Annotated in this window: 58 protein-coding genes, 1 tRNA gene and 2 pseudogenes (1 of these 61 only partly in view); 34 read left to right on the forward strand and 27 right to left on the reverse strand. The window is 58.0% G+C overall.

The window, feature by feature from the left end; translation table 11 throughout:
* A pseudogene (locus HBA26_RS12410) lies at positions 1-1656 on the reverse strand (autotransporter domain-containing protein); the annotation flags it as partial.
* A gap of 114 nt (positions 1657-1770) precedes the next feature.
* The gene (locus HBA26_RS12415) at positions 1771-2085 is read right to left on the reverse strand and encodes a lipoprotein (RefSeq protein ID WP_028014394.1); all 315 of its coding nucleotides are present in this window, start codon (positions 2083-2085) and stop codon (positions 1771-1773) included.
* 175 nt (positions 2086-2260) lie between these two features.
* Between HBA26_RS12415 and HBA26_RS12420 the strand changes: the two genes are divergently transcribed.
* The 3 genes from HBA26_RS12420 (at position 2261) to HBA26_RS12430 (ending at position 5330) form a co-directional block, all read left to right on the forward strand.
* Positions 2261-2893, forward strand: a complete 633-nt coding sequence (locus HBA26_RS12420) for a response regulator transcription factor (protein WP_028014393.1) — start codon at positions 2261-2263, stop codon at positions 2891-2893.
* Positions 2890-4677 (forward strand): hybrid sensor histidine kinase/response regulator, encoded by a 1788-nt coding sequence (locus HBA26_RS12425; RefSeq protein ID WP_126344910.1) that lies wholly within the window; start codon positions 2890-2892, stop codon positions 4675-4677. Before HBA26_RS12420 ends, HBA26_RS12425 begins: the two co-directional genes overlap by 4 nt.
* A gap of 326 nt (positions 4678-5003) precedes the next feature.
* Positions 5004-5330, forward strand: a complete 327-nt coding sequence (locus HBA26_RS12430; RefSeq protein ID WP_045630641.1) for a hypothetical protein — start codon at positions 5004-5006, stop codon at positions 5328-5330.
* Here HBA26_RS12430 and HBA26_RS12435 read toward each other — a convergent pair.
* The 3 genes from HBA26_RS12435 to HBA26_RS12445 form a co-directional block, all read right to left on the reverse strand.
* Positions 5308-6126: a DUF4225 domain-containing protein gene (locus HBA26_RS12435; protein WP_126344911.1), complete on the reverse strand. Its 819-nt coding sequence runs from the start codon at positions 6124-6126 to the stop codon at positions 5308-5310. The genes HBA26_RS12430 and HBA26_RS12435 overlap by 23 nt on opposite strands.
* A 519-nt stretch (positions 6127-6645) precedes the next feature.
* A tRNA-Phe gene (locus HBA26_RS12440) sits at positions 6646-6721 on the reverse strand.
* A 95-nt stretch (positions 6722-6816) separates the two neighbouring features.
* A complete protein-coding gene (locus HBA26_RS12445; RefSeq protein WP_028014391.1) occupies positions 6817-7530 on the reverse strand; it encodes a DUF554 domain-containing protein in 714 nt (237 codons plus the stop codon).
* Positions 7531-7711: 181 nt separating this feature from the next.
* On the opposite strand from HBA26_RS12445, the gene HBA26_RS12450 reads away from it, so the two are divergent.
* On the forward strand, positions 7712-9850 hold the full coding sequence (locus HBA26_RS12450) for an ornithine decarboxylase (protein ID WP_166720912.1): 2139 nt from the start codon (positions 7712-7714) through the stop codon (positions 9848-9850).
* A gap of 44 nt (positions 9851-9894) precedes the next feature.
* On the opposite strand, the gene HBA26_RS12455 is transcribed toward HBA26_RS12450, so the two are convergent.
* Both HBA26_RS12455 and HBA26_RS12460 read right to left on the reverse strand, forming a co-directional pair.
* The gene (locus tag HBA26_RS12455) at positions 9895-10587 is read right to left on the reverse strand and encodes a response regulator (RefSeq protein ID WP_126344912.1); all 693 of its coding nucleotides are present in this window, start codon (positions 10585-10587) and stop codon (positions 9895-9897) included.
* Positions 10577-12202 carry a sensor histidine kinase gene (locus HBA26_RS12460; RefSeq protein WP_049138306.1) on the reverse strand — a complete coding sequence of 542 codons (1626 nt, stop codon included), beginning with the start codon at positions 12200-12202 and terminating at the stop codon, positions 10577-10579. The genes HBA26_RS12455 and HBA26_RS12460 overlap by 11 nt, the downstream gene beginning before the upstream one ends.
* A gap of 345 nt (positions 12203-12547) precedes the next feature.
* Here HBA26_RS12460 and HBA26_RS12465 point away from each other — a divergent pair, with 345 nt between their 5' ends.
* Genes HBA26_RS12465 through citG form a run of 8 tightly spaced genes read left to right on the forward strand, consistent with a single transcriptional unit; the run spans position 12548 to position 19856 of the window.
* On the forward strand, positions 12548-13909 hold the full coding sequence (locus HBA26_RS12465) for a 2-hydroxycarboxylate transporter family protein (protein ID WP_045630637.1): 1362 nt from the start codon (positions 12548-12550) through the stop codon (positions 13907-13909).
* 17 nt (positions 13910-13926) lie between these two features.
* Positions 13927-14790, forward strand: coding sequence for a fumarylacetoacetate hydrolase family protein (locus tag HBA26_RS12470; protein WP_126344913.1), 864 nt, complete (start codon positions 13927-13929; stop codon positions 14788-14790).
* A 10-nt stretch (positions 14791-14800) separates the two neighbouring features.
* Positions 14801-15823 (forward strand): [citrate (pro-3S)-lyase] ligase, encoded by a 1023-nt coding sequence (gene citC / locus HBA26_RS12475; protein WP_028014385.1) that lies wholly within the window; start codon positions 14801-14803, stop codon positions 15821-15823.
* Between the two features lie 16 nt (positions 15824-15839).
* On the forward strand, positions 15840-16133 hold the full coding sequence (citD, locus tag HBA26_RS12480; RefSeq protein ID WP_063155149.1) for a citrate lyase acyl carrier protein: 294 nt from the start codon (positions 15840-15842) through the stop codon (positions 16131-16133).
* Positions 16130-17005: a citrate (pro-3S)-lyase subunit beta gene (gene citE / locus HBA26_RS12485; protein ID WP_028014383.1), complete on the forward strand. Its 876-nt coding sequence runs from the start codon at positions 16130-16132 to the stop codon at positions 17003-17005. The genes citD and citE overlap by 4 nt, the downstream gene beginning before the upstream one ends.
* Before the next feature lie 10 nt (positions 17006-17015).
* A complete protein-coding gene (gene citF / locus HBA26_RS12490; RefSeq protein WP_126344914.1) occupies positions 17016-18539 on the forward strand; it encodes a citrate lyase subunit alpha in 1524 nt (507 codons plus the stop codon).
* Positions 18536-19075 carry a citrate lyase holo-[acyl-carrier protein] synthase gene (gene citX, locus HBA26_RS12495; RefSeq protein ID WP_126344915.1) on the forward strand — a complete coding sequence of 180 codons (540 nt, stop codon included), beginning with the start codon at positions 18536-18538 and terminating at the stop codon, positions 19073-19075. The genes citF and citX overlap by 4 nt, the downstream gene beginning before the upstream one ends.
* Entirely contained in the window at positions 19053-19856 is an 804-nt protein-coding gene (citG, locus tag HBA26_RS12500; RefSeq protein WP_126344916.1) for a triphosphoribosyl-dephospho-CoA synthase CitG, read from the forward strand. The genes citX and citG overlap by 23 nt, the downstream gene beginning before the upstream one ends.
* Positions 19857-19935: 79 nt before the next feature.
* On the opposite strand, the gene HBA26_RS12505 is transcribed toward citG, so the two are convergent.
* From HBA26_RS12505 to mutY, 4 genes are all read right to left on the reverse strand, one after another.
* Positions 19936-21192, reverse strand: coding sequence for a nucleoside permease (locus HBA26_RS12505; RefSeq protein ID WP_041908317.1), 1257 nt, complete (start codon positions 21190-21192; stop codon positions 19936-19938).
* A 268-nt stretch (positions 21193-21460) separates the two neighbouring features.
* On the reverse strand, positions 21461-22537 hold the full coding sequence (gene mltC, locus HBA26_RS12510) for a membrane-bound lytic murein transglycosylase MltC (RefSeq protein WP_045260773.1): 1077 nt from the start codon (positions 22535-22537) through the stop codon (positions 21461-21463).
* Between the two features lie 56 nt (positions 22538-22593).
* Positions 22594-22866 (reverse strand): oxidative damage protection protein, encoded by a 273-nt coding sequence (locus HBA26_RS12515; protein ID WP_023309138.1) that lies wholly within the window; start codon positions 22864-22866, stop codon positions 22594-22596.
* A gap of 26 nt (positions 22867-22892) precedes the next feature.
* The gene (gene mutY, locus HBA26_RS12520; protein WP_169804859.1) at positions 22893-23945 is read right to left on the reverse strand and encodes an A/G-specific adenine glycosylase; all 1053 of its coding nucleotides are present in this window, start codon (positions 23943-23945) and stop codon (positions 22893-22895) included.
* A 144-nt stretch (positions 23946-24089) separates the two neighbouring features.
* Here mutY and trmB point away from each other — a divergent pair, with 144 nt between their 5' ends.
* Genes trmB through HBA26_RS12535 form a run of 3 tightly spaced genes read left to right on the forward strand, consistent with a single transcriptional unit; the run spans position 24090 to position 25909 of the window.
* Positions 24090-24809: a tRNA (guanosine(46)-N7)-methyltransferase TrmB gene (gene trmB / locus HBA26_RS12525; RefSeq protein WP_028014376.1), complete on the forward strand. Its 720-nt coding sequence runs from the start codon at positions 24090-24092 to the stop codon at positions 24807-24809.
* Positions 24809-25135: a YggL family protein gene (locus HBA26_RS12530; protein WP_028014375.1), complete on the forward strand. Its 327-nt coding sequence runs from the start codon at positions 24809-24811 to the stop codon at positions 25133-25135. Before trmB ends, HBA26_RS12530 begins: the two co-directional genes overlap by 1 nt.
* A 57-nt stretch (positions 25136-25192) precedes the next feature.
* The gene (locus HBA26_RS12535; RefSeq protein ID WP_041908321.1) at positions 25193-25909 is read left to right on the forward strand and encodes a DUF2884 domain-containing protein; all 717 of its coding nucleotides are present in this window, start codon (positions 25193-25195) and stop codon (positions 25907-25909) included.
* 204 nt (positions 25910-26113) lie between these two features.
* Here HBA26_RS12535 and hemW read toward each other — a convergent pair whose 3' ends face one another.
* Genes hemW through HBA26_RS12560 form a run of 5 tightly spaced genes read right to left on the reverse strand, consistent with a single transcriptional unit; the run spans position 26114 to position 29428 of the window.
* Positions 26114-27256 carry a radical SAM family heme chaperone HemW gene (hemW, locus tag HBA26_RS12540; RefSeq protein ID WP_126344917.1) on the reverse strand — a complete coding sequence of 381 codons (1143 nt, stop codon included), beginning with the start codon at positions 27254-27256 and terminating at the stop codon, positions 26114-26116.
* Positions 27249-27842 (reverse strand): XTP/dITP diphosphatase, encoded by a 594-nt coding sequence (locus tag HBA26_RS12545; protein ID WP_010435473.1) that lies wholly within the window; start codon positions 27840-27842, stop codon positions 27249-27251. The genes hemW and HBA26_RS12545 overlap by 8 nt, the downstream gene beginning before the upstream one ends.
* 3 nt (positions 27843-27845) lie before the next feature.
* Positions 27846-28142: a DUF167 family protein YggU gene (gene yggU / locus HBA26_RS12550; RefSeq protein WP_047364545.1), complete on the reverse strand. Its 297-nt coding sequence runs from the start codon at positions 28140-28142 to the stop codon at positions 27846-27848.
* Positions 28139-28705, reverse strand: coding sequence for a YggT family protein (locus HBA26_RS12555; protein ID WP_045260768.1), 567 nt, complete (start codon positions 28703-28705; stop codon positions 28139-28141). The genes yggU and HBA26_RS12555 overlap by 4 nt, the downstream gene beginning before the upstream one ends.
* A gap of 21 nt (positions 28706-28726) precedes the next feature.
* Positions 28727-29428 (reverse strand): YggS family pyridoxal phosphate-dependent enzyme, encoded by a 702-nt coding sequence (locus HBA26_RS12560; protein ID WP_166720913.1) that lies wholly within the window; start codon positions 29426-29428, stop codon positions 28727-28729.
* Between the two features lie 17 nt (positions 29429-29445).
* On the opposite strand from HBA26_RS12560, the gene HBA26_RS12565 reads away from it, so the two are divergent.
* Positions 29446-30426, forward strand: coding sequence for a type IV pilus twitching motility protein PilT (locus HBA26_RS12565; protein ID WP_166720914.1), 981 nt, complete (start codon positions 29446-29448; stop codon positions 30424-30426).
* Positions 30427-30435: 9 nt separating this feature from the next.
* On the opposite strand, the gene ruvX is transcribed toward HBA26_RS12565, so the two are convergent.
* From ruvX to HBA26_RS22925, 9 genes are all read right to left on the reverse strand, one after another.
* Entirely contained in the window at positions 30436-30852 is a 417-nt protein-coding gene (gene ruvX / locus HBA26_RS12570) for a Holliday junction resolvase RuvX (RefSeq protein WP_021242076.1), read from the reverse strand.
* Positions 30852-31412 carry a YqgE/AlgH family protein gene (locus tag HBA26_RS12575; protein WP_028014368.1) on the reverse strand — a complete coding sequence of 187 codons (561 nt, stop codon included), beginning with the start codon at positions 31410-31412 and terminating at the stop codon, positions 30852-30854. Before HBA26_RS12575 ends, ruvX begins: the two co-directional genes overlap by 1 nt.
* Before the next feature lie 74 nt (positions 31413-31486).
* Positions 31487-32434 (reverse strand): glutathione synthase, encoded by a 948-nt coding sequence (gene gshB, locus HBA26_RS12580; RefSeq protein ID WP_041908326.1) that lies wholly within the window; start codon positions 32432-32434, stop codon positions 31487-31489.
* Positions 32435-32453: 19 nt separating this feature from the next.
* Complete coding sequence (gene rsmE / locus HBA26_RS12585; protein WP_126344920.1) at positions 32454-33185, reverse strand: 16S rRNA (uracil(1498)-N(3))-methyltransferase; 732 nt, start codon at positions 33183-33185, stop codon at positions 32454-32456.
* Positions 33186-33236: 51 nt separating this feature from the next.
* Positions 33237-33944, reverse strand: a complete 708-nt coding sequence (gene endA / locus HBA26_RS12590) for a deoxyribonuclease I (RefSeq protein WP_126344921.1) — start codon at positions 33942-33944, stop codon at positions 33237-33239.
* Between the two features lie 94 nt (positions 33945-34038).
* Entirely contained in the window at positions 34039-34536 is a 498-nt protein-coding gene (locus HBA26_RS12595) for a SprT family zinc-dependent metalloprotease (protein WP_028014364.1), read from the reverse strand.
* 58 nt (positions 34537-34594) lie between these two features.
* Positions 34595-35992 carry a galactose/proton symporter gene (gene galP / locus HBA26_RS12600; RefSeq protein ID WP_041908328.1) on the reverse strand — a complete coding sequence of 466 codons (1398 nt, stop codon included), beginning with the start codon at positions 35990-35992 and terminating at the stop codon, positions 34595-34597.
* Positions 35993-36351: 359 nt separating this feature from the next.
* A complete protein-coding gene (gene metK, locus HBA26_RS12605; protein ID WP_041908329.1) occupies positions 36352-37506 on the reverse strand; it encodes a methionine adenosyltransferase in 1155 nt (384 codons plus the stop codon).
* A 186-nt stretch (positions 37507-37692) separates the two neighbouring features.
* A complete protein-coding gene (locus HBA26_RS22925; protein WP_041908330.1) occupies positions 37693-37980 on the reverse strand; it encodes a hypothetical protein in 288 nt (95 codons plus the stop codon).
* A gap of 5 nt (positions 37981-37985) precedes the next feature.
* On the opposite strand from HBA26_RS22925, the pseudogene HBA26_RS23060 reads away from it, so the two are divergent.
* The 4 genes and pseudogenes from HBA26_RS23060 to speB form a co-directional block, all read left to right on the forward strand.
* Positions 37986-38075: pseudogene (locus tag HBA26_RS23060) on the forward strand (hypothetical protein); the annotation flags it as partial.
* Between the two features lie 94 nt (positions 38076-38169).
* On the forward strand, positions 38170-38301 hold the full coding sequence (gene yqgB, locus HBA26_RS12620; RefSeq protein ID WP_127312443.1) for an acid stress response protein YqgB: 132 nt from the start codon (positions 38170-38172) through the stop codon (positions 38299-38301).
* Between the two features lie 8 nt (positions 38302-38309).
* Complete coding sequence (speA, locus tag HBA26_RS12625; protein WP_045629995.1) at positions 38310-40286, forward strand: biosynthetic arginine decarboxylase; 1977 nt, start codon at positions 38310-38312, stop codon at positions 40284-40286.
* Positions 40287-40496: 210 nt separating this feature from the next.
* The gene (gene speB, locus HBA26_RS12630) at positions 40497-41417 is read left to right on the forward strand and encodes an agmatinase (RefSeq protein WP_017382921.1); all 921 of its coding nucleotides are present in this window, start codon (positions 40497-40499) and stop codon (positions 41415-41417) included.
* A gap of 3 nt (positions 41418-41420) precedes the next feature.
* Here speB and HBA26_RS12635 read toward each other — a convergent pair whose 3' ends face one another.
* Complete coding sequence (locus HBA26_RS12635) at positions 41421-42632, reverse strand: MFS transporter (RefSeq protein WP_126344922.1); 1212 nt, start codon at positions 42630-42632, stop codon at positions 41421-41423.
* Between the two features lie 414 nt (positions 42633-43046).
* Here HBA26_RS12635 and HBA26_RS12640 point away from each other — a divergent pair, with 414 nt between their 5' ends.
* The 14 genes from HBA26_RS12640 to HBA26_RS12705 all read left to right on the forward strand — a co-directional run bounded on the left by HBA26_RS12640 (position 43047) and on the right by HBA26_RS12705 (position 55741).
* Complete coding sequence (locus tag HBA26_RS12640) at positions 43047-43370, forward strand: non-heme iron oxygenase ferredoxin subunit (RefSeq protein ID WP_003860044.1); 324 nt, start codon at positions 43047-43049, stop codon at positions 43368-43370.
* Positions 43367-43675 carry a recombinase-like helix-turn-helix domain-containing protein gene (locus HBA26_RS12645; RefSeq protein WP_166720915.1) on the forward strand — a complete coding sequence of 103 codons (309 nt, stop codon included), beginning with the start codon at positions 43367-43369 and terminating at the stop codon, positions 43673-43675. The genes HBA26_RS12640 and HBA26_RS12645 overlap by 4 nt, the downstream gene beginning before the upstream one ends.
* 10 nt (positions 43676-43685) lie before the next feature.
* Positions 43686-44708, forward strand: coding sequence for an aromatic ring-hydroxylating dioxygenase subunit alpha (locus HBA26_RS12650; protein ID WP_028014352.1), 1023 nt, complete (start codon positions 43686-43688; stop codon positions 44706-44708).
* Complete coding sequence (locus tag HBA26_RS12655) at positions 44708-45457, forward strand: SDR family oxidoreductase (protein ID WP_126344923.1); 750 nt, start codon at positions 44708-44710, stop codon at positions 45455-45457. Before HBA26_RS12650 ends, HBA26_RS12655 begins: the two co-directional genes overlap by 1 nt.
* Before the next feature lie 12 nt (positions 45458-45469).
* Complete coding sequence (locus HBA26_RS12660; protein WP_048959379.1) at positions 45470-46258, forward strand: IclR family transcriptional regulator; 789 nt, start codon at positions 45470-45472, stop codon at positions 46256-46258.
* A 78-nt stretch (positions 46259-46336) separates the two neighbouring features.
* A complete protein-coding gene (locus HBA26_RS12665; protein WP_126344924.1) occupies positions 46337-47263 on the forward strand; it encodes a VOC family protein in 927 nt (308 codons plus the stop codon).
* Positions 47260-48447 (forward strand): FAD-dependent oxidoreductase, encoded by a 1188-nt coding sequence (locus tag HBA26_RS12670; RefSeq protein WP_126344925.1) that lies wholly within the window; start codon positions 47260-47262, stop codon positions 48445-48447. The genes HBA26_RS12665 and HBA26_RS12670 overlap by 4 nt, the downstream gene beginning before the upstream one ends.
* A 25-nt stretch (positions 48448-48472) precedes the next feature.
* Positions 48473-49729, forward strand: a complete 1257-nt coding sequence (locus HBA26_RS12675; RefSeq protein WP_126344926.1) for an MFS transporter — start codon at positions 48473-48475, stop codon at positions 49727-49729.
* A 10-nt stretch (positions 49730-49739) separates the two neighbouring features.
* Positions 49740-50270 carry a cupin domain-containing protein gene (locus HBA26_RS12680; RefSeq protein WP_017382915.1) on the forward strand — a complete coding sequence of 177 codons (531 nt, stop codon included), beginning with the start codon at positions 49740-49742 and terminating at the stop codon, positions 50268-50270.
* A gap of 9 nt (positions 50271-50279) precedes the next feature.
* Positions 50280-51050: an alpha/beta hydrolase gene (locus tag HBA26_RS12685; RefSeq protein ID WP_126344927.1), complete on the forward strand. Its 771-nt coding sequence runs from the start codon at positions 50280-50282 to the stop codon at positions 51048-51050.
* Positions 51034-51828, forward strand: a complete 795-nt coding sequence (locus HBA26_RS12690) for an SDR family oxidoreductase (protein WP_048957296.1) — start codon at positions 51034-51036, stop codon at positions 51826-51828. Before HBA26_RS12685 ends, HBA26_RS12690 begins: the two co-directional genes overlap by 17 nt.
* Positions 51829-51837: 9 nt before the next feature.
* Positions 51838-52608 (forward strand): aspartate dehydrogenase, encoded by a 771-nt coding sequence (locus HBA26_RS12695; protein ID WP_041908340.1) that lies wholly within the window; start codon positions 51838-51840, stop codon positions 52606-52608.
* Positions 52609-52617: 9 nt separating this feature from the next.
* Positions 52618-54087 carry an aldehyde dehydrogenase gene (locus tag HBA26_RS12700; protein ID WP_063155136.1) on the forward strand — a complete coding sequence of 490 codons (1470 nt, stop codon included), beginning with the start codon at positions 52618-52620 and terminating at the stop codon, positions 54085-54087.
* A 13-nt stretch (positions 54088-54100) separates the two neighbouring features.
* A complete protein-coding gene (locus HBA26_RS12705) occupies positions 54101-55741 on the forward strand; it encodes a thiamine pyrophosphate-binding protein (RefSeq protein WP_063155135.1) in 1641 nt (546 codons plus the stop codon).
* 78 nt (positions 55742-55819) lie between these two features.
* Here the strand turns inward: HBA26_RS12705 and HBA26_RS12710 are convergent, their stop codons facing one another.
* A protein-coding gene (locus HBA26_RS12710; RefSeq protein ID WP_126344928.1) for an OprD family outer membrane porin crosses the window boundary here: on the reverse strand, positions 55820-55911 show its 3' end. The gene runs 1177 nt beyond the window's last position; the window shows 92 of its 1269 coding nt (coding positions 1178-1269); its start codon lies beyond the right edge, outside the window; its stop codon occupies positions 55820-55822.

The raw sequence follows: 55911 nt of genomic DNA on the forward strand, positions 1-55911 counted from the left end.
TCCGTCGTCGGCAGCGTCAGATGTGTATAAGAGACAGGTTTTGTAGCTGGTTTGCGGGTCCAGCGCGGTGACCTGTACCTTAGCCTGATCGCTGATGGTCGTTTTGCCTGCGACCAGCAGCTGGTCGCTGCGGCCATCACCGGCGATATCGACGTCATAGAAAGAGTCACCTACAAAATTCAGATAACGTTTCAGCGTCAGCGTGCCGATATCACCATCCCCTGGCGAGATATGCCCGCCGGAAAGGATCTCGGTCTGACCCAGCGTGCCGTTCCCTCCCAGCGTTCCGCCGGCCTTGATTGAGGCGGCGCTGCTGTAGCCCAGCCCGTTGCTAACGTCGGATCCCGCCGTCGCGTTGAGGATCAGCGTCCCGCCGTTCTCGGCGCTAAGGGTCTGAATATCAAAAATATCGTCTTCTGGCTGGGTGTTGATGTTGCTGGCGATAATGACTTTGCCACCGCGCGCGGTCACGTTCGCCTGAAGGGCTGAAAGATCGCCATTCAGCGTTGTCTGCCCGGAAGTATTGATCACTTCACCTTCGCCACTCATCTTGTTGCTGAAGACGTAATTTTCATCGGTATGGTTGAAGTAGACATAGCTGCCGAACAGCCCGCCGCGCAGGCTGATTGCCGTATTCGCATCGAGAGTACCCGCGCCGCCCGCTGTGCCAAGCGTTGGCTCAGTTAAACCCGTGCCGGTGTCCATATTGCCGCGGCTGCCGATAATGAGCGCACCCCGGTTCGAGCCGGAACCCGAGGTCCCCACGATCAGCGTATTGCTGCCAGCGGAAAATGAACCGCCGTCAATCACCGACAGCACGCCATTGCCATAATCGCCCACGCTCACGCTGCTGCCGCTGGTAAAGCGCGAGTCTTTGCCCGCAATAACCAGCTCGGCGGTTTTACCTGCCCCGGAGACGCCCGCCACCTGCACGCCGCCAACGTTAACCGCACCGCCGTTCAGCACGTCCAGGTCGCCATAAAGCGTCAACGTACGGCCAACGTTCCACTGTGAGCCGCTCCCCGTGACGGTGGCTTTCGGGCTTAGCGTGTCGGTTTCACCCGGCCCGGTACCGTTGCCGATGCGCGCATCGTAGGCGGTGCTGAGCGCCGCGCCGTCTTCAATCGCCAGCGTGGAGCGTGCCCCCAGATCGGTACCTACGCTGAGAAAATTACTGGTCACGCGAGAGCCGGCGCCAGTGGCGATAAGGTGGCTGTCGTAACCGCGGGTGGTGCCGACAACGATTTCTTTTGCGCTGGCCAGCGCGCCTTCTTCGACTCGCAGGGTGCCGAGGCCAAGATTGAGGTCGCCGCGCAGGACGTACTGATCGTTCACTGCGTTAAGCTCAGCGTTTGGCCCACGGACCGTGACCACGCTTTCATAAATTTGGCCGTCGAACAGCCGACCGATGTTGATGTTATAGGCGGTGATTTTGCCATTATCGATCAGCAGGTTTCCGGGTTGATTACGTCCAACGTAAACATCTCCGGTGTAACCCAGCGTTTCGGTTATACGCGCCTCGCCATCAAAAATGGCATCGGCTGCACGCGCGAAATCGGCAGGTGAAAGCAGTAACAGCGGCGCGGAAAATAGAGCGAGGTAAAGTCTGGAAAGCGGCGTCTTAACCGCTAAAGCATGCGATGTAGAGTTATTCACGGGCTATCTCCGTACTCATTAGCGTGATGTCTGGAAAATCGTTTTTATGAAAACTCAGATACGTCAGAAAATATAAAAGGCGTTATTTATGTACGCCTTTTCATTTGCCGTTAATTATTTATGCGTGACAACAGGGGTACAAGTTGGTGCGCTGAGCGTCGGGGCGGATCCTAAAATCCCCGGCATCATCATTGATGAACAATCGAAAATACGCCCTTTTTCCGTCGTAGCGCGATAAGACAGTTTTTGCCCTCCCAGTGCGTCCGGCTGGGCGCCATTAACATTGGTCACGGTTATTTCATCCGATGAGCCCAGCCCCAGCATTTTCGCGGTCTCCGCCTGCAGGAGTGGAATAGCCTGATCGGTTTTTAGCGTGGAACAACCGGCGAGCATCAACGTAACGCTTAAAAAGATGAGTGGTTTTTTCATAAATTATCCTTGATATCCAATCAGTTAATTTCACTGATTGTATTTATGTTTTCAATTACCCAAATCAGCGAATAATATATTTCCCTTTCCTAATCGAAAAAACCCTCCTAAAGTAGGGTGGGTAGATAATAATTCATCTGTACACTCAGATATGCGAAGGTAAAAGGAGGATCCTTTGGGGCAGAATTATGCGTTGGTCGTTGATGACCATCCATTGGTAGCAAGCGGCATCGCTAATTTTCTGATTTCACATTGCCAGTTTAAGCAGGCGAGCGTGGTGACGAATGAGGAAGATTGCTACCGTCAAATTAGGGATAATGGCCCGCCGCGTTTGCTGGTCATCGATTTTTGGCTTTCGTCCGGAACGGCACTGAAATTACTCAAAGAAGTAAAACAACATTACCCACAGGTACGGTTCCTGGTGGTCAGCGGGGACGACAATAATGACATCTGGCAGAAAGTTCACGCCGCCGGGGGACACGGATTTGTATTGAAAAGCGAACCGCCTGAAATGTTCTCACGGGCCGTTTGTGCACTCCTTGATAATCTGACCTGGTTTCCTGAGAGAAACGATTTTCCCGTTGAATCGAATAATGAGAAGTTAAGTAAATTTAACTTAACGCCGCGACAAATAGACGTTTTAAATATGATTATGCGCGGCCTACCAAATAAACGAATCGCCGCGCAGCTTTCAATTTCTGAGCCCACGGTCAAAGAACACATCAGCAATATATTGAAAAAGATAGGCGTTAACAGCCGGGTCGAAGCCATCACGCTTCTGCATGGCAAGCGGGAATCATCAGAATGAGGTTTTTCCAGAGCTTACAGAAGGATGGTATCTCATCTCCCGCGCAGATCCGTTTGCTAAACAACACTTTTTTGCGGCTGGTGTTCAGCTTTAGCGCGGTGCCATTTGTCGGTATTCCTTTTGCCATCTGGATCTATTTGCTGGGCGATGAACTTGGCCCAACCATTATCTGGATAATTATTTACCTGCTATGTGCCGTGGCAATCCGAATATTGCACCGACGCTACCAGCGCGAAGTGAAAGAGCATGATGAAGAGGACGTCCTGCGCCGCTGGCTTCCGCGCATAAATAAGATCGCTTTTATTCACGGGCTGGGGATTTCATCTCTCTATTTAATTACTCCGCAGACGCAGAACTTTGACTTTTTCCTGCTCCTGAATATCAGTATTGCCGCCATCGTCGCCGCCAATGCGACACATCTGACGCCAGTCATCAGCACTTTTACGTGCTTTTTCTTCGCCTCCTGGGGAGTATTGAATATCGGTATCATCTGGCGGCTGGACGAGCTGATATTCATTGTGCTGATGCTGAACCTGCTGTACGGCTTCGCCATTTACCGCCATGCGTTAACGTCGCACGCGTACTTTATTCAGCAAGCGCTGCTTGAGGAAAAAAGCTCACGCCTGGCAGAACAGTTTCGCCAGGCCAAAGAGGAAGCGGAGCAGGCGCTGCTGGATAAAAATCAGTTCCTGACGACAGCCAGCCACGACCTGCGTCAGCCGGTACACGCCATGGGCTTTCTGATTGAAGCGATTATCCACCGAAACCGGGACGACAGCCTGACGCCCCAGCTGCTTGACCTGCAGCAGAGCGTTCGCTCGGTGCATTTGATGTTCAATTCTCTGCTCGACCTCAGCAAGATTGAATCCGGGAAAGTGCTCACTGCCTCTACCAAGGTGGACATCGGCGCTCTGCTCGACTCTGTGATCACGCTGTTTCGCGAAGAGGCCAACAGCCGTGCACTTAGGCTGTCCACCCGTCGACCCAAACGCCGCATCCACGTGATGGGCGACCCGCTGCTGGTGCGACAATCGCTGATTAACCTGATTCAAAACGCCCTTCGCTACACGCAGCAGGGCGGCGTGCTGGTTGCCATCCGACCGCGCGGTGACGAGTGCCTGGTGGAAGTGTGGGACACGGGTGTCGGTATCGCTGATGACGAGAAAGGTAAAATCTTCTCCCCTTATTACCGCCCCGAACTGGCCTGGAAGATCGACAGCGCCGGACACGGGCTGGGCCTCGCCGTGGTTGCCCGCTGTGCCAGGCTGATGAAGGTGAAGTACGGGATGCAATCCATAGAAGGTAAAGGCTCACGCTTCTGGATGCGCTTCACTCAATATGCTGGCGAAGAGATCGCGACGGACACCCCGCCCGCCGATAACAACGTCTCTGCGCCGGTACGCTATGCGCCGCTGCGCGGTTCTTGCCTGGTCGTCGATGACGACCCGCTGGTGACGTCAGCCTGGGAGAGCCTGATGAGCGTTTGGGGAATCAAGGTGCGCTGCGCGGCCTCCGCTGAAGAAGCGTTCGCCATCATCGACGACGGCTTCACCCCGTTCGCCGTGCTGTGCGACCAGCGCCTGCGATCCGGCGAAAGCGGCTTCGACATCCTGAAAGCGCTTTTTGAACGTCTGCCGGACATGAGCGGCGCGATGGTCAGCGGCGAATTTAATTCGCCGGTTCTGCTGGAGGCGGAGCAGGAAGGGTATCTGGTGCTGCGCAAACCTCTGGAGCCGGCTAAACTGCATGCGCTGCTGACGCAGTGGTCAGGATGTCGTGGATAGGGGAATAGATAATAGCAGCATTGCGCTTCACTGTAGGGCCTAATTAATGATTTCATCGTGCATGATTCAGCCTCCTGTGGTGATCTGCATGTTGCTTCTACCGGGCAGGGCGGGAGATGTTGGAAACGGCCCCGAAGGAGTCATTAGAGTTGCTACCAGCGAAGTTCCGCAGTGGGCAATAATGTCAGTTTTCGAGCGTATACTCTAAGATACCTTCAACTCGTTGATATATATTAATTTGATGAATATCGCCAGGTAGCGATTTATCCGCCAAATTAAGTTAAACTTCGTCACAGGTTTCAGTGAGTTATGGGACGGATAACAGAATGACCAGCGAAGAGGCACTTTTAAAATCAGGTTTTAGCAAACGAGATATTCAAAAGCTAAAAAACAACATTGAAAATTACGGTGGTTCGTTTGATAGCGTAACTCATGATCTGGCCAATCGTTTTAAGGCTATGAAGTGGATAACTATTATTGCCTTCATCATACTGGCTTTAACTCTTTTACTTGCATCCAAGGATACAAGCCTGACACTAGCACTCACGTTATTGATTGTACTACCTTTCATCTGGTATATAACGCCAGCAAAACTTGGCTACAAATCCTGGCGTTATCGTAAAATGCTGACTAATTCTGGGACGGGTCGCTGACGGACAACAGATCAAAAATAATCTTAGCTTTCACGCCATAACCCGCTATTTTCATTGTAAGCTGCGGGCGGCTCAGTGTGCTCACCTTTCGGTAATAGTCAGCAGGGAGATAACGAAACAGTCGCCAGGTACCAGGTCGCCGTAACAAGCCAAAAATGGTGTACGCATTAGCGGCCAGTGAAATTGATTTGTAGACACCTAACCCATTCTCACGACTAAAGCCCATAAACTCAGCTGTAGACATCGCGGCATTCGCGACCAGCCCTTCACTGGTAGTGTTGTTAGTTGCGTAGCGAGCCACTTCTTTACTGATGCTGTTTGCCCCGTCAGTAACCAGAATCGCACCAGCAAGAACCCCGAGAGGGGTCATAGTGCCTATGAGGGTAAATCCTGCGGCTATTTCAGCACCGGCCAGGACAACACTAACAGCCGAGATCACATACCCAACAATTTTGTTATTCTCTCGGATAAACTCGACTTTAGCGTAAAGCTTCGCTGCCTTCGTTCTTAATAAACGCGCTTGTTCCAGCAGGTTACTGTTTTCTTCTCTGAGAGTTTTAACGCATTCCATGCATTCTTCATCTGATTTAGCCCGACGAGCTAACGTAAACTGATGTTCTATGAGGTCCCGAATTTCCTGAACAAACTTCATTCGAGTCAAACTATCGCTGAGATGAAAAGCCGACAGAGTGTTGGCTGTATTTACCAGTTTCCTGGCTTCCATATTCACCATCGTTTCCGCCCAGGCTTTATTTCTTCCACCTGAGCGCATCATGTTAAGTAATGCTGCATCCATTGTAGTTCCTCTCAATTGCTTTACCGGCCTCTGCTTAGACTGATAAACGCCCCCCTGACAGCCATGCGTGCCAACGCACACACAATATAGTAGCAATGTGGTTACGGTGTCTGAAGTAGAAGTCGCTTTTTACAGCTTCGTTCCTCGGCCTACTTTACTGCGGTTAGCCTGGGACTGTTCCAGCAGTGTACGAAACGCCAACAGGTCACTTTTCAGGATGTCCCGGATGGATTTACCACCAATCAATCTAATAAAACAGTTAGCCGATGGGGTGTAATCTCGGATATGTGATGCCGCTCTGTCGGGCTCTGTCCAATTGAAATATGCATTTGTAATGCTCAAATAGATCGGTGAAGGTCAGGTTTTTCTGCTTCTGTGTGGCGGTAAAGGCGGTAAACACGCCAGTTGTACCACCGGGAAGCGGGGCCGGAGGAGAGATAAGGGTGTAACTACTGTTCAAACAACGAGTTGCTGACTCAAAAAGCAAAAACCCCCGCCGAAGCGAGGGTTATAAATAAGTGGTGCCCGGACTCGGAATCGAACCAAGGACACGGGGATTTTCAATCCCCTGCTCTACCGACTGAGCTATCCGGGCAACGGGGCGCATTAAACCCGATCTGCCCGTTGCCGTCAACGAAAAATGTTGTTTTCGTTACAGACTGCGCAATCTCTCGCCATTTCGCCGCAATCTTAAGCGAAAAAGTGAGTCCAGAGCGCAGAGAGCGGCATGGCGAGCAGTAATGCGGGCAGCATATTCACCACGGCAAACATTTTGATCCCGCAAATACGTAGGCCCGTCGCCAGCAGCAGCAGGCCGCCGACGGCGGTGAAGTCCGCCATCATCGCTGGCGTGGTCAGCGGGAGAATCAAGGTGGCGCAGGTGGCAAGCGCGAGTTGAATCAGCAGCATCGGCACGCAAATCGCCGCAACGGCAACGCCGAGTGTGGTGGCGAAAATGGTGGCGGTGAAGAAATCGAGAAACGCTTTTGCAATCAATATGCTTGGGTCGCCCGTCATCCCTTCCTGCATCGAGCCGAAAATCCCGGTGCCGCTTGCGCAAAACAGAATAATAATGGCGACGTAGTTCTGAATAAACGACTCGTGCGTGCCGTGTTTCGCCTTGCCCGGTCGGGCAATCAGGTTTTTGGCTTTGCCCACCGCGCTATTGATGCCTTTTTCCAGATAGCAAAATTCGCCAATCAGTGCGCCGAGCAGTGTAGCCAGCACCATGACGGGCAGGTTGGCGCATTTGATCACTAGAAGGATGCCGATGCCTAAGGATGCCAGGCCAAATATAGAGGGCATGGATGAACGGATACGCTCCGGCAGCCGCTGACTCAACACTGCGCCCAGTACGCCGCCCAGCAATACGGCTCCGGCGTTAATAAATGGCCCGATAACCACAGTTAACTCCTGTTATTTACTCATTGATATTGCATTATTATGGCACGTCAGGGCTGCGTGAGCCTTAGCTTTGGGTGGTTTCGTGCATACTGATTCCTTCTTGCGCGTGAAAATAAAAAGTGACATGATTGCGCGAATTTTCTCCTCCCTGTCTCACCGCTCGGTGAGGGTATTTGCGCTTATGAAAACCATGAAAATTGCCGTCAGCCATGAGCTGGTATCCAAAGTTTCTACGCACCGTGAAAAGGTGACGCTGGATAACACCGATTTCACCGATGTGGCGGCAGTCGTCATTAGCGTTGTTGAAAGCTACAGCGGCATTCTCGCGTTGCTGAAGCGTACGTGCTTTCAGCTACCGGTGTTTATGTTCTCGCAAGAGCCTGGAGAGGTGCCTGATGGCGTCACGGCGATTATCTCGGGTAAAGCTCAGGAGTTTCTGGAACTGGAGAGCGCCGCCTGCCGTTACGAAGAGGAATTGCTGCCGCCTTTTTTCGATACCCTGAGCCAGTATGTAGAGATGGGCAACAGTACCTTCGCCTGTCCGGGCCACCAGCACGGAGCTTTTTTCAAAAAACACCCGGCAGGGCGACAGTTCTATGATTTCTTCGGTGAGAACGTGTTTCGCGCCGACATGTGCAACGCCGACATTAAGCTGGGCGATCTGCTGATCCATGAAGGCTCCGCCAAGCACGCGCAAAAGTTCGCGGCGAAAGTATTCAACGCGGACAAAACCTACTTTGTGCTGAACGGCACGTCGGCGGCCAACAAGGTGGTGACCAACGCGCTGCTGACCCGCGGCGACCTGGTGCTGTTCGACCGCAACAACCATAAATCTAACCACCACGGCGCACTGATCCAGGCGGGCGCTACGCCGGTGTATCTTGAGGCGGCGCGCAATCCGTTTGGCTTTATCGGCGGGATCGACGAGCACTGCTTTGATGACGCGTATCTGCGGGATCTGATCCGCGAGGCGGCGCCGGAAAAGGCCGACGAGGCCCGCCCGTTCCGCCTGGCGATCATTCAGCTTGGCACCTATGACGGGACGATCTACAACGCCCGCCAGGTGATCGACAAGATCGGCCATCTGTGTGACTACATCCTTTTTGACTCCGCGTGGGTGGGCTACGAGCAGTTTATTCCGATGATGGCGGAAACGTCTCCGCTCTTGCTGGAGCTTAACGAGAACGATCCGGGTATTTTCGTGACCCAGTCGGTGCACAAGCAGCAGGCCGGGTTCTCGCAAACGTCGCAGATCCATAAAAAGGATAACCACATCCGCGGTCAGGCGCGCTTCTGTCCGCACAAGCGGCTGAACAACGCGTTTATGCTGCACGCCTCCACCAGCCCGTTTTATCCGCTGTTTGCGGCGCTGGACGTGAACGCCAAAATTCACGAGGGCGAGAGCGGGCGCAGGCTGTGGGCGGAGTGCGTTGAGCTGGGCATTGAGGCGCGCAAGGCCATCATCGCCAACTGCCATATGATTAAACCGTTTATCCCGCCGGTGGTGGCCGGGCGGCCATGGCAGGATCACCCCACTCAGGTCATTGCGAGCGAGCGTCGCTTCTTCAGCTTCGAGCCGGGGGCCAAATGGCACGGGTTTGAGGGTTATGCGAGCGAGCAGTATTTCGTCGACCCGTGCAAGCTGCTGCTGACCACGCCGGGCATTGATGCAGAAACAGGTCACTATACCGATTTCGGAATTCCGGCGACCATTCTCGCCCACTACCTGCGCGAAAACGGCATCGTGCCGGAGAAGTGCGACCTCAACTCGATCCTGTTCCTGCTGACGCCTGCCGAAAGCAGCGAGAAGCTGGCGCAGCTGGTGGCGATGCTGGGGCAGTTTGAGCAGCATATTGAAGACGACACGCCGCTCGCCGACGTGCTGCCGACCATCTACCAAAAATACCCGGTGCGTTACCGCGACTACACGATCCGTCAACTGTGCCAGGAGATGCACGATCTCTACGTCAGCTTTAACGTGAAGGATCTACAGAAGGCGATGTTCCGCCAGGAGAGCCTGCCCGCCGTAGTGATGAACCCGCAGGATGCAAACCAGGAGTACATTCGCGGGAACGTGGAGCTGGTGCGTATTCGTGACGCTGAAGGGCGCATTGCCGCCGAAGGCGCGCTGCCGTACCCGCCAGGCGTGCTGTGCGTGGTGCCGGGAGAAGTCTGGGGCGGGGCGGTACAGCGTTACTTCCTGGCGCTGGAAGAGGGCATTAATATGCTGCCGGGCTTCTCGCCGGAGTTGCAGGGCGTTTACAGCGAGAAGGATGCGGACGGGATTAAGCGGCTGTATGGGTACGTATTGAATGTCTGAACGTAGGCCCGGTGGCGCAAGCTTACCGGGCCTGGAATACTTCGTCAGGCTTCTGCGCGGCGGTACATCCTTCTCGGATGCCCAATCTTCCCGTACAGCATCTCCGTCGTCAGAAAACCCACCTCCACGCAATGTTCCAGATAGCGTCGGGTGGTGGTTTTACTCAGTCCCGTCTCGCTCACCACCTCATCCACCGTAAAGCAGTGCGCCGCCTTGCTGTTAAACAGCGTTTGCACCCGCGCCAGCGTGTTCTCCTCTATTCCCTTGCTGCCGTTGTCCAGACGATAGTTTTTCGCCTGTAACTGATAGAGTGAATCCACGTTCTGCTGGTCGACAATCTTCCAGACCCGCTGCTGTTCGGTAAACTGCACAAAACGCTCCAGCGACTGGCTGAGCCGCTTCCAGGAGACCGGCTTAAGAATATAGTCAAACGCGCCGTTTCGAATGGCCTGGCTACAGGTGTCCATATCGCTGGCGGCGGTGATGAAAATCACCGAGCAGTTGGCGCGGGCCAGCATCGGGTTGCTGATAAGGGTGATGCCTTTGCCGTCCGGCAGGTAGTTATCCAGCAGCATCAGCTTCGGCTGTTTGCTCTCCAGCTGTCGCTGCGCGTCGGCCAACGACGCGGCAATCCCCACCAGCCTCAGGCGCGGATGTTTACCGATAAGCTCCGCGTGCAGCTGTGCCAGTTCGTTCTCGTCTTCAACAATCAGTACGTCGATAAGTTCATGTTGCATAGTCGGTATCTTCCAGTTGCCGGACGGTTCCCGAGGCCGGGATAAACAGTGAGAAAATGGTCCCGTGCGGCATGTTATCGGCAACTTCTATTGTGCCGCCAGCCTGCGTGACGTAGCTTTCGATCAGATACAGGCCAATCCCGTGATCGCCCCGCGTTTTGGTGGTGATGCCGCGTTCAAATATCCGGTCACGGATCGCCGGGGTAATGCCAACGCCCTGGTCGGCCACTTCAATAATCAGCTCCTGCTCGCTGAGTTTTATCAGCACTTCCACCGGCGCATGCGGGAGCGGCGATCGCTGCGTCGCTTCGATGGCGTTATCCAGCAGGTTGCCAATAATCGAAATCAGCTCTTGCTCTCCCAGCGGCAGGAACGGTTTGTCCAGCCGACAGGCCGGGTCGAAACTCAGCTCGACGCCTTTCTCACGCGCGCGGGCGGCTTTTCCCAGCAGCAGCCCGCAAAGTGTCGGGGAACTAAAGCGGGAGGAGATAAAGTCCAGCAGCTCCTGAGCATGCTCCGACTGCGCCTGAATGTAGCGAATGGCCTCTTCATAGCGGCCCATATGCAGCAGGCCGGAGAGGGTGGTCATCCGGTTCAGCTGCTCATGACGCATAATGCGCAGGTTATCGACGTAGCGTTTTACCTGGCTGAGCTGGGCGCTCAGCGAGTCGATCTCGTTGCGATCGCGGAAGGTGATCACCCAGCCCTGCAGCGACCCCTCAAGCATGATGTGTACCCGGCTGGCAATCACCGTGAGATCGTTAAAGCGGCAAATCTCGTCATGGGTATCTTTCGCCAGCATCGTCTGCGTGTCGAAGAACGGGACCGGATCGATCACCTGGCTTATCAGTTGCCCGCGCAGTTCCCGGGCCGGCTGGCTCAGACCCAGCAGCTTGCGCGCCGCCTGGTTGATCACCTCTATGCGCCGTTCGTTATCAATGGCGATCACGCCTTCGTAGATGGACTCCATCATCGCCTTTTGCTGGCGCACCAGCAGGCCGATCTCTCGTGGCTCCAGGGAGAAGATCTGCTTCTTAATACTACGGGTAAAGAACCAGGAGAAGACAAAGAGGGCGATCAGCAGCAGCACGGCGGCAATCAGGATATTGACCACTTTACTGACGGTAATGGTGTCCAGGTAGCTGGTGAGATAGCCAACTGAAACAATGCCGACCACCTGCCCGGCGTCGTTGAAAATGGGCGCTTTACTGCGCAGTGAAATGCCCAACCCGCCTTTACGTATGGTTGTCGTGCTTTTCCCCTGCAATACGGCTTCATTGTCGCCGCCGACCAGCGTCGTGCCCACCCTGTCGGCAAAGACGGAGTGAAAAAGATGCCGTCCCGTATTATCGCCAATGACAATAAAGCTGGCGTCGCTGTGCGCGGCCATTTTCTGCATGAAATCATGAATGGCGTTGATATCTTTTTGTTCAACTTCAGTACGCAATGACGGAATAAGCGCAATCTCTTCCGCCTGTATTTTAGCGCGCGCACTCATTTCCTGATAAAGCTGTTTTCCGACATCGGCATAATAATATCCGCCCAGCAGCACAAAAAGCACTGAGAAAAAGGCAACGAGCGAAATAAACAGCTTAATCTGGAAAGACACTTTCATAACTATCACGCAAAGTAGCGGCAAAGATCGTCAATATATCATCTTTTTTCATGCGGATGTCCGCTTTGCGGGAAACTTGTGATCCCTTGCACAGCAAGGGCTGTAAATGATTTATCCAGAAGGCTTAAGATCTTCATGCTGCTAAGTTAAATGTTATTTGGTGGTTCAATTCAGAAAAGAAACCATAAAAACCACGATAATAAATAAGGCATAAATCACATTAAATAAAAGAAACCATAAAAACCATAGCTGCCATTAAAACTTCGCTTTTAATATGCCATTCCTCACATAAAGTAGGCCTTTGTGACTCTAAGCTGAACGCACAAAATAACTAAGGGGCTTATTATGAGCACAACTGACGATTCTTTCTCTGTTACCCACGACCCGATTGAAATTCAGCGGCCATCCCTCAAGGAGCGGTGGTGGCATATTATGGATACCTGGAAAATCGGGATTATTCCTCTGCCGCTGTTCGTTCTGGCGGGCGCGCTGATCGCGATTGATTGCCTGGGCGGAAAACTGCCGAGCGATATCGTGGTGATGGTGGCGACGCTGGCCTTCTTCGGCTTTGCCTGCGGTGAGTTCGGCAAACGCCTGCCGATTGTCGGCAAGCTTGGTGCGGCGGCGATTTGCGCCACCTTTATCCCTTCCGCGCTGGTCTACTACGGTTTGCTGCCGGACGTGGTGGTGGAATCCACGACCAAATTCTACAAATCCACCAACATTCTCTACCTCTATATCTGCTGCATTATCGTCGGCAGCATCATGAGCATGAACCGCACGGTGCTGATTCAGGGCTTCCTGCGCATCTTCTTCCCGATGCTGTGCGGTGAAATCGTCGGCATGATTGTTGGCATGGGCGTGGGGCTGGCGCTGGGCCTGGAGCCGTTCCAGATCTTCTTCTTTATCATTCTGCCGATCATGGCGGGCGGCGTCGGGGAAGGGGCGATTCCGCTTTCCATAGGCTATGCCACCCTGCTGCATATGGACCAGGGCGTAGCGCTCGGCCGCGTGCTGCCGATGGTCATGCTCGGCGGGCTGACGGCAATCATCATCTCCGGCTGCCTGAACCAGCTCGGTAAACGATACCCGCACCTGACCGGTGAAGGCCAGCTGATGCCTAACCGCGCGAATGCCGATGCCACCGTCTCTCAGCCTGCGTTTTCCGGTAAAGCGGACGTGACGACTATCGCCTCCGGCGCGCTGCTGGCGGTGCTGCTGTACATGCTGGGCATGCTCGGCCACAAGCTGATTGGCCTGCCTGCGCCCGTTGGCATGCTGTTTATGGCGGTGCTGGTGAAGCTCTGCAACGGCGCCTCTCCGCGTCTGCTGGAGGGCTCTCAGGTGGTGTACAAATTCTTCCAGACCTCCGTAACCTACCCGATCCTCTTCGCCGTTGGCGTGGCCATTACCCCGTGGCATGAACTGGTGGCCGCCTTCACGCTGACCAACCTGCTGGTGATTATCAGCACCGTCTCCGCGCTGGTGGCGACCGGGTTCTTCGTCGGCAAAAAGATCGGTATGCACCCGATTGATGTCGCCATCGTCTCCTGCTGTCAGAGCGGACAGGGCGGTACCGGCGACGTGGCGATACTGACCGCAGGCAACCGCATGAGCCTGATGCCGTTCGCCCAGATTGCTACCCGTATCGGCGGCGCGATTAACGTCTCTGTCTCACTGCTGATTCTGGGCAACTTCCTCGTCTAAGTATTCAGGAAAAAACAATGAAACTCGCAAGCTTTTTATACCAGGGAAAACGCAGCTACGGCATCGTTCAGGCCGAGGGCGTGATTGATTTAGGCCGCCGTCTCGGTGACAGCTATGGCGACCTTAAAGCGCTGCTGCAGGGCAACGGGCTGGCATTGGCCACCCGTTACCTGAACGACGCGGTGGATGTACCGCTGAGCGCCATCACCTTCTTACCGGTGATCGTGCAGCCGGAAAAAATCCTCTGCGTGGGCATGAACTACGCCGACAAGCGCAAAGAGTTTGACCAGCACAACCCGGCCCCAACGCTGTTTGTTCGCTTCCCGGACTCACAGACCGGCCACAACGAGCCGGTGCTGAAGCCGCGCCACTCCAGCGAATTCGACTACGAAGGCGAGCTGGCGGTGATCATCGGTAAGGGCGGGGAGAACATCAGCCGCGATGACGCCCTGCGCCACGTGGCGGGCTACAGCTGCTACATGGACGGCTCCGCCCGCGACTGGCAGCACACCTGGTTCACCGCCGGTAAAAACTGGCGTCAGACCGGCGCGTTTGGCCCGTGGATGGCGACGGCGGACGAGATCCCGGACCCGCACAGGCTTGCAATCCGCACCTGGCTGAACGGCCGCATGGTGCAGGAAGACAACACCAGCAGCATGATCCACAAGGTTGCGGAGCTGATCGAGTACATCAGCACCTTTACCCGCTTAAGCCCGGGCGATGTGATCATCACAGGATCCCCTGGCGGGGTGGGTAAAAAGCGTAACCCGCCGCTGTTTATGAAAGAGGGCGATCGCATTGAGGTGGAGATCGAGCATATCGGTCATCTGAGCAACGTGATTGTTGAAGCGCCAGCCGTCGGGCTTGCGGCGGCACACTGAGAAAGGCGGCATGAACAGTCAACCCATCGATTTTCGCCAGACGCTGGTGGCGAAACACCCGGAACGCTTAAGCCAGATCCGCTACCTGCTGGCAGACAGCGGCCTTGGCCTGGACAACGACATCACGCTGTTTGTCGAAGCCTGGTCCGGCGCGCAGCTGGTGGGTTGCGCAGGACTTGCCGGCAACGTCATCAAATGCGTGGCGGTCAACGAGCAGCTTCGTGGGGAAAACCTCAGCGCGCGGCTGCTGGCAGAGGTGGAAAATGCGGCGCTGGAGCGCGGCCATTTTCACCTCTTCCTCTGCACCCGTCCGTGCAACCGGGAGCGCTTTGCCCGCAGCGGCTTCTGGCCAATTGCCCAGAGCGGGAACAACGCAGTGCTGATGGAGAACACCCCGCAGGGGATCGCGCGCTACTGCCGTACCTTAAGCCGGATGCGAAAGGGCGGGGAGAAAACTGGCGCGATAGTGATGAACGCCAATCCGTTCACCCTCGGCCACCGCCATCTGGTGGAGCAGGCGGCGCAGCGGTGCGATGCCCTGCATCTGTTCGTGGTGCGTGAAGACGCCTCGTTCTTCCCGTTCAGCGCGCGTCTCGAGATGGTGCGCGCAGGCGTGGCCCATCTGCCGAACGTGGTGGTGCATGAAGGCTCGCAGTACATCATCTCCCGCGCCACCTTCCCGGCCTACTTCTTGAAGGAGACCGGCAAAGTGCAGCAGGCGTGGAGCGAGATCGACGTGCTGATCTTCCGGGACTTCATCGCCCCGGCGCTCGGCATCACGCACCGCTTCATCGGCTCGGAGCCGTTTTGCGACATCACCCGCCAGTACAACCAGACGCTGCACGATCTGCTGGCTTCGCATATCGAGGTGGTGGAAATGCCGCGCATCAAGGCCACCGGCAACGCCATTTCGGCGTCCGAAGTGCGCCGTTTACTCAAGACACAGCAGTTTTCCCGGATCCGGGAGATCGTCCCGGACTCCACCTTCGCGCATCTCGAAACACACTATCGTGCGAGTGCGGAAGTCGCATAACTATCAGGAATTTATCATGAATATTGTAAGGGAGGCGCTGGCCGGAACGCAGGAGTCCAGCGACCTGATGGTGAAAATCGCCCCCGCTCACGGCGAGCTGGAGATTGTCATCCACAGTGAAGTGATTAAGCAGTTTGGCGAGCAAATTCGCCAGGTGGTCAACGACACGCTGCGCGCCATGAACGTGCGCCAGGGGCTCATCATTATTGAAGACAAAGGGGCGCTGGATTGCGTAATCCGCGCCCGCCTGCAAAGCGCGCTGATGCGTGCCGCCGATGAACGGGCCATCAACTGGGAGGCGCTGAAATGAGCAAACTCCGCCGCAGTATGCTATTCCTGCCGGGCGCCAATGCCGCCATGCTTTCCACCGCGTTTATCTACCGCCCCGACTCCATCATGTTTGACCTTGAGGACGCCGTCGCCCTGCGCGAGAAGGACACCGCGCGCATGCTGGTATTCCACGCGCTACAGCACCCGATGTATCAGGATATCGAAACCGTGGTGCGCATTAACCCGCTCAGCACGCCGTTTGGCCTGCTGGATCTGGAAGCCGCCGTGCGGGCAGGCGTGGACGTGATCCGTCTGCCGAAAACCGACACGCCGGACGACGTCTACGAGCTGGAGGGCCACCTTGAGCGCATTGAACGCGAGTGCGGCCGCGAGGTCGGCTCCACCCGCGTGATGGCGGCGATTGAGTCGGCCATTGGCGTCATCAATGCCGTGGCGATTGCCCGCAGCTCCCCGCGCCTCATCGGCATCGCGCTGGCCGCCTTTGACTACGTGATGGACATGCAGACCGAGCGCGGCGACGGCACCGAGCTGTTCTATGCCCGCTGCGCCGTGCTGCACGCCGCTCGCGCCGCGGGCATCGACGCCTTCGATGTGGTGTGGTCAGACGTTAACGACGAGGCCGGATTCCTTCGCGAGGTCGATCTGATCCGCAAGATGGGCTTTAACGGCAAATCGCTGATTAACCCGCGCCAGATTGACCTGCTGCACAACGCCTACGCCCCGACGCAGGAAGAGGTGGATCACGCCAAAAGGGTGATTGAAGCGGCAGAAGAGGGCGAGCGTAACGGCCTGGGCGTGGTGTCGCTCAACGGCAAAATGGTGGATGCACCGATTATTAACCACGCGCAGGTGGTGCTGGAGCGCGCGGCGGCTTCCGGCGTGCGTCGGTAAGGATGACAAAATGAATCAAACAGAACTTCTCCACGTAAACTTCCCCCATCTGCGGGATCTGAAACCCTTTGATACTGCCCACAGCGCGACGCCCTGGCTGGCGGACAGTGACGCGAAGCACAACCGCAAGCTCTGTGCCTCCCTTGAAGAAGCCGTAGCGCGCAGCGGCCTGCAGGACGGGATGACCATCTCCTTCCACCATGCCTTTCGCGAAGGCGACCGGGTGATCAACACCGTTGTGGCGCTGCTGGCGCGGATGGGATTTAAAAATTTGACTCTGGCCTCCAGCTCGCTGATGACCTGCAACGACGCGCTGATCGAGCATATTGAAAGCGGCGTCATCACCCGGATTTACACCTCGGGCATGCGCGGCAGGCTGGCGGACGCCATCTCCCACGGGCTGATGGACGAGCCGGTACACATTCACTCCCACGGTGGGCGCGTGAAGCTGCTCCAGGACGGCGAGCTGAATATCGACGTGGCGTTTCTCGGTGTGCCGTGCAGCGATGCGTTTGGCAACGCTAACGGCACGCACGGTAAATCGTGCTGCGGCTCGCTCGGCTACGCGATGGTGGACGCGCACTTTGCCCGCAAGGTGGTGCTGCTGACCGAAGAGCTGGTGCCGTTCCCGAATATGCCCGCCAGCCTGGTGCAGGACCAGGTGGACTACATCGTGCAGGTCGAGAGCGTGGGCGACCCGGCGAAAATCAGCGTCGGCGCGGCGCGCGTCACCAGCAACCCGCGCGAGCTGATGATCGCCCGCTATGCGGCGGACGTGATTGAACACTCCGGCTATTTCAAACCGGGCTTCTCGATGCAGACCGGCTCCGGCGCGGCGGCCACCGCCTGCACCCGCTTTATGGAAGAGAAGATGGAGCGCAGCGGCGTAAAGGCGCGCTTTGCGCTCGGCGGTATCACCGGCAGCCTGGTAGATCTGCACGAGAAGGGGCTTATCGAAAAGCTGCTCGACACCCAGTGCTTTGACGGCCAGGCGGCGGCTTCGCTGGCGCGCAACCCGAACCACGTAGAGATCTCCACCAACGTCTACGCCAACCCCGGCAGCAAGGCGGCAAGCTGCGACCAGCTCGACGTGGTGATCCTCAGCGCCCTGGAAATTGACGTTGATTTCAACGTCAACGTCATCACCGGCTCCGACGGCGTGATGCGTGGCGCATCCGGCGGGCACTGCGACGTGGCGGCGGCAGCCAACCTGACCATCGTCGTCGCGCCGCTGCTGCGCAGCCGCATTCCGACGGTCGTGAAGCGCGTCACCACGCGCCTCACGCCGGGCGAAAGCATCGACGTGCTGGTCACCGACCACGGCATCGCGGTCAACCCGGCGCGCCCGGAGATCCGCGAGCGGCTGCTGGCGGCCGGGCTGAAGGTAGTGGACATCAGCGCGCTCTATGAGCGGGCGATTTCCCTGACCGGCATACCGAAACCGATTGAATTTACCGACAAAATCGTCGGGGTGATCCGCTACCGCGACGGCAGCGTGATCGACACCGTACGACAGGTGAAGGAGTCAGTATGATTTTAGCGACACCCGTGCGGGCGGGTGTCAGCCTGGAGGAACTGCTGGCGGCGAAAGAGCGTCGCGCTGCCCGTCAGGCTGACATGCTTGAGCACTATAGACAGCCGGTGATCTCCCTCACGCTGGTCACGCCAGGGGAAGTCAAGGACAGCCTGCGCTATCGCAACACCATGGGCGTGGCGCTCCAGATGTGCGACCAGCTGCTGTGGGAGAACCGCTGGCAGGTGCTGGACCGCCAGGTGCTGTGGCCGCCCACCGGACCGGAAGCCTTGTGGTGCGTCGCCCATCCGGCGGCGGAAATCAAAGCGCACTGCGCGGAACTGGAGCAGACGCACCCGCTCGGCAGGCTGTGGGATCTGGACGTGATCTGTCCTCAGCACGGCCACGTCGGGCGTCAGTCGCTGGGGACAAACCTCAGGCGCTGCCTGATCTGCGACGAGCCCGCGCATGCCTGCTCCCGTTCGCGGCGCCATCCCGTTGAGCATGTAGTTTCCCGCGTGGAGAAGACGATCGATGACTGGTTTGCTCGCGACTAAACCGCGCCCGATTGATGTGCCCGCGCTTGCCGAAGCGGCGCTGTGGCAGGAGCTGGAGCTGACGCCCAAGCCGGGGCTGGTGGACAAGCTTAACAACGGTTCCCATCGCGATATGGACCACGCGCTGTTTGTCCGCAGCATCGCGGCAATTACGCCGTGGTTTTCGCGCTTTGCTGAACTCGGTAACGTGCATGCGGATAAACCCGCTGACGCACAGCTGCGGATTATTCGCCCGATGGGGATGGCCTGCGAGCAGGCGATGTATGCCGCGACGAACGGCGTGAACACGCATAAGGGCGGGATTTTTGCTCTCGGCCTGCTGTGCTTCGCTGCCGGGCGTGTGAAAAATATCTCTGCGGACAGCCTCTGTTGTGAGGTGAGTAACATCTGCTGCGGGCTGGTGTCGCGGGAACTGGCAGCGCGCAGCGGGCAGGCGACGGCGGGCGAGCGGCAGTTTCAGCAGTACGGCTTAACCGGGGCGCGAGGCGAGGCGGAGAGCGGCTTTGCGACGGTGCGTAAGGCGCTGGGGCAGTGGAACGGACAGTCGCTTCACGGCCTGCTGTTGCGCCTGATGGCGGTCAATCAGGACAGTAATCTCGTGTCACGCGGCGGCATTCAGGGGCTGCGCTACGTTCAGGGCTATGCGCGGAAACTGCTGGCTAACGGCTGGGATCGCGAGGCGTTGTTTAAGATGGATGAGGCACTGATTGAACGAAACCTGAGTCCGGGCGGTAGCGCGGATTTGCTGTCGGTGGGGTGGGTGCTCTCTGCTATAAAATAGCCGGGTGGCGGCTACGCCTTACCCGGCCTACGGTCTGGTTTTGTAGGCCCGGTAAGCGAAGCGCCACCGGGCACAACAATTAATGCGCAATCGGCTGTGTACCGTGCGCTGTGCGAACGTGCTTGTACTTGAACAGCGCGAGGAACGCGAAGAACAGCACCAGCGAATACGCCGCGAAGATCAGCCACACGGGCTGCCAGTCGGTGATACCGTTGGTGGTGTACATCTCAACCACTTTACCGCTCACCACGCCGCCCAGAATACAGCCGAAGCCGTTAGTCATCATCAGGAACATGCCCTGCGCGCTGGCGCGGATTTCAGGCTTCACCTCTTTTTCCACAAACACCGAACCGGAAATGTTGAAGAAGTCGAAGGCGCAGCCGTAAACAATCATCGACAGCACCAGCAGCACGGTGCCGAACGCGCTCGGGTCGCCGTAGGCGAACAGGCCGAAGCGCAGCATCCACGCGGCGATACTGATCAGCATGACGTTTTTGATGCCGTAGCGGCTCAGGAAGAACGGGATGGTCAGGATGAACAGCGTCTCGGAGATCTGCGAGATGGACATCATCACCGACGCGTGCTCAACGATAAAGCTCCCGGCAAACAGCGGATCGTTATCGAAGCTGTGCAGGAAGGTGTTGCCGAACATGTTGGTGATTTGCAGCTCCGCGCCCAGCAGCATGGAGAAGATAAAGAAGATCGCCATGCGCTTGTTTTTGAACAGCGCGAAAGCATCCAGGCCAAGCATGGTGCTCCAGCTCTGATTTTTCTGCTGGTTAGACACCGGAATGGTTGGCAGCGTCAGGGTGAACAGCGCCAGCAGTACGGAGAGCGCAGCACCAATATACAGCTGCATGTGGCTCAGCTCGAAGCCCGCGAAGCTCACGCCCCACATCGCCATGATAAAGCCGATGGTGCCCCAGATACGGATTGGCGGGAAGTCGGTGACGATATCCAGGCCGGCAGATTTCAGGCGGTAGTAGGAGATGGAGTTGATCAGCCCAAGCGTTGGCATATACGCCAGCGAGTTAAGCAGGATCACCATAAACATCGCCCCCGGCGTGGTCACTTCGGCCGCCATAAACAGCGTCCCCGCACCCACCAGATGGCAAAGCATATACAGCCATTTCGCACTTAACCATTTATCCGCCACGATACCGAGCAGCGTTGGCATGAAAACAGCCGCAATACCCAGCGAGCTGTAGACGGCACCGATTGACGCACCATCAAACTTGAGCGTCACAAACATATAGGAGCCGAGTGTAGTCAGCCAGCTACCCCACAGGCAGAACTGCAGAAACGACAATATTTTAAGCTGCAGCTTAAGGTTCATGTTACTTTCCTCACAAGTGAGCGGGAGATATGTTGTTATAGGAACATTCAGGGTTGTTATTTGATGCAATTCTATCAGTTGGCAACGATATGTTTTGTTACCTCCCGCAAAAAAATGCAATCCACATTAATTTGCAGTTTGGATTGTGATGCAAATAACATTTTCGTATGGGTGGAGGATAGGTGCGGCCTGATGCCCTCACCCTGACCCTCTCCCACAGGGAGAGGGGAAGCAGAACACCTTCTCCTTGCTGGAGAAGGTGTGTTGATTATCGACGACGATAGTTTTTCTGCGCCGTATTCACCTTATACAGGTACCGGCGGGATTCCGCAGACGGGTGGCGGGTGGTGAGGGTGGAGTAAACATCCCCCGGCGCCATGCTGTTGATGATGTTCGCAGCCTGCACTTTGTCATTCGAGAAGACGCGCAGCACGCTGCCCGCGCCGCCGTTATAGGCGGTGATTACCGCGTAGCGACGCGACGTCGGGTTATCAATTCCGCCGAGATAGACATTGTTCAGCATCGCCAGATAGGCCGTGCCGGTATCAATGTTGCTTTGCGGATCGAACAGATAGCTGCGGCTCGGCGTGCCGGATTTCCCCTGCGAGCGGAAGACGTCTTTACCGGCGCTGTGCTGGACAACCTGCATCAGCCCCAGCGCGTCGGAACGGCTCACCGCGTACGGGTTGAACGAGGATTCGGTCTGCATAATCGCCAGGATCAGCGACTCGTCCACGCCATACTTACGCGATGCCTGACGCACCATGCCCAGATACTTATGCGCACGCTTGTCGAGGTGATTCGGGACAAGGTTAATGGTAACGCTGTAGATAATCTTCAGGCCGTTAGAGCGGCTCTTCAGGCGCGTCTGCAGCAGGTAGTCGGCAAATTTCGTGGCGCGACCTTCCCAGCGGATCGGCTGTCCGGTCTGGTCGACAACCTGACCGTACAGGAACGGCTCTTTCGAAATGGTGATGTCGTCCGCATCGGAGTAGAGATCGATAGATCCCGGATCGTCACCCATCAACAGGGTTTTGACGATCGCCTGACGCAGCCGTGCCGCAGGGTCGGTGCCTGCGATGGTCTCAATGGTGATCGTACCCTCATCAAAGTTGATGTGGCTACGGGTCAGATAGGCGTCGGTGTACTTAACGTAGTCCTTCGGTCCGGCAATAAGAACTTCGTTAAATCCCCATATGTTCTCGATGTTATGGGCAAACTGCCCCATCAAAATGTCAAAACCGTTGGTGTCCTTGACCCAGGCTTCGTTGTAATCATCGCCTTTTTTGGACGAGCACGAGACCAGCAACGGCGCAACAAGGGCTAGCGCTAAAAGTTTTTTCATCATTCCGGGAGTGCGTGTTGTGTTTGCTTTTACGGCGGGGTTTCACCCGCACGCTGTTATTTTTCCGGCGGCGTATAGCCTTCGATGTGGACGTCTTTGCCCTCGAACAGGAAGCTCACCATCTCCTGCTCCAGCAGCTTGCGGTGCTCCGGGTTCATCATGCTGAGCTTCTTCTCGTTGATCAGCATGGTCTGTTTTTTCTGCCACTGTCCCCAGGCTTCTTTGGAGATCTCGTTATAGATGCGCTTGCCCAGGTCGCCCGGGTAGAGCTGGAAATCCTGGCCTTCAGCGTCGCGCTGCAGGAAAGTACAAAAAATGGTTCTGGCCATACGTATTCCTCTTTGTGTTGCCGATGCTAAACCATTGCACCGGCACGTAATTGCTGTAACAGGCGCTCCACGGGAGCCGCCAGCCCGACTGATGGCGGTTGCGCTAAGTTATACCAGAGAGCGGTGCCTTCATCCATGCAGGAGGTGAATGAGGACACGGGAAGCCACATCGGTACTATATCCAGATGGAAATGGCTGAAGGTGTGGCGAAACGCGGTCAGCTGCGTCAGGGTATCTGCCGCAATGCCGCGCTGTTTAAGCCATTCACGCAGCAAGTCTTCATCTTCAAACTGTGGGAAGCAGTATAGACCACCCCACAGACCGCTCGGCGGACGCTGGGCGAGGAAGACCTCGTCACCGTGCTGCATCAGCAGCATATAGCCGGTGCGCTCCGGCAGCGTCTGTTTAGGTTTCTTACCCGGATACTGCGCCCATGACTGGTTGGCATACGCCACGCAGAGGTTGTTCACCGGGCAGAGTTCGCACTTTGGTTTTGAGCGCGTGCAGACCATCGCGCCAAGATCCATCATCGCCTGGTTAAAACGTTCTACGCCCTTCGCCGGGGTGACCGCTTCAGCGATCTCCCACAGGCGTTTTTCAACGTCTTTCTTACCCGGCCAGCCGTCAACGGCGTAGCAGCGTGCGAGCACGCGCTTCACGTTGCCGTCGAGGATCGGGAAATGCTTGCCTAATGAAAGGGAGAGGATCGCGCCTGCGGTTGAACGTCCGACGCCGGGTAAATCGGCCACCTCGTCGAAGGTTTCCGGGAATTTACCGTTGTGGCGGGTGGCGACCTGCTGCGCGGCCTTGTGCAGGTTGCGCGCGCGGGCGTAATAGCCCAGCCCGGTCCACAGGTGCAGCACTTCGTCCAGCGGCGCGTTTGCCAGGTCGGTGACCGTCGGGAAGCGTGCCATAAAACGCTCGAAGTAAGGGATCACGGTGGCGACCTGCGTTTGTTGCAACATCACCTCGGAGAGCCATACTTTGTAGGGCGTTTTTTCAATTTGCCAGGGCAGGGTTTTACGCCCGTATTTGTCGTACCAGTCCAGCACCTGGGCTGAAAATTGAGAGGCTTGCATGGTCATCGATTCGCATAATCAGGGACGCAGATTGCAGCACAGCGTCAATCTGCTGTAAACCGGATCTTTCCCATGCTTGCATAGAAGCCTTAACTTTGGATAATGCCCGTTTCCCGAACATTCTCACAAGCAGACAACTCTTTTATGAAAAACGACGTCATTTCACCGGAATTTGATGAAAACGGTCGCCCGCTGCGCCGTATTCGCAGCTTTGTCCGCCGTCAGGGCCGCCTGACCAAAGGGCAGCAACACGCGCTGGACAACTACTGGCCGGTGATGGGCGTTGAGTTCAGCGAGCAGCCGCTCGACTTTACCGAGCTGTTTGGCCGCGACGCGCCCGTCACGCTGGAGATCGGGTTTGGTATGGGCACCTCGCTGGTCACTATGGCGAAAGCGCGCCCGGAGCAGAACTTCCTCGGCATTGAAGTACACTCGCCGGGCGTCGGCGCGTGCCTGGCAACGGCCCACGAAGAGGGCGTTGAGAACCTGCGCGTGATGTGTCACGACGCGGTGGAAGTGCTGCACAAAATGATTCCTGACAATTCTTTGAACATGGTTCAGCTCTTTTTCCCTGACCCATGGCACAAAGCGCGTCATAATAAACGCCGTATCGTTCAGGCACCGTTTGCCGAGCTGGTGAAAAGCAAGCTCAAGCTGGGCGGCGTTTTCCACATGGCGACCGACTGGGAACCTTATGCGGAACACATGCTGGAAGTGATGTCGTCGCTGGACGGGTACAAAAATCAGTCCGAGAGCAACGACTACGTACCGCGTCCGGAATCGCGTCCGGTGACAAAATTTGAACAGCGTGGCCATCGTCTTGGTCACGGCGTATGGGACTTAATGTTCGAGAGGGTGAAATAATGGCAAAGAATCGTAGCCGTCGTCTGCGTAAAAAGATGCACATCGAAGAATTCCAGGAAGTGGGCTTCTCCGTTGCCTGGCGTTTCCCGGAAGGCACCAGCGTTGAGCAGATCGACCAGGACGTTGATGCGTTCATCAACGAGGTGATCGAGCCTAACAAGCTGGCCTTCGACGGTAGCGGCTACCTGGCATGGGAAGGTCTGATCTGCACCCAGGAAGTGGGCAAATGCACCGAAGAACATCAGGCCCTGGTTCGCAAATGGCTTGAAGAGCACAAGCTGGAAGATGTCCGCGTGAGCGAACTTTTCGACGTTTGGTGGGACTAATAAAGCAGTAAGCGGGCCAGCATTAGCTGGCCCATTTTGTCTGAGGGAGTGTTTAAGATGCGCAAAACGTTGCTGGCTGTTGCTTTGATGGCAACCGGATTCACCGCCCATGCGGATTATCAATGTAGCGTCACCCCGCGTGATGACGTGGTGTTAAGCCCGCAAACCGTGCAGGTCAAAGGCGAGAACGGCAATCTGGTGATTACGCCGGAAGGGAACGTCACCTTTAACGGCAAACAGTACAACCTGACTGCCGCACAGCGTGAGCAGGCGAAAGATTATCAGGCCGATTTGCGTACCGCGCTGCCATGGATTAATGAAGGCGCCCTGACGCGCGTCGAAAAGAGCCGCGTCGCGCTGGACAAAATCATCACTAAAGAGGTGGGGGAGAGCAGTAATATGCGCTCCCGCCTTACGAAGCTCGACAAGCAGCTCAAAGAGCAGATGAACCGCATTATCGAGACGCGCTCTGATGGCCTGACGTTCCACTATAAGGCGATCGATCAGGTCCGCGCTGACGGCCAGCAGCTGGTGAACCAGGCGATGGGCGGCATCCTGCAGGACAGCATCAACGAGATGGGCGCCAAAGCCGTGCTGAAAGGCGGCGGTAACCCGCTGCAGGGTGTGCTGGGCAGCCTTGGCGGCTTGCAGACTTCCATTCAGAACGAGTGGAAGAACCAGGAAGATGATTTCCAGCAGTTCGGCAAAGACGTGTGTAAACGCGTGGTGTCGCTGGAAGATAGCCGGAAGGCGCTGGTGGGGACGCTGAAGTAAGTTACCCTCATCCTGGCCCTCTCCCTTTCAGGGAGAGGGCAGGAGTGAGAGTTGCAGCATTTGCAGCGTCTCAAAGATCCTCTCTAACACCACCTCTTCGAATCCCAGAGTTCGTTGTTCCAGAAAACGAATAATTTCCATCCCCATACTCTGCCAGCCTTTCCCTTAGCCGGCAGAACGGGATGCGAAATCCTGAATCAGCCTTCAGGAATCTTCGGCGAGGAACAGCTCAAGAAGGGAGTTTAAGAACAGCTTGCCGTTCTCGGTGATCTGCCAGCATTCCTCACTCTCGGTGAGATACCCCTTTGCCAGCGCTTCGTCAATCTGCGGACGAATCACCGATTCCGCCAGGCCGGTGTACAGCGAAAACTCCGCGCGCGGCGCGGCTTCCAGCAGGCGGAAACGGTTCATAAAGAACTCAAACGGCTTATCCGCCGCCTCAACGTCGTGCTGACGCTCAAGGTAGCGTCCTTCCATAAATCCGCGCGGGTGGCGGGTTTTGGCGGTGCGCAGGATGCGACCATCCGGGAAGGTCACCTTGCCGTGGGCACCGCAGCCAATCCCCAGATAATCACCAAAACGCCAGTAGTTCAGGTTGTGCTGACACTGGAAGCCCGGCTTCGCGTAGGCGGACGTTTCATACTGCTGATACCCGGCAGCGGTCAAAAGCGTGTGGCCCTGCTCGAAGATATCCCACAGCGCGTCGTCATCCGGCAGCACCGGCGGGCGGGAGCCGAACAGCGTGTTTGGCTCGATGGTGAGCTGATACCACGACAAATGCGGCGGGTTCAGTTCAATTGCCTGGCGCAGATCGTCCAGCGCCTCTTCCAGCGACTGATCCGGCAGGCCATGCATCAAATCGAGGTTAAAGCTGCGCAGCCCAAGCCCCGTTGCCAGGTTCGCCGCGCGCTTCGCCTCTTCCGGGCCGTGAATGCGACCCAGACGCTTCAGCTTCGGCTCGCTAAAGCTCTGCACGCCGATGGAGATGCGGTTCACGCCCGCGCGCTGATACTCGACAAAACGGTCGGCCTCAACGGTGCCAGGGTTGGCTTCCATCGTAATTTCCGCATCCGCCGCCAGGTTCAGGCGCGCACGCACGCCGTCCAGCAGCGTCTGCATTGCCGGGCCTGACAGCAGGCTCGGCGTACCGCCACCAATGAAAATGGTCTTAACTTCACGTCCCTGTGCGTACGGCACATCGGCGTCCAGGTCGGCCAGCAGATGCGCGACGTAGTCATCGTGCGGCACTTCGCCCTTCAGCGCGTGCGAATTGAAATCGCAGTACGGGCATTTCTGCACGCACCACGGGATATGAATATAAAGACTCAGAGGCGGCAAATTAGCCATTACGTAGTGCTTCCAGTAACAGTTTCAGCGCGCGTCCACGGTGGGAAATCGCGCTTTTCTCTTCGCGGGTCAGTTCCGCAGCGGTTTTGCCCTCGGTCGGGACAAAGAAAATCGGGTCGTAGCCAAAGCCGCCGTTGCCCGCCGCTTCACGGGTAATCACGCCCGGCCAGCTGCCGTGACAGACAATCGGCGTCGGGTCTTCCGCATGACGCATGTAGACCAGCACGCAGTGGAACTGCGCGGTACGCTGTTCGTCGGGAACGTCCTTCAGGGCCACGAGCAGCTTTTCCAGATTCTGCTGGTCGGTGGCGTCCACCCCGGAATAGCGGGCGGAGTAAATCCCCGGCGCACCGCCGAGAAAATCCACGGCCAGACCGGAGTCGTCGGCAATCGCGGGCAGGCCGGTTACCTGCGCCGCATGGCGCGCTTTCAGAATGGCGTTTTCGATAAACGTCAGGCCCGTCTCTTCGGCGGACTCCACGCCCAGCTCGGTCTGAGCCACCACGTCCAGCCCAAAATCATTTAATAGCGAGGCCAGCTCGCGCACTTTACCGGCGTTACCGGTCGCGAGAACAACTTTCTGCATGGTTTAGTCCTGTTCTGTCAGAGCCGCGACTTCCGTCGGGATAGATTGCGGATTAAGGATTTTTACCTGTTTATGCCGCCCAAGTTCACCTTTTTCAATGATGACCTGGCTTTTGGCGACGCGAAACTGTTTTGCCAGATATTTGGTCAGATGCGCGTTCGCCTGGCCATCGACCGGTGGGGCGGTGATGGCGACCTTTAGCTCGTCGCCATGCAGCCCAACAATACTGTCACGGCTGGCTTTCGGCTGAATATACAGCCGTAAAACCAGCCCGTCGGTGCAGGTGCTTACTGCACTCATAGCGCCATCCACAGCCCCGGCAGCAGCATATCGCCCGTAGACTGGAGCAGTTCGGCGATCCCCATGTTGATCACATAGAGCAGCAGCACCAGGATCATCGGGGAGAAGTCGATGCCGCCCATGGACGGAAGCAGGTTACGGATCGGACGCAGCAGCGGCTCGGCCAGCTGAATCAAGGCGTACTCTACCGGGCTACGCCCCTGGCTTACCCAGCTCATGATCGCCATCACCAGCAGTACCCAGAAGATCAGCAAACCGACGGTTTTGATCAGAATCAGGACGGCGGCAATCCAGATAATCGGCTGGAAGGTGATGACCATAAACAGCACGATGGCTTTGAGCACGCTCAGAATAAACGCCACCAGCAGCGAAGCGCTGTCGATGGGGCCCATGGCCGGGATAATACGGCGCAGCGGTCCGACAACAGGTTGCGTGATTTTCACGACAAACTGGGAGAACGGATTGTAAAAGTCACAGCGGGCCCACTGCATCCAGACGCGCAGCAAAAGCGCCATCGTGTACAGCTCAATGACCGTTGAGAGCAGGAAAGTCAACGTCTTCATGGCGTTCCTCAGGTTTCCTTATTATTTGGTGTAGTCGCGCGCACCGAAAATGGCTGTGCCGATGCGCACCATAGTGCTGCCTGCCGCGATGGCGGCTTCCATATCATCCGACATGCCCAGTGAAAGCGTGTCTATCGTTTCATAGCGCGCTTTAAGCGCCTCAAATGCTACAGCCATTTGCTGTGCCACGGCAAACTGCCTTTCATAACTTGACTCAGGTGCCGGAATGGCCATCAGCCCGCGCAGGGTTAAGCGCGGCAGGGCGGCCACCTCTGCGGCCAGCGCATCCAGCTCGCTCAGCGCAATGCCGGACTTGCTGTTTTCATCACTGATGTTGATTTGAATCAGCACGTTAAGCGCAGGCATCTCCGCCGGGCGCTGGTCATTCAGACGGGAAGCAATACGCAGACGGTCGATGGTATGGCACCAGTCAAAGTGCTCTGCCACCAGACGGCTTTTGTTCGACTGCAGGGGACCAATAAAGTGCCATTGCAGATCGGACGTCTCCTGCTCCTGGAAGCAGCGAATTTTATCCACACCTTCCTGCACGTAGTTTTCGCCAAACGCCCGGTGACCTGCAGCAATCGCTTCTGCGATAGCGCTCGCAGGCTTGGTTTTGCTGACTGCAAGCAACGTAATTTCTTCTGAAGCACGGCCGCAACGCGTTGCAGCGGCTGAGATTTTGTCCCGGACCTGTGCCAGGTTATGCGCAATGTCGTTCATTTTCCGAGGAGTAGTCTATGGATGTGGAAGAAATTGTGGCCCTTAGTGTAAAGCATAACGTCTCCGATCTACACCTGTGCAGTGATTCACCACCGCGCTGCCGCAGATTGGGCCGCCTTGAGCCGGCCCCGTTTCCGCCGCCGGATGTCGGGGCGTTGCTAAAGGCGTGGCTCAACGACGAACAGCAGGGCGCATGGTGGGCAAACGGGCAGGTCGATTTTGCCGTGACGGTCGCAGGAGACCAGCGTCTGCGCGGCAGTGCGTTTAAGCAGATGAAGGGCATCTCCGTTACCCTGCGGCTGTTGCCGCGTTCCTGTCCGCAGCTCCCTTCGCTTGGGGTGCCGCGCGCTATTCCCGAACTGTTGTCCAGCGACAACGGGTTGATTCTGGTAACGGGAGCGACCGGCAGCGGTAAATCCACCACGCTGGCCGCAATGGTCGACTTCCTCAACCGCCATACTGACGGCCATATCCTCACGCTTGAAGATCCGGTGGAGTTTATGTACCAGAGTGAACGTTGCCTGATTCAGCAGCGGGAGATAGGCCAGCACAGCCCGTCATTTGCAGAGGCGCTGCGCAGTGCGTTACGCGAGGACCCGGACGTTATTTTGCTGGGGGAGCTACGCGACAGCGAAACGATCCGCCTGGCGCTGACGGCGGCGGAGACCGGGCATCTGGTGCTGGCGACGCTGCACACGCGCGGGGCAGCACAGGCGATTGAACGGCTGGTCGATACGTTCCCGGCGCAGGAGAAAGATCCGGTGCGTAACCAGCTGGCCGGCAGCCTGCGGGCAGTGCTGGCGCAAAAGCTGCTTCACGATCTTCAGGGCGGGCGCGTCGCGCTGTACGAGCTGCTGGTAAACACCGCGGCGGCGGCGAATCTGATTCGTGAGGGGAAGACGTGGCAGCTGCCCGGCATCATTCAAACCGGCCAGCAGGCGGGAATGCAGAACTTTGACCAGAGCCTGGCGGAGAGACGGGCACAGGGGCGGCTTTAGGCCCCTGCGTTAAAAGCCCTGTTCGAAGTAGCTTTCGAGGATGATAACGGCTGAAGCGGAGTCTACGCTGCCTTTGTTGAGCGCCCGGAAGCCACCGTGTTCAAACAGGCCTGCACGCGCTTCGACGGTGCTGAGACGCTCGTCGTGAAGCTTCACGGAGACGCCAAAGCGGCCATGGATTTTATTGGCGAATTTACGCGCGCGGGCGGTAAGCGGTTGCTCGGTGCCGTCCATGTTCAGCGGCAGGCCGACAATCACGTCGTCCGGCTGCCACTCTTTGAGCAGGCGCTCAATCAGGTTCCAGTCCGGCGTGCCGTCGTTAGCTTTCAGCGCCGTGAGCGGGCGGGCGGTGCCGGTGATCCGTTGACCCACGGCGACGCCGATGCTTTTGGTGCCGAAGTCGAAGGCGAGAAGGGTGCCGCTCATTACGCGTGCCCCGCTACGCCAGGCATGGTCAGAATATCAATGCCAATCAGCTTTGCCGCGTCACGCCAGCGATCGGCAATCGGGGTTTTAAACAGAATATTCATGTCCGCAGGTGCGGTAAGCCAGGCGTTATCGAGGATCTCTTGCTCAAGCTGGCCTTTCTCCCACGACGAATAGCCCAGCGCCACCAGCACTTCGGAAGGCTGCTCAGCGGTGCCCAGCGTTTCAAGCACGTCGCGCGAGGTGGTGATCACGGTGTTATCGGAGATGCGAATGCTGGAAGAGAATACCGGCGGGGTATGCAGGATAAAGCCGCGATCTTCGGCAAGAGGTCCACCCAGCATCACCGGTTTATCAAGCCGGATTTCCGGCAGGCGCGCTTCAGCCGAGATTTTCAGCTTGTCCAGAATCCCTTCAACCTGCAGGTTTTCCAGCGGTTTGTTGATGATAATACCCATCGCGCCGTCTTCATTGTATTCACAAATATAAACCACGGCGCGGCGAAAAATCGGATCCTGGAGAGCAGGCATGGCAATAAGAAAGTGATGCTGTAAATTCATTGTCAGAGGTACTGTTTCCTGGTTTAAAAAGCGACAGCGCCCAGTATGGGGATAAACCCAGGCGCTGTCACAGTTTATTTCTGTAAACGTTTTTCGATAGCGTCCATCAGCATTCCGGTGATCGAGATCGGGAACTCCGCTTCGATTTCGCGAATGCAGGTTGGGCTGGTGACGTTAACTTCAGTCAGGCGATCGCCGATGATATCCAGGCCAACGAAGATCAGGCCTTTGGCTTTCAGCGTTGGGCCAACGCGGCGGGCAATTTCCCAGTCGCTTTCGGTTAGCGGGCGCGGCTCGCCGCGGCCACCTGCCGCCAGGTTACCGCGGGTTTCGCCACCCTGTGGGATACGCGCCAGGCAGTAAGGCACCGGCTCACCGTCCACGACCAGCACGCGCTTATCGCCATCTTTGATCGCTGGAATATAGTTTTGCGCCATGCAGTAACGCGTGCCCAGCTCGGTCAGCGTTTCGGCAATCACGCCAATGTTCGGGTCGCCTTCCTTCACGCGGAAAATAGACGCGCCGCCCATGCCGTCCAGCGGCTTCATGATGATGTCGCCGTGCTTCTGCCAGAATTCTTTCAGCTGCGTTTTGCTGCGGGTGACCAGCGTTTCCGGCGTCAGGTCAGAGAACCAGGCGGTGTAAAGCTTCTCGTTGCAGTCGCGCAGGCTCTGAGGCTTGTTGACGATCAGCGTCCCTTTCTCTTCGGCACGCTCAAGGATGTAGGTGCTATAGATGTATTCGGTGTCAAACGGCGGATCTTTACGCATCAGGATAACGTTGAGGTCGGCCAGGGCAATGTCCTGCTCGGTGCCGAATTCGTACCATTTGTCGTAGTTCTGCTCGACGTTAACGATGCGGGTGCGTGCGCGGGCTTCACCGTTGATCAGATAAAGATCGTTCATCTCCATATAGTGGAGCTCATAGCCACGACGCTGCGCTTCCAGCAGCATGGCGAAGCTGGAATCTTTCTTGATGTTAATGTTTGCGATGGGATCCATCACGATGCCGAGCTTTATCATGTTCTTCTCCGTTAATACTTCAACCCAGATCGCCAAACCGTACCTGTAGCGCGGTTATGGCCGTGAGTGCCGTTGTCTCAGTGCGCAGAACGCGAGGTCCCAACAGAATATCAGTAAACTGGTAGCGCGCCGTCATCGCAATTTCGTCCGCCGACAGGCCGCCTTCCGGGCCAATCAGCAGGCGTACGTGCTCAACGGGCAGCGGCAGCGTATTGATGCTGGCGCTGGCGCGCGGATGAAGATTGAGCTTCAGCCCGCTATCCTCTTCTGCACACCAGTCCTCCAGATCCATCGCCGGGCGGATCTCCGGAATACGGTTGCGACCACTCTGTTCGCAGGCCGCAATGGCGATTTTCTGCCACTGCTGGATCTTTTTGTTCAGACGTTCCGCATCCAGTTTAACGCCACAGCGCTCGGAAAAAAGTGGCGTAATGAGGCTTACACCCAGCTCAATGGATTTTTGAATGGTGAACTCCATCTTTTCTCCGCGCGACATCACCTGCCCAAGGTGGATGTGTAGCGGCGATTCACGGTCATCCACTTCGCCGCGCAAGACATTTACATGCACGCTTTTTTTATCCGCCCGCGTGATTTCCGCGTCGAAAACCTGATTAGAGCCGTCGAACAACTGTATTGCCTGGCCAGCCCCCATGCGCAGCACGCGGCCAACGTGGTTAGCGGCGTCGTCAGACAGGGCGATTTCGCGGCCTGCGGTAATCAGTTCAGGGTGGTAAATGCGGGGAATGCGCATAGTCAAAAATTCCATATGTCATGCGGTATAAGCGAATTGCCGTAGTGTAGGTTAGCTCTTTTGCGCCTGGCAAGCCCGCTGGACGTAAGGGTTATGATTCCCCTGGACTCTGGCGATACGTTCGTCGCGCTGGCATTCCCATTCCGTCACCGGATACTGCTTATCCCAGGCATTGAACAGCTGCGTCTGCCGGCGTGAGAGGTTGAGGTCATAACGGTCACGCATGTAGAAGTAGGTGCGGGCGATGCTGCCGCGCGCGCGGGCAGGGGGCTCGGCGACTTTCTCTTTGAAATCCACCTTCATACCGCACTGGCCGTACTGGCCTTCGCCACCGTTCCACTGGCTGTACATGAAATTGCCGCGGTCGCCGTTCACTTCACCTACCGCAGGCTGCAGGTTATGCATGTCGCTTTCCATCTGGCGATAAACCGGATCTTTGGCGCAGTTTTTACGACCGCCGTCCTGCCAGCACTGGCGCTGGTGACCAAACTGCCAGGCCGGAACGACATGCTCCCACTCGATGCGGCTGGCGCGGTTTTCGTTTTTACGCACCTTATAGCCGCAGGATTCGAGGTCAACGACCCCTTTTTTGCCCTGCCAGTTAATTTTGCAGCCGCAGTAGAAATCGCCCGGCACATCGGCGTTCACCTTCACGCCTGCTGCCTTGGCCTGGGAAAAACTGTTGATACCGTCGGCCAGGGCCTGACCGGAAAGCGCCGTCGCCAGAAAAGCGACCGCGAGAGAAACATTACGGGACATCTTACACTCCGTGTCAAAACGAGCCCGCAACGTAACGAATGTTGTTCCTGTATGCAATCAGTCAGATCAGAAAAGTTCCTGAAAGTTCAGGTGATTACTCTGCAATCAGCGGTTCGCCGCATTTGACGCAGCGGTAGGTCGCCTCGCCGCGCACCACGCGGTTATGGCGGCGGACGGTAAGCTGGTGCTGCTGACACTGGCAGCGATAGGGGAAGGTATTGCGGCGTACCGATTCCAGCTCGAACTGATGGGTACGGCGCGCCGGAACGCCGAGCACCGCTTCCATCATCCACTTCCACTCTTTTCCATGCGGCGCGACGCGGCCAAAATGCTTCCATACCAGAAGGTGCGCCAGCTCGTGCGGCACCACTTCTTCAATAAACGCCTGCTGGTTTTCCATCATCAGCACCGGGTTCAGGCGGATCTCGTACGATTCCAGCCAGGCGGTGCCGGCTGCGGTGCCGCGCTGCTGATAGACCAGCTTCGGTTCAGGGTAATTGCGGCCGAGTTTCAGATTCGCCTGGGCAAGTTTTTCCCGCAGGCTGCGCATAACGGCTTGCTGAATGGCGATGGGGAGACGGGGAGCTTTCATAGGGGCAGAGCATAAAGCGGGAAGCGGGGAGGCGCAAGAGGCGCCTCCCGCAAGAGGATTAGTCGTGGGCGCCGATTTCGCGCAGCGGACGACCTTTCATCAGGTTACGTTCAATATGTTCCAGAGAAACATGTTTGGTTTCTGGAACCAGCCAGACGGTCAGCACAATAAAGAAGATATTCAGACCGGCGTAGACCCAGAAGGTGTTGGCATTGCCCAGGGTGTTGAGCATGGTCAGGAACGTTGCGCCGACGATCATGTTGGCAATCCAGTTGGTTGCGGTAGAGCAGGTGATACCAAAATCACGCCCTTTCAGCGGCTGGATTTCAGAGCACAGTACCCAAATCAGCGGACCGGCGCTCATCGCAAACCCGACGATAAACATCAGCAGCATACCCACCGCGAAGTACTGGGCGGTTGGGGAGTGGATGCCCACATGCATCATCGTACCGAGAACGCCCATACCCGTCGCCATCACCAGGAAGCCGAGGGTCAGGGTTGGCTTACGACCCCAGCGGTCCACCAGGCCGATGGCGATAAAGGTCGCCAGCACGTTGGTCAGGCCCACAATAACGGTGCCCCACATCTGCTCGGTGGTGTTGGTGTAGCCCGCCAGTTCAAAGATTTTTGGCGCGTAGTACATGATGACGTTCATCCCGGTGAACTGCTGCATCACCTGCAGCAGCACGCCGAGGAACACCGCCCGACGGAAGTTGCTGTTCTCTTTAAACAGCGCCCAGCCGGACTGTTTTACCTTCAGGCTTTCGCGGATCTCTTCCAGTTCGTTTTTCGCTTCCGCGCTGGTATCGCGCAGGCGGAGCAGCACGCGTTCGGCATCAACGAAGCGGCGCTTGGCGGCAAACCAGCGCGGGCTGTCCGGCAGGAAGAAGACGCCAATCAGCAGCAGAATGGCCGGGATGATGATCACGCCGAGCATCCAGCGCCATGCGCCGCTGTAGCTGAACGCGGTATCGGACAGGTAAGCGCCGAGAATACCGATGGTGATCATCAGCTGGTACATGGAAATCATACTGCCGCGGATTTTTTCCGGCGCAATTTCGGAGAGGTAGAGCGGGGCGGTGTAAGACGCCACGCCCACCGCAAGGCCCAGCAGCACGCGGGAAAGAATAAGCACTTCAACGTTAGGGGCGGCAGCGGAGAAGAGCGAACCTGCGACGAAGAGGATCGCACCGATCATCAGGCTCTTTTTGCGTCCGAGCTTGAAGGAGAGCCAGCCGCTGCCGACGGCCCCAACGGCCGCACCGAACATCATGGAGCTAACCACCCATTCCTGGGTATGCGCGTTAATCTGGAATTCGTCTGCGATGAAGGGAAGAGCGCCGGCAATGACGCCGATATCCAGGCCAAAGAGTAATCCTGCCAGGGCGGCGAGGAAGCAGACGAAGAAAGTCATCGCCTTGTTGGACGTACGCCCCTGTTTTTTATTGTCAGGCATTATGCCCTCCAGTTGGGTTATCAGTTTTATTGATGATAAGGGTAGGTGAGCGACCCATAAAAATATGTGAGATTAATCACAATGGTGTAATCGGTTACACTAACGTGCAACCGTAAAAATTATTAAAGCTTTGAAAATATAGAGGTAAACGAGGTGATGCGCATCGCGTTTGTTTGAATTTCAGACTTAACTGAAAAGAAATGTAACAGCAGAAGAAAGGCGAACATGCAAAGAGATTATTCTGAAAGCGGAGTGGTGCCGGTGCGGTGTAATCGCTTTCAGTTGTGCGGCTTTAGCCGCCCCCCGACATAAAAAAAGCCAGCACAAAGGCTGGCCTGTTTAATACTCTCGGCTGTCGATTACTTCAGACCGGCAGCTTCACGCAGCAGAGCGGCTTTGTCGGTTTTTTCCCATGGGAAATGTTCACGACCAAAGTGACCGTATGCAGCGGTTTCCTGGTAGATTGGGTGCAGCAGATCCAGCATCTGAATCAGGCCGTATGGACGCAGGTCGAAGAACTCGCGCACCAGCAGGGTCAGCTGTTCTGAAGGCACTTTCTCCGTACCGAAGGTTTCCACCATGATGGAGGTTGGCTCAGCCACGCCGATTGCGTAGGAAACCTGAATCTCACAGCGGTCGGCCAGGCCGGCAGCAACGATGTTTTTCGCCACATAACGTGCAGCGTACGCGGCAGAACGGTCAACTTTAGACGGATCTTTACCGGAGAACGCGCCGCCACCGTGACGCGCCATGCCGCCGTAGGTATCAACGATGATTTTACGACCGGTCAGGCCGCAGTCGCCCATTGGGCCGCCGATAACAAAGCGTCCGGTTGGGTTGATGAAGAATTTGGTTGCTGAGCTCAGCCATTCGGTCGGCAGTACCGGCTTGATGATCTCTTCCATCACTGCTTCCTGCAGGGATTTCTGATCGATCTCTTCGGCATGCTGGGTAGACAGCACCACAGCGTCAATACCAACGATTTTGCCGTCGTCGTACTGGAAGGTGACCTGGCTTTTCGCATCCGGGCGCAGCCACGGCAGGGTGCCGTTTTTACGCACTTCAGCCTGACGCTGCACCAGACGGTGTGCGTAGGTCACAGGTGCTGGCATCAGCACGTCGGTTTCGTTGGTTGCATAACCGAACATCAGGCCCTGGTCGCCCGCGCCCTGTTCCAGCGGATCGGCACGGTCAACGCCCTGGTTGATGTCCGGAGACTGTTTGCCAATCGCGCTCAGCACCGCGCAGGAATTGGCATCAAAGCCCATATCAGAATGTACATAGCCGATCTCACGCACCGTGTTACGGGTGATCTCTTCGATATCAACCCATGCGCTGGTGGTGATCTCACCGCCAACCAGAACCATGCCGGTTTTGACATAGGTTTCACACGCTACGCGCGCTTTAGGATCCTGCGCCAGGATCGCATCCAGCACCGCATCGGAGATTTGGTCAGCAATTTTATCAGGATGTCCTTCTGATACGGACTCGGACGTAAACAGGTGTTTTGCCATGTTTTATTTCACCTAAGAGGAATTTGGTTAGCTCAAGCTGCTGTGTGGAATAGCCAAAGGAGATAATTCTACCAAGGCCTGCAGGTTTTTGACACTGGCAGTATGAGTGTTAATCAGTATAGATGGATTAACATCTGGATGGCTATTTTAGGTCACTTCTTCGCCCGATTTCCAGTTTTTTTTGATTCATCTCTCACTGCGTTGAAATGGTTGCTGGAAATTTTTCCTGACGCTGCTGGCAACACGCGTATTTTTGTTTTGCTTTTTAGCCCCCTTCTCGGTATAAAACGCGGCGCGCGGCTCATATAAAATCAGCGCTCGATGAATACATCGTGTCGCCACTTCCAGCCGGGTTGAGCAGTGAACTTTTAGCTTTGGCTTGGGGTCCGTTTCATCAGAGGCGGCCGTGGAGGTGATACGAGATAATGAACCATCGTTTTCCGCTAATTCAGCGCTGCCGTTCTGGCGCGCCATTGATTCCCGCAACCCGCATTTCTAGTCTGCAAACCTGCCGATGTTATACCCATCTCGGCGCTTCTCAGGATTCAAGGGCCGGTTACGCTCTGTGAAAACTGAACAAGGGCGCTCTTGTTAATACAAGAGTTTTCTCGTGGTTTCGCCGAACCTTGTCATACAGAGTTCGGATACGTGTTTTACAATGATATGAATAAGAAACCGGTCGCACGGTCTGGATTTCAGCATACTCTGCTGGGAAACGGAGCCGTTTATGGGTTGTTATCGCCGTATAACGCTGCGATAGTAGTCAACTGTTTTACACTTAATACAAAGAGTTGAGGTTCGCTATGTCTGACGACATGTCTTCTTTTTCGCCTTCGTCAGCGGGCGAACAGGGTGTACTACGTTCTATGCAGGAGGTTGCGATGAGCTCCCAGGAAGCCAGCAAGATGCTGCGCACTTACAATATTGCCTGGTGGGGCAATAACTACTACGACGTCAACGAGCTGGGCCATATCAGCGTCTGCCCGGACCCGGACGTCCCTGAAGCGCGCGTGGATCTCGCTAAGCTGGTGAAAGCCCGTGAAGCGCAGGGCCAGCGTTTGCCTGCACTGTTCTGCTTCCCGCAGATCCTGCAACATCGCCTGCGTTCCATTAACGCCGCGTTCAAGCGCGCGCGTGAATCCTACGGCTATAACGGCGACTACTTCCTGGTTTATCCGATCAAGGTGAACCAGCACCGCCGCGTAATCGAATCCCTGATCCACTCCGGCGAACCGCTGGGACTGGAAGCAGGCTCCAAAGCGGAGCTGATGGCGGTTCTGGCGCACGCGGGCATGACCCGGTCGGTGATCGTCTGTAACGGCTATAAAGACCGCGAATACATTCGTCTGGCGCTGATTGGCGAGAAGATGGGCCACAAGGTCTATCTGGTTATCGAGAAGATGACCGAAATTGCCATCGTGCTGGAAGAGGCCGAGCGTCTGAACGTGATCCCACGCCTCGGCGTGCGTGCGCGTCTGGCGTCGCAGGGTTCCGGTAAATGGCAGTCCTCCGGCGGTGAAAAATCCAAGTTCGGCCTCGCGGCGAACCAGGTGCTGCAGCTGGTGGAGATCCTGCGCGAGCGCGGTCGTCTGGACAGCATTCAGCTGCTGCACTTCCACCTCGGCTCGCAGATGGCCAATATTCGCGACATCGCCACCGGCGTGCGTGAGTCCGCGCGTTTCTACGTTGAGCTGCACAAGCTTGGCGTGAATATTCAGTGCTTCGACGTGGGCGGTGGCCTGGGCGTGGACTACGAAGGAACCCGCTCGCAGTCCGACTGCTCGGTGAACTACGGCCTGAACGAATACGCCAACAACATCATCTGGGCGATTGGCGATGCCTGTGAAGAGCACGGCCTGCCGCACCCGACGGTGATTACCGAATCTGGCCGCGCGGTTACCGCGCACCATACGGTGCTGGTGTCTAACATCATCGGCGTCGAGCGCAGCGAAATCACCGAAGCGACGCCTCCGGCAGACGATGCCCCGCGTTCTCTGCAAAGCATGTGGGAAACCTGGCAGGAAATGCACGAGCCGGGCACGCGTCGCTCCCTACGCGAATGGCTGCATGACAGCCAGATGGATCTGCACGATATCCACGTCGGCTACTCGTCAGGCACCTTCAGCCTGCAAGAGCGCGCGTGGGCGGAGCAGCTCTATCTGAACATGTGCCATGAAGTGCAGAAACAGCTCGACCCAAGCAACCGCGCGCATCGTCCGATTATCGACGAGTTGCAGGAGCGTATGGCGGACAAAATGTACGTCAACTTCTCCCTGTTCCAGTCGATGCCGGATGCCTGGGGTATCGACCAGCTGTTCCCGGTTCTGCCGCTGGAAGGGTTGAACCACGCCCCGGAACGTCGCGCGGTGCTGCTGGACATCACCTGTGACTCTGACGGCGCGATTGACCATTACGTTGACGGTGACGGTATCGCAACGACGATGCCAATGCCGGAGTACGATCCGGAGAACCCGCCAATGCTGGGCTTCTTTATGGTGGGTGCGTATCAGGAGATCCTCGGCAACATGCACAACCTGTTCGGCGATACCGAAGCGGTTGACGTGTTTGTCTTCCCTGACGGCAGCGTCGAGGTTGAGCTGTCCGATGAAGGGGACACCGTGGCGGACATGCTGGAATACGTGCAGCTGGATCCGAAAAAACTGCTCACCCAGTTCCGCGACCAGGTGAAAAACACCGGTCTGGACGACGCGCTGCAGCAGCAGTTCCTGGAAGAGTTTGAAGCGGGTCTGTACGGGTACACCTACCTGGAAGACGAGTAGTAAAACCTCCCTCTCCCTGTGGGAGAGGGGTGGGGTGAGGGCATCAGACCTCACAATGCCCTATACTCACTTGAACCCGTATGAATTAACGGCGATAATTCGCCCCAATATGCGATTTACGAATCAATCCCTTCCTCGTCGGGTTTAACGACGCGGAGGGGATTTTTTTTCATCTGTTTTTAATGTATCGACGTTAAAAGAGGTCAGGACATGAGCACTTTAGGTCATCAGTACGATAACTCTCTGGTATCTAACGCGTTTGGTTTTTTACGCCTTCCAATGAACTTCCAGCCGTACGACAGCGACGCGGACTGGGTGATCACCGGCGTGCCGTTCGACATGGCAACCTCCGGTCGCGCGGGTGGACGTCACGGCCCGGCGGCAATCCGTCAGGTTTCCACCAACCTGGCCTGGGAGCACAACCGCTTCCCGTGGAACTTCGACATGCGCGAGCGCCTGAACGTGGTGGACTGCGGTGACCTGGTGTACGCCTTCGGCGACGCGCGTGAGATGAGCGAAAAGCTGCAGGCGCACGCCGAGAAGCTGCTGGCGGCCGGCAAGCGCATGCTCTCCTTCGGCGGTGACCACTTTGTCACTCTGCCGCTGCTGCGCGCTCACGCGAAGCACTTCGGTAAAATGGCGCTGGTGCACTTCGATGCGCATACCGACACCTACGCGAACGGCTGCGAGTTCGACCACGGCACCATGTTCTATACCGCGCCGAAAGAAGGCCTGATCGATCCGAACCACTCCGTGCAGATCGGCATCCGTACCGAGTTCGACAAAGACAACGGTTTCACCGTGCTGGACGCCGGCCAGGTGAACGATCGCGGCGTGGACGATATTCTGGCTCAGGTTAAGCAGATCGTCGGCGATATGCCTGTATACCTGACCTTCGATATCGACTGCCTGGATCCGGCGTTTGCACCGGGTACTGGTACGCCGGTGATTGGCGGCCTGACGTCAGACCGCGCCATCAAGCTGGTACGTGGCCTGAAGGATCTGAACATCGTTGGGATGGACGTGGTAGAAGTGGCGCCAGCCTATGACCAGTCCGAAATCACCGCGCTTGCCGCGGCGACCCTGGCGCTGGAAATGCTCTACATCCAGGCCGCGAAAAAAGGCGAATAAGCCTTACGCGCTGATTGCTGCTGCGCGACGCATGCGCAGCAGCAACATTCCCCCGGCAAGCAGGGTGATTACCTGCGAGACGACCAGCACCGAAAAGCCTGAGCTGACTGACCCTACCGACCTCATCACCATCCCCATCAGCAGCGGAATAAACGCCGCGCAGATATTGCCGATCCCGTTGATAATGCCGTAAGCGCTGCCCACCGCTTCCCGCGCGGCGTGATGCTGGATCACCGCCGGAATAGCCGCCCCCTGTAGCCCCCAGAAGATATTCGCCGAGAGCATAAACAGCGCCAGCCAGGCAGGCTGATGGCTGAGCATCAGCGCGACCACGGACAGCGCCGTCAGCGCGCCGCCCACCACAAACAGCATTGGCGCCTGTTCCGGGCGCATTTTGTCGAGCAGCACCCCGCCGAGGAACTTCGAGCCCAGACTCAGCAGGAAGGGAATGGCCGCAAGCATGCCCGTGGCGTGCAGCGAGAAATGATGCTCGTCGCGCAGCCACGCGGGCAGCCAGGCGCTGCTCCCCCAGAGATAGCTCAGGGTGGCAATCTCCACCAGCAGGATCCACCCGAGCAGCGGCGTTTGCCAGGCCAGCGAAAACGTCTCTGTAAAGTCCGGTTTTTTCATCTTCACCGCACTTCGCGGCGCGGGCAGGAAGCGCCAGACAAGGCCGCCGCCCAGCACCAGATTAAGTGCCGCCAGGGCATAAAACGACCCGGCCCAGCCGAGATGCGCCATCAGCCACGTCACCAGCGGAAAGCCCACGGTCAGCCCGAGCGAGACGCCCAGCGCGGTCACGGCGTTGGGTTTGCCGATCTCCTGCGCGCTAAAGTGATCGCTGATGAAACGCGTTTTCAGCGAAAAGAGCGGCCCCTCAGCGATCCCCAGGATCGTGCGCGCGACGAGCATGCCCATCAGCGATCCGAGCAGCGGGGAAATGGCGCATACCGCTGCCCACATCGCTATGCTGCTCAATAATCCCTGTCGATAATGGAGTTTGCTTTCAATAACTGGAGTTAATAATAAAGCTGAAAATCCATAACCCAGCAGAAAACAGGTCATAAGCATTCCCTGTAACATTCTGTTTTCATTTAGCTGAAAATGCTGAGCAAATTCCGGGTTTAAAATCATTACAGAAATATTCACCCGGTCAACGTAGGAAATAATAATCAGTAATAACAATGCCACTGTGCCCTGCCATCTTGCCGTCATAACGCCTGCCTTATGTTTTCGCTTATTTCTATTTTTATGCGCGTGATTGTCACGTGGGTAAAATGGTTCACCTGTGAAACTCATTGTTTATTAAAGAAAAAATAAAATTAAGTTTCACAGGTGAAACACGATGTTTTTCACTTCTTTTATTTTTAAGGAACAAAGAGAAAAGAAGTCAATCACTGTTTATTAAAATTTAAGGCCATCGATAAATCGTATTCTTTCACACCGAAATAATGAAAATTTCATATCGCTGCATTTTTTCGTGATCCTTTGCACACTTAGTTAATTAATTACCGTTTGATTAACAAATTCGTCACATTGCTGCTTGACGAAACATTCATCGCTTTTATATTGACCGTATTAAATAAGAAACAGAGTTTCATATATGAAACAAAAGCCTGGAGGATCGTGATGAGCTGGATAGGCGTATGTGACGCAGAACAAGTACAGGAAGATTTCCCTTTTAGCGGCAACGTCGACGGTAAAGAGATCGGCGTGTATTTGATTGACGGTGAATATTACGCGCTGGAAGACGTATGCCCCCACGCCTATGCCCTGCTGAGCCAGGGCTTCGTGGAGGACGGCAAGGTGGAATGCCCGCTGCACGAGGCGGTATTCGACGTCAAAACCGGTCAGTGCCTGCACGGCCCCGGCGGGCGCAACCTCAACCGCTACCCGGTTCGGGTTTTTGAAAACCAGATTCAGATTACCTTCGTCGAGGAGACCGTGGCATGAGCGACACCCTGAATTACAACCCGGCGCTGCCGGAAAGCCGTCAGTTTGCCCCACTGGCTGAGGGCGGTAACGGTGCGATCCATAAGCCGGGTGATTACCAGAACCTGATCTGGCAGACCCGCAGCCGCGAGCCGGAAAGCTGGGAAGTGAACCTTATCGCCACGCTGGAAGATCTCTTCGAGCAGGGGGTTGAAACCTTACCGGAGCTGGTGAACGGGCTGAACGCGGTGCGCATGCACGATCAGCAGGGCGAGCCGTGGAGCGAGGCCAGCTTCCAGGCATTCTTACAGGTTAACGGCTACTGAGGGCAACGCGATGACGACGACCGTACAACACTATCTCGATAAAGGTCTGCGCGGCCTCTGGTATCCGGTGCTGGCGAGCTGGGAGGTGCAGTCTGCACCGGTGGGCATTACCCGCCTGGGCGAACAGATTGTGGTCTGGCGCAACAAAGACGGCCAGGTGCAGGCGCTGGAGGACCGCTGTCCGCACCGCGGCGCGCGCCTGTCGATGGGCTGGAACCTGGGGGACCGCATTGCCTGCTGGTATCACGGCGTGGAGGTCGCGGGCAACGGCGAGGTGAAAGACGTGCCCGCCGTGGACAAATGCCCGCTGGTCGGCCAGCAGTGCGTGCGCAGCTACAACGTGCAGGAGGCGCACGGCGCAATCTTTCTGTGGTTTGGCGTCACCGCAGACCAGCAGCCGGACGAGCTGACCTTCCCGGACGAGCTCGCCGATACCGACAGCTTCAGCAATTTCCTCTGCACCGCCGCGTGGAAATGCAATTACCAGTACGCGCTGGAAAACGTGATGGACCCGATGCACGGCACCTATCTGCACTCCTCGTCGCACTCGATGGCGGAAGGGGATCGCAAGGCCGACATGGTGCTCCAGCCGACCAAAACCGGTTTTATTTTTGAGAAGAAAGGGCAGAGCGGCGTCAACTTTGACTGGGTGGAGCTGGGCAACAGCGGCACCTGCTGGATGCGCCTCTCCATTCCGTACAAGAAGCGTTTCGGGCCGGGCGGTCACTTCTTTATCGTCGGCATGGTGGTGCCGGAAGATAACGACAACTGCCGCGTCTTCTTCTGGCGCATTCGCCGGGTGCAGGGCTGGCAGCGCGACATGTGGCGCTTCATGTACCGCAACCGTCTGGAAAAACTGCACTGGGAAGTGCTGGAGCAGGACCGCGTGGTGCTGGAAAGCCTGGCGCCAAACGCCCGCGACCATGAATACCTGTATCAGCACGACGTCGGCCTCTCGCGCCTGCGCCGCATGATGCAAAAGGCCGCCAAAGAGCAGCTGGCGATGCGCGAAGAACAGCAGGGAGCCGCCTGATGAACGGGCTGCTGAGCGGCAAACGCATCGTCATAACCGGCGCCGCGCGCGGGCTGGGCTTTCACTTTGCCAAAGCCTGCGCGGAGCAGGGCGCTGCGGTGGTGATGTGCGACATCCTCAAGGGCGAGCTGGCCGAAAGCGCCCACGCCCTGAGCGAGCGGGGCTATGCGATCGAATCGCATGTTATCGATCTGGCCGATCCACAGTCCATTGAGCAGGTGTTCAGCGCGATTGGCGAGCAGGGTCAGATTGATGGCCTGGTGAACAACGCGGCGATGGCGACGGGCGTCGGCGGCAAAAATATGCTCGATTACGATCCGGATCTCTGGGATCGGGTGATGAGCGTCAACGTCAAAGGCACCTGGCTGGTGACGCGCGCTGCGGTGCCGCTGCTGCGCGAGGGCGCGGGTATCGTGAACGTTGCGTCCGACACCGCGCTGTGGGGCGCGCCGCGCCTGATGGCCTACGTCGCCAGCAAGGGCGCCGTGATCGCCATGACCCGCTCAATGGCGCGCGAACTGGGTGAAAAGCGTATACGCATTAATGCCATCGCGCCGGGGTTAACCCGCGTCGAGGCGACCGAATATGTTCCGGCCGAGCGCCATCAGCTCTACGAAAATGGCCGCGCGTTAACCGGCGCGCAGCAGGCGGAAGACGTCACCGGCAGCGTGGTCTGGCTGTTAAGCGATCTGTCGCGGTTTATCACCGGGCAGCTGATCCCGGTCAATGGCGGTTTTGTCTTTAACTAAGGTGTAGCGATTATGGCAAACGATCAGGAAGTGAAGTATCTGGTGCCGGGGCTGGAGCGCGGTTTACAGCTGCTGTTGGCCTTTGGCGAGCAGCATCGCGATCTGACCTTTGCCGAGCTGCACCGGCTGGTGGATATGCCGAAGGCGACCGCCTATCGCGTGGTGCAGACGCTGGAGTACATGGGCTTTCTGGAGCGCAACGCGCGTACCAATACCTTTTCGCTGGGCATGAACGTGCTGCGTCTCGGCTTTGAGTACATCGCCTCGCTGGACGTGGCGCAGGTCGGCCAGCCGGTGATTGAGCAGCTGCGCGACGTCAGCCAGTGCAGCAGCCATCTGGCGATCCGCGACGGGCGCGACATTATCTACATCGCCCGCGTCAGCGCCGCCGGGTCGCGCATCAATCAGGTCAGCATTGGCACCCGCCTGCCGGTGCACTGCACCTCGCTGGGCCGCATGTTGCTGACCGATATTTCCCGCGCCGATTTCGAACAGTTGTTCCCGCACGAGCGCCTGCCGGGCAACGCGCCGGGGCAGCTTCACGACCGCGAAGCCCTGTGGCAGATGGTGCAGCAGGACAAAGCCCGCGGGTTTGTCATCGGCGAATCCTTCTTCCGCCACGGCATCTCCTCCATCGTCTACCCGGTGTATGACCGAAGCGGACGCGTGGCGGCGGTGGTCAGCATTCTGGTGCCGTCGGAAGAGATCCCGCAGACCGACCGTGAGCGGCTGCAAAACGAGGTTCGCCTCGCGGCGGATAAAATTTCTGGCTTCTTAGGGTATTTGTCACAGGCCAGCTAAATCAGTGAGTTAACGTCAGGCGCTTGACTGCGTCGGGCATGTTTTACGCCCAATTTGGGCCAGATGAGGCAACGAACGATGAGTGTAACCGGAATTGAAAAGCTGGAATTTGGCGTGGAAGACCTGACGCACTGCGCCAAATTTATGCGTGATTTTGGCCTGACGGGCGATGCCAGCGGCCAGCGTTTTACCACCCTGAGCGGCGCGCGCGTGGAGCTGAACCCCATCGACAGCCCCGACCTGCCGCCGGCGTTTGAAGCGGGCAACACCTTGCGCCGCATGACCTGGGCGGTTGCCAGCCAGTCCGATCTTGACGCGCTGCGCCCGAAGCTTGCGCAGCAGCCCGGCTTCCGCGAAGTGGGGGACGCGCTGGAATGCCTCGATCCGAACGGCATGACCCTGCGTGTGCAGGTCAGCCAGCAGACCGACGTGGAGCTGAACGTTGAGCCGATCAACCAGTGGGGCGATGCCCGCCGTATCGACACGCCCAGCCCGGTTTATGAGCGTGCCCAGCCGATCAACATCGGGCACGTGGTGTTCTTCGTGGAGGAGCTGGCGGCGGTGGAGAAATTCTACCGCGAGGTGCTCGGCTTCCAGGTTTCGGACCGCTACATCAACCGCGCCGTGTTCCTGCGCTGCGGGGCGCGCGGCGGACATCACAACCTGTTCCTGCTGCAACTGCCGAACCGCAGGCGCGGCCTCAATCACGTGGCCTTCACCGTGCGCGACATCCACGAGGTGATCGGCGGCGGTATCGCGATGAATAAAAATGAATGGAGCACCTTTATCGGGCCGGGCCGCCATCCGGTGTCGTCGGCCTATTTCTGGTACGTCAATAGCCCGACCGGCGGCGCGTTTGAGTATTACACCAACGACGACTATCTGACCGAAAACTGGCAGCCGCGCGAGCTGGAGCACTCCCTGGTCTCCTTTACCGAATGGGCGGTGGAGGGTGGGATTGACCACGACACGCGCCGCCAGCAGAAAAAGCCGGAGGCGGTATGACGTCACGCATTGTCATTATCGGTGGCGGTCAGGCGGGTGGCTGGGCGGCGAAAACCCTGCGCGACGAGGGCTTCGACGGCGAGATCTGCGTAGTGGCGGAAGAGGAGTGGGATTTCTACGAACGTCCGCCGCTGTCGAAAGCGTCTCTGCTGGAGCCGGACGCGGCGCTCCCGCGGCTGTTTAGCGAAGAAGCACAGCAGGCGCTGAACCTGACCTGGTACCGCCCGCTGCGTGCTGAATTAGTCGATCGCGAAGCGAAAACCGTGCGTTTAAGCAACGGCGAACGTCTTAGTTACAACATGCTTTTAATGGCCACCGGCGGGCGGGCGCGCCTGCCTTCGCAGGCGTGGGCGGCGCACCCGCAGGTCTACACTCTGCGCCACTGGCAGGACGCGCAGCGCCTGAAGGCGCGCCTGGCGGAAAGTAAAAAACTGGCGATTGTCGGCGGCGGCTGGATCGGCCTTGAGATTGCCGCTTCCGCACGCAAAAGCGGCGTGGCGGTCACGCTTTTCGAGCAGCAGCCCGCGCTGTGCATGCGCTCGGTGAGCGGCGAGGTGTCGCAGCGCTTAGAGGCTATCCATCGCGAACAGGGGGTAGATATCCGTACCGGCTGCGGCGCGCTGGAGCTGGAGGACGATAACGGCCTGCCGGTCATCCACTGCGACGGCCAGCGCGAAACCTTTGACGCGGTGGTGGTGGGGATCGGTGTCGATCTCAATCTGGAGCTGGCGCGCGATGCGGGACTTTGCACCGAGCGGGGGATCGTGGTGGACGCCCAGGGGCGCACGTCCGATCCGTTCATCTTTGCCGCAGGCGACGTGGCGCAGCACCATCACTACGGCCTGTGCATCCAGTCCTGGGCCTTCGCGCAGAATCAGGCAGTGGCGACGGCGAAAGCCATGCTTAATCCCGATGCGCCAGGCTACGACGACGCGCCGTGGCTGTGGTCGGATCAATATCAGCACAATATTCAGATCCTCGGCATTCCGCAGCCGGGCAGCCGAACGATAGTGCGTGAAGAGGCGCTGTACTTCTCGCTGGACGACAACGGTCGGCTAACGCAGCTGGTGGCGTTCAACGATGCGCGCACCGTCAAGCTGGCGAAACGCTGGATGGCGGCGGGGCGGGACCTGTCGGACGTACCGCTCGCCGACCCGACTTTTTCACTGATGTCATTGCGATAGCTAACCCGCACCCGTAGGGGGAGACATGACTACATTAGAGACCAACACCGCGCCCGTCGAGGCGAGCGGTGAGGGAACCCGCACGCCTGAAAAAGCGGTGCGCTGGGCCATCCCGCTGTCGCTGCTGGCCTGCGTGCTGCTGGCCTTTTTCGACAAAATCAGCATCGCGGCGCTCTTTTCCGACACCCATTTCCAGCAGGCGATGGGCATCGATTTTGACACCACGCGCCTCGGCATTCTGATGAGCGCCTTCCTGCTGAGCTACGGCTTTTCGTCGGTATTTTTGAGTGGTTTAGGCGACAAAATCGCGCCGCTGCGCCTGATCACCGGGATGATGGCGATCTGGTGCGTGCTGATGGTGGCGATGGGTTTTACCCATAACTACACGCTGATGATCGTCTTGCGCATCCTGCTTGGCGTGGCGGAAGGGCCGCTGTTCCCGCTGGCTTTCGCCATCGTGCGCCACAACTTCCCGCAGCATTTACAGGCGCGCGCCACCATGCTGTGGCTGCTGGGCACGCCGGTCGGCGCGGCGATTGGCTTCCCGCTCTCCCTCTGGCTGCTGAACACCTTCGGCTGGCAGAGCACCTTCTTTGTCATGGCAATGCTGACCGTGCCGGTGCTTATCTTTGTGCGCATCGGCCTGCGCGGGATCCGTCTGGAAGCAAAACCCGGCACCTCGCAGGCGTCCCGGGACGAGCGGCGCGCGGCGCGGCGCGAGCTGTTTGTCAGCCCGCACTTCTGGATCATCTGCATCTTTAACATCGCGTTCCTGACCTACCTGTGGGGCATCAACGGCTGGCTGCCTGGCTACTTAATTAAGGGCAAAGGCATCCACCTGGAGCACGCGGGCTGGCTGTCGTCGATGCCGTTCATCGCCATGCTGGCGGGAGAGGTGATTGGCGCGTGGCTCTCTGACCGGGTCGATAAGCGCGCGGCGGCCTGCTTTATCTCGATGGCAGGGGCAGCCGTCGGGCTGGCGGCGGTGATGCACCTTGATACCCCGCTTGCCATCATCGCGGCGATGAGCTTCAGCACCTTTATGTGGGGCACCGGCGCCCCCAACATTTTCGCCCTGCTGGCGAAGGCCACCCATCCCCGGGTGAGCGCCACGGCGGGCGGCATCTTCAACGGGCTGGGAAACTTTGCGGGCGCGCTGTCGCCGGCGGTGATGGGCGCGCTTATTGCCTTCACCCACAGCATGGATTCCGGGCTGATTTTTCTGGCGGTGATGGCGGCGGTGGGCTGCGTCCTGTTACTGCCGCTGCTGAGACGTTACTGAGGAGAGTGTCATGACTGATTCAACCGTAACCAACAAAACAGGCATCAAACCCGACCACCTGACAATGGAAGAGTGGGTCGAGTCGCGCATCGCGCGCTTCGAAGGCCGTAAATACGACTGGAACGCGCTGAAGTTCCAGGCCGATTTTGACCCGAAATACCGCCGGGCGCAGATGCGCTACATCGGCACCGGAGCAACCGGCGTGGCGAACGACACCAATACCGTGCAGGCGGACCATTTTACCTTCTCCACCATGGTGCTGCCGTCGAAGTGCGAAGGGCCGCTGCACCTGCACGACGACGTGGAGGAGGTGTTCTTCATGCTCAAAGGACAGATCACGCTGATGATCCAGGACGGCGACAACTACACCGAAACCGTGCTGCGCGAGCGTGACCTGATCTCCGTCCCGCCGGGCATCTATCGCGGCCTGTTTAACCACGGGGAAGAAGAGGCGCTGATGTGCGTCATGCTGGGAACCAACAAGCCGGAAATCCCTACCTATCCCTCCGATCATCCGCTCTCAAAAGTGAAGCGGAACTAAGGGGGCGACATGACGGCTTTTCGTGAACAGGGAAGCGGCATCCCGCTGATGCTGCTGCATGGGATCAGCTCTGGCGCTGCGTCCTGGCATAAGCAGATGGCGCTGAACGGTTTTCGCGTGCTGGCGTGGGACATGCCCGGTTACGGCGAAAGCCCGATGCTGGCGGTTGAGCGGGCGAACGCCGGAGATTACGCCGACGCGCTGGCGGCGATGCTCGACCGCGCAGGCGTCTGGCAGGCGGTACTGGTGGGCCATTCCCTGGGGGCGCTGGTGGCCAGCGCGTTTGCGGCGAAGTTTCCTGAACGCGTCATTCATCTGGTGCTGGCGGACGCCGCGCAGGGCTACGGTAATGCCGCGCCGGCGCAGCGAGAGCAGGTCTGGCGTAATCGCGAGCAGCAGATGGCGCTCGGCGGCGACATTCTCGCGCAGACCCGCGCCGCGAAGCTGCTGCGCCCCGGCGCGCGCCCGGACGATATCGCCACCGTCGCGGCGGGCATGCGCAGGCTGCGCCCCGAAGGCTACCTCGCTGCCGCGTGGATGCTGGCGCATGACGACATTCACGGCTGGCTTAAGCGTTACGCCGGTCAATTTGAAGTCTGGTGCGGCGAGCAGGACGCGATCACGCAGCCCGAGCTGGTACAGGGGCTGGCGCTGCGCTACGGCATGCCGTTTACCGCGATTCCGCAGGCAGGACACGCGAGCTATCTCGATAACGACGCGTTTTTTAACCAACAGCTTTTACGCATTAACGAAGAGGTGCGCGATGAATGCACACATTGACGGCCGCGTAGCGGTCGTTACCGGCGGTTCGTCCGGCATTGGCTTTGAAACGCTGCGCCTGCTGCTGGGCGAAGGGGCGAAAGTCGCCTTCTGTGGCCGCGACCCAGACCGGCTCGCCAGCGCCCATGCGACGCTGCAAAACGACTATCCCGACGGGGAGATTTTCTCATACCGCTGCGACGTGCTGAACGCCGACGAGGTGCAGGCCTTCGCGGATGCGGTGCAGGCGCGCTTTGGCGCGGCGGATATGCTGATCAACAACGCCGGTCAGGGCTACGTGGCGCACTTCCATGACACGCCGCGCGAGGCGTGGCTGCACGAAGCCGAACTCAAACTGTTTGGCGTCATTAATCCGGTGCAGGCGTTTCAGCCGCTGCTGGAACGGTCCGATATCGCCTCCATCACCTGCGTGAACTCCCTGCTGGCGCTTCAGCCGGAAGAGCACATGATCGCCACGTCGGCAGCCCGCGCCGCGCTGCTGAACATGACGCTGACGCTCTCGAAAGAGCTGGTGGGCAAAGGGATTCGCGTCAATTCCATACTGCTTGGCATGGTCGAGTCCGGCCAGTGGCAGCGCCGCTTCGAAAGCCGGGCGGACAAAAGCCAGAGCTGGCCGGAGTGGACGGCGGAAATCGCGCGCAAGCGCGGCATCCCGATGGCGCGTCTCGGCAAGCCGCAGGAGCCCGCGCAGGCGCTGCTGTTCCTCGCCTCGCCGCTGGCCTCGTTTACCACCGGCGCGGCGCTGGACGTTTCCGGCGGCTTTTGCCGCCATCTGTAAGGACACATCATGAAAAAGGTAATGTTAATCGGTTATGGCGCCATGGCGCAGGCGGTGATTGAGCGTCTGCCCGCCGGCGTGGCTATCGGCTGGATCGTGGCGCGCGCGTCTCACCATGCCGCCATTCGCGACCAGTTTGGCGATGCGGTCGAGGCGCTGACCTCGCCGATGGCGTGCGCGCAAACGCCCGATCTGGTGCTGGAGTGCGCCAGCCAGCAGGCGGTTGCGCAGTACGGCGAAGCGATTCTGCGCCGCGGCTGGCATCTGGCGGTCATTTCCACCGGCGCGCTGGCGGACAGCGCGCTGGAGCAGCGCCTGCTCGCGGCGGGCGGAAAACTGACGCTGCTTTCCGGGGCGGTGGCCGGCATCGACGGGCTGGCGGCGGCGAAGGAGGGCGGGCTTGAGCGCGTCACCTATCAGTCGCGTAAAAGCCCGGCCAGCTGGCGCGGCAGCTACGCCGAGCAGCTTATCGATCTTAACGCGGTCTCGGAGGCGAAGGTCTTTTTTGAAGGGAGCGCCCGCGAGGCGGCGCGCCTGTTCCCGGCGAACGCCAACGTGGCGGCGACCGTGGCGCTCGGCGGCGTCGGGATGGATGAAACCCGCGTGCAGCTGATGGTTGACCCGGCAACGAAACGTAACACCCACACGCTGCACGTAGAAGGGCTGTTTGGCGAATTCCATCTGGAGCTGAGCGGGCTGCCGCTGGCGTCTAACCCTAAAACCTCCACCCTGGCGGCACTCAGCGCGGTGCGCGCCTGCCGCGAACTGGCCCTGAGCTGAGGAGTGACGATGGACGATCTGAAGATTTTTATCGGCGGCCAGTGGCGACGCGGCGGTGGCAACCCGATGCAGAGCCACTTCCCGGCTGACGGGTCGCTCAATGCGACGCTGAACGCGGCAAACCTTGACGATCTGCACGACGCGATCGAGGCCGGCGAGCGCGCGTGGCGCGATCCCGCCTGGCGCAACAGCCTGCCGCACATGCGTGCGAAGATCCTGCACAAGGTGGCGGATCTGATTGAGTCCCGCGCTGACGAGCTGGCGCAGATGCAGAGCCGGGATAACGGCAAGCCGCTGGCGGAGGCGCGCGGGCTGGTGATGAGCGCGGCGGGAACGGCCCGCTACTTCGCCGCTGCCTGCGAGCTGCTGGAAGGGGAGCTGCCCACGCCGCGCCAGCCGGATCTGCTGACGCTAAGCCGCTATGAGCCGCTCGGCGTGGTGGCGGCCATCACGCCGTGGAACTCGCCCATTGCCAGCGAGATGCAGAAGGTCGCCCCGGCCATCGCCGCCGGGAACGCGGTGATCCTCAAGCCTGCCGAAGCCACGCCGCTGATGGCGCTTGAGCTGGCGCGCATTTTTGAACAGGCCGGGCTGCCCGCCGGGCTGCTGAGCGTGCTGCCGGGCAAAGGCTCGGTGATTGGCGACGCGCTGGCGCGCCATCCCCGCGTGCGAAAAATTTCCTTTACCGGCGGCACCGCCACGGGCCGCCATCTGGCGCACGTGGCTGCGGAAAAGCTGATCCCGGCGTCGCTGGAGCTGGGCGGTAAATCCCCGACCATCGTGCTGGAGGATGCCGACGTTGAGCAGGCCGCGCGCGGGATCTGCTACGGCATTTTCAGTTCAGCAGGGCAGGCGTGCATCGCCGGGTCCCGGCTGTTTATCCACGAAAGCCTGTACGCGCCGCTGATGGCGCGGCTGCTGGAATTAACTCGCGGGCTGCGCGTAGGGCACCCCTTCACCGACGGCGTTCACGTTGGGCCGCTGATCAATGAGAAACATCGCCAGAGCGTGCAGGAATACGTCGAGCTGGCGAAGCGCGAGGGGGGCCGGGTGCTGTGCGGCGGGGAGATCCCGGCGGATCCTGACCTCGCAAACGGCAGCTTCTTCCAGCCGACCATTATCGAAGGGCTGACGAACGGCGCCCGCGCCTGCCAGGAGGAGATCTTCGGCCCGGTGCTGGTGGCGATGCCGTTTCGCGATGAAGCGGCGTTGATCCGCGAGGCGAACGACTCGGTTTACGGCCTGGCGGCAGGGATCTGGACCCGTGACACCGGGCGGGCGCTGCGCCTGAGCGAGCAGCTGGAGGCCGGTACGGTGTGGATCAACACCTACAAAGTTTTTGCGATTTCGACCCCGTTCGGGGGCTTTAAAGAGAGCGGTCTGGGCCGCGAAAAGGGCATTCAGGGGCTGAAAGCCTGGATGCAGCAAAAGAGCATTTATCTGGCGACGGGTAACAGCGTCAACCACTGGTGCGACTGAGAAAGGGTGAGCAATGAGCGAAATGATAACCGTCGGCGACGCCATCGCCAGAACGCTGGAGCAGTATCAGGTTGAGGCCATCTACGGCGTCATCTCCATTCACAACCTGCCGATCGCGGACGCGGTAGGGCAGCGGGGCAAAATCCGCTTCGTGCCCGCGCGCGGCGAGGCGGGTTCCGTCACCATGGCTGACGCCCACGGGCGGTTTTCCGGCCTCGGCGTGGCGCTGACCAGCACCGGCGCGGGGGCGGGGAACGCGGTAGGCGCGCTGGTGGAGGCGATGAACGCCTGCACGCCGCTGCTGCATTTAACCGGACAGGTTGAGAAGGCCTGGCTGGACGCCGACACCGGGTTTATCCACGAGACCCGCGACCAGCTGACCTTTCTGAAGGCCAGTTCAAAACGGGCGTACCGCATCAGCAATGCCAGCCAGGCGATAGCCATCCTGCATAAAGCGATTCAGGAGGCGCAGACGCCGCCGTGCGGGCCGGTCTCTGTGGAGATCCCGATTGATATTCAGGGGGCTAAAATTCCTCTGTCTCTGGTGACCGCACCGGTGAAACCGGCTTCGGTTGCAGCCGTGGATCCCGTGAAGGTGGATGCTTTATGGGCGCAGCTCAGGCAGGCTAAACAGCCGCTGCTGTGGCTGGGCGGCGGGGCGCTGGGAAGCGCTGACGCGGTGAAAAAACTGGCGGATGCGGGCGTGACGGTGATCTCCAGCACCCACGCGCGCGGCGTGCTGCCGGACGGCCATCGTGCCAGCCTGCGCGCGTTCCACAACTCGCCGTCGGTTGAGGCACTGATTGCGCAGTGTGATTTTACGCTGGTGGCCGGTTCTCGCCTGCGCAGCAACGAGACTCGTTCCTGGACGCTGGATTTACCGTCTCCACGCGTGCAGATAGATATCGACCCGGCGGCGGCGAGCCGTAACTACCTGATGGATAACACGCTGATAGCCGACTGTTCAGCGCTGCTTGGCGCGCTGGCTGAAAAAGCGCAGGGCCGCGAGTGGGGCAACACCCAGTGGGACGCGCAGGTGCAGCAGGTGGTCTCGCAGGCTGAACAGGGCCTGCGCGAGCAGTGCGGCGCCTATGCGAAGCTCAACGACGCCATTGAAAAAGCCCTGCCGCAGGACGGCCTGCTGGTGCGCGATATCACCGTTTCCGGCAGCCTGTGGGGCAGTCGTCTGTTCCGCGCTAACGGTCCGCTGATGAACATTCACTCTCTTGCCGGGGCGATTGGCATGGGGCTGCCAATGGCGATTGGTACCGCGATTGCCAACCCACAGCGTAAGGTGGTGGGGCTGGTGGGCGACGGTGGCCTGAGCCTGAATTTAGGCGAGCTGGCGACGCTGGCGCAGGAGAAAGCTAACGTGACGCTGCTGATCATGAACGACGGGGGCTACGGCGTGATGCGCGGCATTCAGGATAAGTACTTCGGCGGGCGTCAGTATTATAACGAACTGCATACGCCGGACTTTACCCTGCTGGCACAGGCAATTGGCCTGCAGGCGTGGAGCGTTGAGCGGGCAGAGGATTTTGAAGCCGTGATGACGGAAGCGCTGGCGATGCCGGGACCGTCGGTAGTGGAAGTGCGGATGGGTCAGATTGGCGCGCTGAAGTTTGCCGGGCCGCCGCAGAAAACGCTTTACTAGCTGTTTTCTCCCTCTCCCACGGGGAGAGGGAGAAAACAGTAGTCCGGGTCAGGCGAAGCCGCCACCCGGCTTGTTTTATCAGAACACGTTAAACGGGTATTCCACGTAAGCGCGGATCTCGTCCCCGCCCACGTTATAGTCGCTGGCGTTGCTGGAGACGCGCAGCACGG

The organism is Enterobacter sp. 725m/11, from assembly GCF_011683705.1.
Classification (GTDB): Bacteria; Pseudomonadota; Gammaproteobacteria; order Enterobacterales; family Enterobacteriaceae; genus Enterobacter; species Enterobacter bugandensis.

Coding starts and splice junctions, on each gene's coding strand:
- HBA26_RS12415 (WP_028014394.1), bottom strand. CDS start 2,085: ATGAAAAAACCACTCATCTTTTTAAGCGTTACGTTGATGCTCGCCGGT.
- HBA26_RS12425 (WP_126344910.1), top strand. CDS start 2,890: ATGAGGTTTTTCCAGAGCTTACAGAAGGATGGTATCTCATCTCCCGCG.
- HBA26_RS12430 (WP_045630641.1), top strand. CDS start 5,004: ATGACCAGCGAAGAGGCACTTTTAAAATCAGGTTTTAGCAAACGAGAT.
- HBA26_RS12435 (WP_126344911.1), bottom strand. CDS start 6,126: ATGGATGCAGCATTACTTAACATGATGCGCTCAGGTGGAAGAAATAAA.
- HBA26_RS12450 (WP_166720912.1), top strand. CDS start 7,712: ATGAAAACCATGAAAATTGCCGTCAGCCATGAGCTGGTATCCAAAGTT.
- HBA26_RS12455 (WP_126344912.1), bottom strand. CDS start 10,587: ATGCAACATGAACTTATCGACGTACTGATTGTTGAAGACGAGAACGAA.
- HBA26_RS12460 (WP_049138306.1), bottom strand. CDS start 12,202: ATGAAAGTGTCTTTCCAGATTAAGCTGTTTATTTCGCTCGTTGCCTTT.
- HBA26_RS12465 (WP_045630637.1), top strand. CDS start 12,548: ATGAGCACAACTGACGATTCTTTCTCTGTTACCCACGACCCGATTGAA.
- HBA26_RS12470 (WP_126344913.1), top strand. CDS start 13,927: ATGAAACTCGCAAGCTTTTTATACCAGGGAAAACGCAGCTACGGCATC.
- citC (WP_028014385.1), top strand. CDS start 14,801: ATGAACAGTCAACCCATCGATTTTCGCCAGACGCTGGTGGCGAAACAC.
- citD (WP_063155149.1), top strand. CDS start 15,840: ATGAATATTGTAAGGGAGGCGCTGGCCGGAACGCAGGAGTCCAGCGAC.
- citE (WP_028014383.1), top strand. CDS start 16,130: ATGAGCAAACTCCGCCGCAGTATGCTATTCCTGCCGGGCGCCAATGCC.
- citF (WP_126344914.1), top strand. CDS start 17,016: ATGAATCAAACAGAACTTCTCCACGTAAACTTCCCCCATCTGCGGGAT.
- citX (WP_126344915.1), top strand. CDS start 18,536: ATGATTTTAGCGACACCCGTGCGGGCGGGTGTCAGCCTGGAGGAACTG.
- citG (WP_126344916.1), top strand. CDS start 19,053: ATGACTGGTTTGCTCGCGACTAAACCGCGCCCGATTGATGTGCCCGCG.
- HBA26_RS12505 (WP_041908317.1), bottom strand. CDS start 21,192: ATGAACCTTAAGCTGCAGCTTAAAATATTGTCGTTTCTGCAGTTCTGC.
- mltC (WP_045260773.1), bottom strand. CDS start 22,537: ATGAAAAAACTTTTAGCGCTAGCCCTTGTTGCGCCGTTGCTGGTCTCG.
- HBA26_RS12515 (WP_023309138.1), bottom strand. CDS start 22,866: ATGGCCAGAACCATTTTTTGTACTTTCCTGCAGCGCGACGCTGAAGGC.
- mutY (WP_169804859.1), bottom strand. CDS start 23,945: ATGCAAGCCTCTCAATTTTCAGCCCAGGTGCTGGACTGGTACGACAAA.
- trmB (WP_028014376.1), top strand. CDS start 24,090: ATGAAAAACGACGTCATTTCACCGGAATTTGATGAAAACGGTCGCCCG.
- HBA26_RS12530 (WP_028014375.1), top strand. CDS start 24,809: ATGGCAAAGAATCGTAGCCGTCGTCTGCGTAAAAAGATGCACATCGAA.
- HBA26_RS12535 (WP_041908321.1), top strand. CDS start 25,193: ATGCGCAAAACGTTGCTGGCTGTTGCTTTGATGGCAACCGGATTCACC.
- hemW (WP_126344917.1), bottom strand. CDS start 27,256: ATGGCTAATTTGCCGCCTCTGAGTCTTTATATTCATATCCCGTGGTGC.
- HBA26_RS12545 (WP_010435473.1), bottom strand. CDS start 27,842: ATGCAGAAAGTTGTTCTCGCGACCGGTAACGCCGGTAAAGTGCGCGAG.
- yggU (WP_047364545.1), bottom strand. CDS start 28,142: ATGAGTGCAGTAAGCACCTGCACCGACGGGCTGGTTTTACGGCTGTAT.
- HBA26_RS12555 (WP_045260768.1), bottom strand. CDS start 28,705: ATGAAGACGTTGACTTTCCTGCTCTCAACGGTCATTGAGCTGTACACG.
- HBA26_RS12560 (WP_166720913.1), bottom strand. CDS start 29,428: ATGAACGACATTGCGCATAACCTGGCACAGGTCCGGGACAAAATCTCA.
- HBA26_RS12565 (WP_166720914.1), top strand. CDS start 29,446: ATGGATGTGGAAGAAATTGTGGCCCTTAGTGTAAAGCATAACGTCTCC.
- ruvX (WP_021242076.1), bottom strand. CDS start 30,852: ATGAGCGGCACCCTTCTCGCCTTCGACTTCGGCACCAAAAGCATCGGC.
- HBA26_RS12575 (WP_028014368.1), bottom strand. CDS start 31,412: ATGAATTTACAGCATCACTTTCTTATTGCCATGCCTGCTCTCCAGGAT.
- gshB (WP_041908326.1), bottom strand. CDS start 32,434: ATGATAAAGCTCGGCATCGTGATGGATCCCATCGCAAACATTAACATC.
- rsmE (WP_126344920.1), bottom strand. CDS start 33,185: ATGCGCATTCCCCGCATTTACCACCCTGAACTGATTACCGCAGGCCGC.
- endA (WP_126344921.1), bottom strand. CDS start 33,944: ATGTCCCGTAATGTTTCTCTCGCGGTCGCTTTTCTGGCGACGGCGCTT.
- HBA26_RS12595 (WP_028014364.1), bottom strand. CDS start 34,536: ATGAAAGCTCCCCGTCTCCCCATCGCCATTCAGCAAGCCGTTATGCGC.
- galP (WP_041908328.1), bottom strand. CDS start 35,992: ATGCCTGACAATAAAAAACAGGGGCGTACGTCCAACAAGGCGATGACT.
- metK (WP_041908329.1), bottom strand. CDS start 37,506: ATGGCAAAACACCTGTTTACGTCCGAGTCCGTATCAGAAGGACATCCT.
- HBA26_RS22925 (WP_041908330.1), bottom strand. CDS start 37,980: ATGGCGCGCCAGAACGGCAGCGCTGAATTAGCGGAAAACGATGGTTCA.
- yqgB (WP_127312443.1), top strand. CDS start 38,170: ATGAATAAGAAACCGGTCGCACGGTCTGGATTTCAGCATACTCTGCTG.
- speA (WP_045629995.1), top strand. CDS start 38,310: ATGTCTGACGACATGTCTTCTTTTTCGCCTTCGTCAGCGGGCGAACAG.
- speB (WP_017382921.1), top strand. CDS start 40,497: ATGAGCACTTTAGGTCATCAGTACGATAACTCTCTGGTATCTAACGCG.
- HBA26_RS12635 (WP_126344922.1), bottom strand. CDS start 42,632: ATGACGGCAAGATGGCAGGGCACAGTGGCATTGTTATTACTGATTATT.
- HBA26_RS12640 (WP_003860044.1), top strand. CDS start 43,047: ATGAGCTGGATAGGCGTATGTGACGCAGAACAAGTACAGGAAGATTTC.
- HBA26_RS12645 (WP_166720915.1), top strand. CDS start 43,367: ATGAGCGACACCCTGAATTACAACCCGGCGCTGCCGGAAAGCCGTCAG.
- HBA26_RS12650 (WP_028014352.1), top strand. CDS start 43,686: ATGACGACGACCGTACAACACTATCTCGATAAAGGTCTGCGCGGCCTC.
- HBA26_RS12655 (WP_126344923.1), top strand. CDS start 44,708: ATGAACGGGCTGCTGAGCGGCAAACGCATCGTCATAACCGGCGCCGCG.
- HBA26_RS12660 (WP_048959379.1), top strand. CDS start 45,470: ATGGCAAACGATCAGGAAGTGAAGTATCTGGTGCCGGGGCTGGAGCGC.
- HBA26_RS12665 (WP_126344924.1), top strand. CDS start 46,337: ATGAGTGTAACCGGAATTGAAAAGCTGGAATTTGGCGTGGAAGACCTG.
- HBA26_RS12670 (WP_126344925.1), top strand. CDS start 47,260: ATGACGTCACGCATTGTCATTATCGGTGGCGGTCAGGCGGGTGGCTGG.
- HBA26_RS12675 (WP_126344926.1), top strand. CDS start 48,473: ATGACTACATTAGAGACCAACACCGCGCCCGTCGAGGCGAGCGGTGAG.
- HBA26_RS12680 (WP_017382915.1), top strand. CDS start 49,740: ATGACTGATTCAACCGTAACCAACAAAACAGGCATCAAACCCGACCAC.
- HBA26_RS12685 (WP_126344927.1), top strand. CDS start 50,280: ATGACGGCTTTTCGTGAACAGGGAAGCGGCATCCCGCTGATGCTGCTG.
- HBA26_RS12690 (WP_048957296.1), top strand. CDS start 51,034: ATGAATGCACACATTGACGGCCGCGTAGCGGTCGTTACCGGCGGTTCG.
- HBA26_RS12695 (WP_041908340.1), top strand. CDS start 51,838: ATGAAAAAGGTAATGTTAATCGGTTATGGCGCCATGGCGCAGGCGGTG.
- HBA26_RS12700 (WP_063155136.1), top strand. CDS start 52,618: ATGGACGATCTGAAGATTTTTATCGGCGGCCAGTGGCGACGCGGCGGT.
- HBA26_RS12705 (WP_063155135.1), top strand. CDS start 54,101: ATGAGCGAAATGATAACCGTCGGCGACGCCATCGCCAGAACGCTGGAG.